The 57,671-nt window shown below is 34.9% G+C and carries 47 protein-coding genes, 3 tRNA genes and 3 rRNA genes (1 of these 53 cut by a window edge); 28 read left to right on the forward strand and 25 right to left on the reverse strand.

Annotated features, from left to right (window positions below):
• Window positions 1-1,164, reverse strand: partial view of a bacillithiol biosynthesis cysteine-adding enzyme BshC gene (bshC, locus tag OZP15_RS05455; RefSeq protein ID WP_281337225.1) — the 5' portion only. Its footprint begins 426 nt before the window's first position; the window shows 1,164 of its 1,590 coding nt (coding positions 1-1,164); it begins with the start codon at window positions 1,162-1,164; the stop codon falls past the left edge of the window.
• Window positions 1,165-1,251: 87 nt separating this feature from the next.
• Between bshC and OZP15_RS05460 the strand changes: the two genes are divergently transcribed.
• Window positions 1,252-2,535 (forward strand): MFS transporter, encoded by a 1,284-nt coding sequence (locus OZP15_RS05460; RefSeq protein WP_281337226.1) that lies wholly within the window; start codon window positions 1,252-1,254, stop codon window positions 2,533-2,535.
• A 104-nt stretch (window positions 2,536-2,639) separates the two neighbouring features.
• Here OZP15_RS05460 and OZP15_RS05465 read toward each other — a convergent pair whose 3' ends face one another.
• The gene (locus OZP15_RS05465; RefSeq protein ID WP_269227472.1) at window positions 2,640-3,752 is read right to left on the reverse strand and encodes a restriction endonuclease subunit S; all 1,113 of its coding nucleotides are present in this window, start codon (window positions 3,750-3,752) and stop codon (window positions 2,640-2,642) included.
• 20 nt (window positions 3,753-3,772) lie between these two features.
• Entirely contained in the window at window positions 3,773-5,809 is a 2,037-nt protein-coding gene (locus OZP15_RS05470) for an HsdM family class I SAM-dependent methyltransferase (RefSeq protein ID WP_281337227.1), read from the reverse strand.
• 104 nt (window positions 5,810-5,913) lie between these two features.
• Between OZP15_RS05470 and OZP15_RS05475 the strand changes: the two genes are divergently transcribed.
• The 3 genes from OZP15_RS05475 to OZP15_RS05485 all read left to right on the forward strand — a co-directional run bounded on the left by OZP15_RS05475 (window position 5,914) and on the right by OZP15_RS05485 (window position 9,216).
• Window positions 5,914-6,168, forward strand: a complete 255-nt coding sequence (locus OZP15_RS05475) for a helix-turn-helix domain-containing protein (RefSeq protein ID WP_140486777.1) — start codon at window positions 5,914-5,916, stop codon at window positions 6,166-6,168.
• A gap of 169 nt (window positions 6,169-6,337) precedes the next feature.
• Window positions 6,338-8,536 (forward strand): B12-binding domain-containing radical SAM protein, encoded by a 2,199-nt coding sequence (locus tag OZP15_RS05480; protein WP_281337228.1) that lies wholly within the window; start codon window positions 6,338-6,340, stop codon window positions 8,534-8,536.
• A gap of 8 nt (window positions 8,537-8,544) precedes the next feature.
• Entirely contained in the window at window positions 8,545-9,216 is a 672-nt protein-coding gene (locus tag OZP15_RS05485; protein ID WP_269227475.1) for a DUF6250 domain-containing protein, read from the forward strand.
• A gap of 82 nt (window positions 9,217-9,298) precedes the next feature.
• Here OZP15_RS05485 and OZP15_RS05490 read toward each other — a convergent pair whose 3' ends face one another.
• The 5 genes from OZP15_RS05490 to thrS all read right to left on the reverse strand — a co-directional run bounded on the left by OZP15_RS05490 (window position 9,299) and on the right by thrS (window position 15,717).
• On the reverse strand, window positions 9,299-12,214 hold the full coding sequence (locus OZP15_RS05490) for a M16 family metallopeptidase (protein WP_281337229.1): 2,916 nt from the start codon (window positions 12,212-12,214) through the stop codon (window positions 9,299-9,301).
• A 168-nt stretch (window positions 12,215-12,382) separates the two neighbouring features.
• Entirely contained in the window at window positions 12,383-12,727 is a 345-nt protein-coding gene (gene rplT / locus OZP15_RS05495) for a 50S ribosomal protein L20 (RefSeq protein WP_281337230.1), read from the reverse strand.
• Between the two features lie 171 nt (window positions 12,728-12,898).
• Window positions 12,899-13,096: a 50S ribosomal protein L35 gene (gene rpmI / locus OZP15_RS05500; RefSeq protein ID WP_269227477.1), complete on the reverse strand. Its 198-nt coding sequence runs from the start codon at window positions 13,094-13,096 to the stop codon at window positions 12,899-12,901.
• A gap of 100 nt (window positions 13,097-13,196) precedes the next feature.
• The gene (infC, locus tag OZP15_RS05505) at window positions 13,197-13,754 is read right to left on the reverse strand and encodes a translation initiation factor IF-3 (RefSeq protein ID WP_394344383.1); all 558 of its coding nucleotides are present in this window, start codon (window positions 13,752-13,754) and stop codon (window positions 13,197-13,199) included.
• 16 nt (window positions 13,755-13,770) lie between these two features.
• A complete protein-coding gene (thrS, locus tag OZP15_RS05510; protein ID WP_281337231.1) occupies window positions 13,771-15,717 on the reverse strand; it encodes a threonine--tRNA ligase in 1,947 nt (648 codons plus the stop codon).
• Window positions 15,718-16,824: 1,107 nt separating this feature from the next.
• On the opposite strand from thrS, the gene OZP15_RS05515 reads away from it, so the two are divergent.
• The 7 genes from OZP15_RS05515 (at window position 16,825) to OZP15_RS05545 (ending at window position 27,400) form a co-directional block, all read left to right on the forward strand.
• Window positions 16,825-18,338: ribosomal RNA gene (locus tag OZP15_RS05515) — 16S ribosomal RNA — on the forward strand.
• Window positions 18,339-18,461: 123 nt separating this feature from the next.
• A tRNA-Ile gene (locus tag OZP15_RS05520) sits at window positions 18,462-18,535 on the forward strand.
• A 91-nt stretch (window positions 18,536-18,626) separates the two neighbouring features.
• A tRNA-Ala gene (locus OZP15_RS05525) sits at window positions 18,627-18,700 on the forward strand.
• 189 nt (window positions 18,701-18,889) lie between these two features.
• Window positions 18,890-21,774 (forward strand): 23S ribosomal RNA (locus tag OZP15_RS05530).
• Between the two features lie 149 nt (window positions 21,775-21,923).
• A 5S ribosomal RNA gene (gene rrf, locus OZP15_RS05535) occupies window positions 21,924-22,033 on the forward strand.
• Together the 16S, 23S and 5S rRNA genes with 2 tRNA genes alongside form the textbook arrangement of a ribosomal RNA operon.
• A gap of 373 nt (window positions 22,034-22,406) precedes the next feature.
• A complete protein-coding gene (locus OZP15_RS05540; RefSeq protein ID WP_269227478.1) occupies window positions 22,407-24,449 on the forward strand; it encodes a site-specific DNA-methyltransferase in 2,043 nt (680 codons plus the stop codon).
• A gap of 2 nt (window positions 24,450-24,451) precedes the next feature.
• On the forward strand, window positions 24,452-27,400 hold the full coding sequence (locus OZP15_RS05545) for a type III restriction-modification system endonuclease (RefSeq protein WP_281337232.1): 2,949 nt from the start codon (window positions 24,452-24,454) through the stop codon (window positions 27,398-27,400).
• Here the strand turns inward: OZP15_RS05545 and OZP15_RS05550 are convergent.
• The 6 genes from OZP15_RS05550 to udk form a co-directional block, all read right to left on the reverse strand.
• Window positions 27,378-28,037, reverse strand: a complete 660-nt coding sequence (locus OZP15_RS05550; RefSeq protein WP_281337233.1) for an endonuclease III domain-containing protein — start codon at window positions 28,035-28,037, stop codon at window positions 27,378-27,380. The genes OZP15_RS05545 and OZP15_RS05550 overlap by 23 nt on opposite strands.
• 31 nt (window positions 28,038-28,068) lie before the next feature.
• Window positions 28,069-28,950 (reverse strand): SDR family oxidoreductase, encoded by an 882-nt coding sequence (locus OZP15_RS05555; protein WP_281337234.1) that lies wholly within the window; start codon window positions 28,948-28,950, stop codon window positions 28,069-28,071.
• Between the two features lie 54 nt (window positions 28,951-29,004).
• Window positions 29,005-30,348, reverse strand: a complete 1,344-nt coding sequence (locus tag OZP15_RS05560) for a methylmalonyl-CoA mutase family protein (RefSeq protein ID WP_269227482.1) — start codon at window positions 30,346-30,348, stop codon at window positions 29,005-29,007.
• Entirely contained in the window at window positions 30,345-31,709 is a 1,365-nt protein-coding gene (locus OZP15_RS05565) for a methylmalonyl-CoA mutase subunit beta (RefSeq protein ID WP_281337235.1), read from the reverse strand. The genes OZP15_RS05560 and OZP15_RS05565 overlap by 4 nt, the downstream gene beginning before the upstream one ends.
• Before the next feature lie 84 nt (window positions 31,710-31,793).
• On the reverse strand, window positions 31,794-32,126 hold the full coding sequence (locus OZP15_RS05570) for an FtsB family cell division protein (protein WP_269227483.1): 333 nt from the start codon (window positions 32,124-32,126) through the stop codon (window positions 31,794-31,796).
• Window positions 32,127-32,184: 58 nt separating this feature from the next.
• Window positions 32,185-32,793, reverse strand: coding sequence for a uridine kinase (udk, locus tag OZP15_RS05575; RefSeq protein WP_269227484.1), 609 nt, complete (start codon window positions 32,791-32,793; stop codon window positions 32,185-32,187).
• 200 nt (window positions 32,794-32,993) lie between these two features.
• On the opposite strand from udk, the gene OZP15_RS05580 reads away from it, so the two are divergent.
• Window positions 32,994-33,071, forward strand: a tRNA-Pro gene (locus OZP15_RS05580).
• A gap of 125 nt (window positions 33,072-33,196) precedes the next feature.
• A complete protein-coding gene (trxB, locus tag OZP15_RS05585; RefSeq protein WP_269227485.1) occupies window positions 33,197-34,147 on the forward strand; it encodes a thioredoxin-disulfide reductase in 951 nt (316 codons plus the stop codon).
• Window positions 34,148-34,209: 62 nt separating this feature from the next.
• Here trxB and OZP15_RS05590 read toward each other — a convergent pair whose 3' ends face one another.
• From OZP15_RS05590 to OZP15_RS05610, 5 genes are all read right to left on the reverse strand, one after another.
• Entirely contained in the window at window positions 34,210-35,046 is an 837-nt protein-coding gene (locus tag OZP15_RS05590) for a GIN domain-containing protein (protein WP_269227486.1), read from the reverse strand.
• A gap of 89 nt (window positions 35,047-35,135) precedes the next feature.
• Window positions 35,136-35,879: a head GIN domain-containing protein gene (locus tag OZP15_RS05595; protein WP_269227487.1), complete on the reverse strand. Its 744-nt coding sequence runs from the start codon at window positions 35,877-35,879 to the stop codon at window positions 35,136-35,138.
• Between the two features lie 5 nt (window positions 35,880-35,884).
• A complete protein-coding gene (locus OZP15_RS05600) occupies window positions 35,885-37,597 on the reverse strand; it encodes a PspC domain-containing protein (RefSeq protein WP_281337236.1) in 1,713 nt (570 codons plus the stop codon).
• 5 nt (window positions 37,598-37,602) lie between these two features.
• Window positions 37,603-37,932 carry a PadR family transcriptional regulator gene (locus tag OZP15_RS05605; protein ID WP_269227488.1) on the reverse strand — a complete coding sequence of 110 codons (330 nt, stop codon included), beginning with the start codon at window positions 37,930-37,932 and terminating at the stop codon, window positions 37,603-37,605.
• 53 nt (window positions 37,933-37,985) lie between these two features.
• Window positions 37,986-38,441, reverse strand: coding sequence for a DUF4870 domain-containing protein (locus OZP15_RS05610; protein WP_269227489.1), 456 nt, complete (start codon window positions 38,439-38,441; stop codon window positions 37,986-37,988).
• 234 nt (window positions 38,442-38,675) lie between these two features.
• Here OZP15_RS05610 and OZP15_RS05615 point away from each other — a divergent pair, with 234 nt between their 5' ends.
• The 11 genes from OZP15_RS05615 (at window position 38,676) to OZP15_RS05665 (ending at window position 47,413) form a co-directional block, all read left to right on the forward strand.
• Window positions 38,676-39,140 (forward strand): DUF4442 domain-containing protein, encoded by a 465-nt coding sequence (locus OZP15_RS05615; protein ID WP_269227490.1) that lies wholly within the window; start codon window positions 38,676-38,678, stop codon window positions 39,138-39,140.
• Window positions 39,141-39,500: 360 nt separating this feature from the next.
• Window positions 39,501-40,058: a nucleotide exchange factor GrpE gene (locus OZP15_RS05620; protein WP_432419385.1), complete on the forward strand. Its 558-nt coding sequence runs from the start codon at window positions 39,501-39,503 to the stop codon at window positions 40,056-40,058.
• A 10-nt stretch (window positions 40,059-40,068) separates the two neighbouring features.
• The gene (gene dnaJ, locus OZP15_RS05625; protein WP_281337238.1) at window positions 40,069-41,187 is read left to right on the forward strand and encodes a molecular chaperone DnaJ; all 1,119 of its coding nucleotides are present in this window, start codon (window positions 40,069-40,071) and stop codon (window positions 41,185-41,187) included.
• A gap of 157 nt (window positions 41,188-41,344) precedes the next feature.
• Window positions 41,345-42,265, forward strand: coding sequence for an ABC transporter ATP-binding protein (locus tag OZP15_RS05630; RefSeq protein ID WP_269227491.1), 921 nt, complete (start codon window positions 41,345-41,347; stop codon window positions 42,263-42,265).
• An 87-nt stretch (window positions 42,266-42,352) separates the two neighbouring features.
• A complete protein-coding gene (locus tag OZP15_RS05635) occupies window positions 42,353-43,669 on the forward strand; it encodes an ABC transporter permease (protein WP_281337239.1) in 1,317 nt (438 codons plus the stop codon).
• Window positions 43,670-43,739: 70 nt separating this feature from the next.
• Entirely contained in the window at window positions 43,740-44,903 is a 1,164-nt protein-coding gene (locus OZP15_RS05640) for a sigma-54-dependent transcriptional regulator (RefSeq protein WP_281337240.1), read from the forward strand.
• Window positions 44,904-44,973: 70 nt separating this feature from the next.
• Complete coding sequence (locus tag OZP15_RS05645) at window positions 44,974-45,669, forward strand: DEAD/DEAH box helicase (protein WP_269227492.1); 696 nt, start codon at window positions 44,974-44,976, stop codon at window positions 45,667-45,669.
• 36 nt (window positions 45,670-45,705) lie between these two features.
• Entirely contained in the window at window positions 45,706-45,924 is a 219-nt protein-coding gene (locus OZP15_RS05650) for a putative signal transducing protein (RefSeq protein ID WP_269227493.1), read from the forward strand.
• 63 nt (window positions 45,925-45,987) lie between these two features.
• Entirely contained in the window at window positions 45,988-46,248 is a 261-nt protein-coding gene (locus OZP15_RS05655) for an addiction module protein (RefSeq protein WP_269227494.1), read from the forward strand.
• A complete protein-coding gene (locus tag OZP15_RS05660; RefSeq protein ID WP_269227495.1) occupies window positions 46,248-46,556 on the forward strand; it encodes a type II toxin-antitoxin system RelE/ParE family toxin in 309 nt (102 codons plus the stop codon). The genes OZP15_RS05655 and OZP15_RS05660 overlap by 1 nt, the downstream gene beginning before the upstream one ends.
• A gap of 53 nt (window positions 46,557-46,609) precedes the next feature.
• On the forward strand, window positions 46,610-47,413 hold the full coding sequence (locus OZP15_RS05665; protein WP_281337241.1) for a Cof-type HAD-IIB family hydrolase: 804 nt from the start codon (window positions 46,610-46,612) through the stop codon (window positions 47,411-47,413).
• A gap of 7 nt (window positions 47,414-47,420) precedes the next feature.
• Here the strand turns inward: OZP15_RS05665 and OZP15_RS05670 are convergent, their stop codons facing one another.
• The 4 genes from OZP15_RS05670 to OZP15_RS05685 form a co-directional block, all read right to left on the reverse strand.
• Complete coding sequence (locus OZP15_RS05670) at window positions 47,421-48,320, reverse strand: helix-turn-helix transcriptional regulator (protein WP_269227498.1); 900 nt, start codon at window positions 48,318-48,320, stop codon at window positions 47,421-47,423.
• A gap of 5 nt (window positions 48,321-48,325) precedes the next feature.
• On the reverse strand, window positions 48,326-48,784 hold the full coding sequence (locus OZP15_RS05675) for a hypothetical protein (RefSeq protein ID WP_281337242.1): 459 nt from the start codon (window positions 48,782-48,784) through the stop codon (window positions 48,326-48,328).
• 12 nt (window positions 48,785-48,796) lie between these two features.
• Window positions 48,797-49,294, reverse strand: a complete 498-nt coding sequence (locus OZP15_RS05680; protein WP_281337243.1) for a 5' nucleotidase, NT5C type — start codon at window positions 49,292-49,294, stop codon at window positions 48,797-48,799.
• A gap of 61 nt (window positions 49,295-49,355) precedes the next feature.
• Window positions 49,356-50,441 carry an AAA family ATPase gene (locus OZP15_RS05685; RefSeq protein WP_281337244.1) on the reverse strand — a complete coding sequence of 362 codons (1,086 nt, stop codon included), beginning with the start codon at window positions 50,439-50,441 and terminating at the stop codon, window positions 49,356-49,358.
• Window positions 50,442-50,623: 182 nt separating this feature from the next.
• Here OZP15_RS05685 and abc-f point away from each other — a divergent pair, with 182 nt between their 5' ends.
• On the forward strand, window positions 50,624-52,258 hold the full coding sequence (gene abc-f / locus OZP15_RS05690) for a ribosomal protection-like ABC-F family protein (RefSeq protein WP_269227503.1): 1,635 nt from the start codon (window positions 50,624-50,626) through the stop codon (window positions 52,256-52,258).
• Window positions 52,259-52,517: 259 nt separating this feature from the next.
• The gene (locus OZP15_RS05695) at window positions 52,518-53,174 is read left to right on the forward strand and encodes an alpha/beta hydrolase (protein WP_269227504.1); all 657 of its coding nucleotides are present in this window, start codon (window positions 52,518-52,520) and stop codon (window positions 53,172-53,174) included.
• A gap of 52 nt (window positions 53,175-53,226) precedes the next feature.
• Here OZP15_RS05695 and OZP15_RS05700 read toward each other — a convergent pair whose 3' ends face one another.
• Window positions 53,227-53,742: a DUF2892 domain-containing protein gene (locus tag OZP15_RS05700; RefSeq protein WP_269227505.1), complete on the reverse strand. Its 516-nt coding sequence runs from the start codon at window positions 53,740-53,742 to the stop codon at window positions 53,227-53,229.
• 165 nt (window positions 53,743-53,907) lie between these two features.
• On the opposite strand from OZP15_RS05700, the gene rpmH reads away from it, so the two are divergent.
• Window positions 53,908-54,069 (forward strand): 50S ribosomal protein L34, encoded by a 162-nt coding sequence (rpmH, locus tag OZP15_RS05705; RefSeq protein WP_008464848.1) that lies wholly within the window; start codon window positions 53,908-53,910, stop codon window positions 54,067-54,069.
• A gap of 145 nt (window positions 54,070-54,214) precedes the next feature.
• Entirely contained in the window at window positions 54,215-57,070 is a 2,856-nt protein-coding gene (gene carB / locus OZP15_RS05710) for a carbamoyl-phosphate synthase large subunit (RefSeq protein WP_269227506.1), read from the forward strand.
• Between the two features lie 73 nt (window positions 57,071-57,143).
• Here the strand turns inward: carB and OZP15_RS05715 are convergent, their stop codons facing one another.
• The gene (locus OZP15_RS05715) at window positions 57,144-57,662 is read right to left on the reverse strand and encodes a hypothetical protein (protein ID WP_269227507.1); all 519 of its coding nucleotides are present in this window, start codon (window positions 57,660-57,662) and stop codon (window positions 57,144-57,146) included.
• Window positions 57,663-57,671 lie beyond the last annotated feature (9 nt).

A 57,671-nucleotide genomic window follows, 5' to 3' on the forward strand; every position in this document is an offset into this window, starting at 1 on the left:
TCCTAGTTTGTCCGCTTTTTTGGCTTGTTTTTCGGTTGCCAACAGCACTGAATTTCGAAGTAGTAGTATTGGAAAACTAACATTTACAGCTTCAAAAAAAGATTTTAGTTCCAACCAATAAGCAATTTCCCCGCCACCGCCAATGTAGCATAAATTAGGTAAAATTACTTCTTGGTACAACGGACGCATAATAACATTGGGACTGAATTTCTCCGGATGATTTTCTACTAAAGAAAATATTTCACTTTCTGAAAATTCTATTTTGGTGTTATTTACCAAGTATTTTCCATTTTCAAAAATAATTCGTTCTCGTAAATCATCTTCAATATAAAATAAGTTGATTTCTCTAGGATTGACTTGGGCGGTATATTCTTTTAGTTTTTCAATAGTTTCAAGGACTTTTTTATGCGCAGTTTGTTGCGTCAATTCTTCTTTTATATAAGGAATGAAAGTTCTTTTCAAATCTTGGTTATCCGCATCAATAATGACTAATCCGTATTCACCAAAAAGTTCGTTCGCCAAAAAACGTGTTGCTTCAGCTAAATTGGAATGATTCAAATAAGATTCCTGAAAAAGTTTCTTGATGGTATCTGCGTTTTTTCCAGTTCCGAGTTCATGTGAGTAAACTTCAAAAAAATCAGCTAATCCTTCAGTTGATAACCGTCCAACTGGGCCAGCGCTTTCCTTGTTCCAGCGAAATTTTCGTCCTTTGAAATTGAAATAATTTATTTCATCAAAATCGTGATCCTCGGTCGCCATCCAATAAATAGGCACAAAGTTTTCCGATGGATATTTCGCTTTCAGTTCTTTTGCCAGATTGATAGTTGAAATGATTTTATACAAGAAATACAGTGGCCCCGAAAATAAATTCAGTTGATGTCCTGTGGTAATCGTAAAAGTGTTTGAATTGTTTAAAAGTTTAATGTTGTTTAAGGTATTATCTGAAGCGTTTATTTTAGAATATTGCACTTCTAAAACCGAAACTAAAACAGCTCGGTTTTCATTGGCATAGTTGGTTTTCTTTTCCTTTATTTGTGCTTCGAAATTTTCAAGATTTGGAAACCGATGGTATAATGACTGTATGGATTCTTTTTGATCTAAATAATCATTCATCAAAGAAGAAAAATAACCAGAGTTTTGGTAGCTGATACAGTCGGTTGGCATAGTAAAATTTTTAATGCTAAAGTACCAAAATATTGGAATTGAATCTTGGTTCTTTTCGAAAATTAACATCATTTTATACAATTCATTATGGCAAATAATTCTAATCCCGATCAAGTAAATTCATTAAATCATATCCTTTTTGGCAGTTTGATAGGGACAACTATTGAGTTTTTTGATTTTTATATTTATGCCAATGCAGCTGTTTTGGTTTTTCCACAATTGTTTTTTCCGAGTTCAAGTCCGACTATGGCAACCATACAATCGTTGGCTACTTTTTCCATAGCCTTTATATCTCGCCCTTTAGGTTCTGCTTTTTTTGGACATTATGGCGATAAAATTGGGCGTAAATTTACTTTAGTCGCTGCCTTATTAACCATGGGAGTTTCTACAGTTGCCATTGGTTTTTTGCCTAGTTATGCCAGTATTGGTGTTGCGGCTCCTTTATTATTGATGTTGTGCCGATTTGGGCAAGGCGTTGGATTAGGAGGCGAATGGGGAGGAGCTGTTTTGTTGGCTATCGAAAATGCACCACCAAACAAACGCGCTTGGTACGGAATGTTTCCGCAATTAGGTGCGCCAATTGGTTTGTTGCTTTCAGGGGGAACTTTCTTGTTGCTGACCGATTCGATGAGCGCAGCAGCTTTTATGGATTACGGTTGGAGAATTCCTTTTATTGCCAGTTCACTTTTGGTTCTAGTTGGTTTTTACATCCGAACTAAAATTTCGGAAACACCTTCTTTTGAAAATTCAAAAACAGCACACGAAGAAGTAAAAATTCCATTTTTGACTTTGATTAAATCCTATAAAAATCAATTGATTTTTGGAACATTAGCTGCCGTTACCACTTTCTTGGTTTTTTATCTAATGACGGTATTTACATTGAGCTGGGCTACTTCTGATTTGGGTTTTGGAAAAAGGGATGCGTTGTTAATTCAGTTGTTTTCGGTATTGTTTTTTGCTTTATTTATACCCGTTTCAGCAGTTGTTGCTGATAAAATTGGACGCCGAAAAATGTTAATTATTGCTACAATTGCCATTGCGATTTTTGGTTTTTTCTTCTCTTATTTTCTAAATTCAGGAAGTACTGTTATGGTTACTGGTTTTATATGTATGGGAATGGCTTTGATGGGATTTACTTATGGACCATTGGGAACATTCTTATCGGAATTATTTCCTACCACAGTTCGTTATTCAGGAGCTTCATTAACCTTTAATATGGCGGGAATTTTGGGTGCGGCTTTTGCTCCAATGGTAGCTATTTGGTTGGCATCAACCTATAGCTTGACTTATGTTGGGTTTTACTTGACGGCTGCAGCTTGTATTTCTTTGGTTGCTTTTTTGTTGATTAGCAAAGAGGAGCATAAGTTTTAGAAACGATTTTACTCAAGAAAAAGGTCTTCTGTGAATTTTAATTATTTTCAGAAGACCTTTTTTTGTAATTAAAATATTGAGTTATTATCAATGACATCAATTTCCTACACTTTTGGATTTGCCACAATTTGGGTATCCGCTATTTTTCTATCCGTGTACAAAACGACCTCTTTTATTACTAATTTTTGAATTGCGGAAATGAAGGTTCTCATTAATGCGTAATTTGGTTGTTTGTTTTTCACTGGTAGTGAAACTTTGTCAGTTTGTATTTTTCTATTACTAATACTATCTCCCCAAGAATATTTACGCCCTAAACTTTTGTTAATGCAAGTTGCAAGATATAATTGGCTTAACTTATTTTTTTCATCCTCTTTTCGTAAATTTAAAATTAAATTATGACTGTCATTTGAATAAAAATTATTTTCTTGATATGTAACAACAAAAGTTTTCCCACCTATAAATACACAATTCCCCTTATCTAAATATTTTTCATCATAAGCAATGTAAGAACTAATAGCGTTGTTTTCTGTGCTTGCACACAAATATGGTATGTTTCCGCTATTTTCAACAATATCTCTCGATAAAATGTTTTTGGTGTTTTTAACATCAAATATGTCTATGATATTAAATTCTTCGAATTTCTCTTTACCAAAATTCTTCAAAACCTGCTGTTCTTCTAGTGTCAAAGTATAATCTTTTAATCCAGTTGCTACTAAATATGTTTCCATATTTTTAAAACGTTCAGTCTCTAACTCCGTTATAAAGTTATTAATAAATTCAAAATCTATTTTACCGTTTTTAGTTGGAAGTTGAATTTTTGTTTTGTTCATTTCAACTCGATTGAACTTATTGCCATAATCATATTTTTTTGCTGTAGATACTCTACAAGCAGAAATAATAATTGTCGCAATTGCTTTATTAAAAGGTTCAAACTTTGGAACCAAATGTTGAATATGTGAATAACCAATAAAATCGCGTTGTTGATAAAACATTGTGTCTGCGCCTAATGTTGTATCAGAACAGGTTAAGGTATTACCTTTATTAAGTGGCTGTAAAGTAGAAAAACCCATAACGCCATTTTCTGTTGATGAATTTGAAATTAATGGAACATTTCCGTTAGAAGAAATTATATCTTCATTCTGTAAACGATAATATTTTGTTGGATTTATTTCAAATAAATCGCCTAGTTTGTATTCGCCCCACTTAACATTTTCCAATTCATTGTTAAGTAGGGAATCTACTTTCCCAAACTTTCATCTTCAATATTTTGTTGTTTTAAAATAGTAGAAATTTCCCAAGCCAAGTAATCACTCACAGTTTTCTTGAAATCTTGTAATGTTGGTTTTTCGTCTTGTGGTGCAGATTGATTCCAATCGGCTCCGTTTTTTGGGTCTATTGTAGCTTCGTGGTATTCTTTGTTGGTGAAAATATTAAGTTTGCTTTTGCCAAAACGAACCAAGTTTACTAATTCTTCATAGCGTTGTTTTGCTTGGTTAGTGTCTTTAAGGTTATTGCTGGTTTTTTTGCGGTTGGTTCTTGTGTAGCCATCATTTGAAAAATCTATAAACTTTACCATTTCTTCTTTATGGTGCTTTTCATTTACTTTGAAAACATATATGTTGGTTTGTACACTTGCTTTGCCTATAAAAATATCTACCGGCATCTTGATACTTGCCAAAAGGGTGTGTTTTTCTAAAATTCGTTTGGTATACTCTTTAGCTCTACCTGAACCAGCGGAGTTTTGAATAATAATAGCAGCGTATCCTTTGTTCATCATATTTAATGCTTTTTCAACGAAATTCATTCCATTTCCGTTTGATGAATACGGCGGATTAAGGATAAAAGCATCAGCAGGAAATTTGCTGTTTGTTTTGCCAAAGCCATAATTTCCATCGAAATCTAGTAATGAATCTTTATTTAGAATGTTTGAACTTCCGTCACCCATTAAAATCATATTAAGAATGGCTAACATATAAACGCTAGAAAGCAACTCTAAACCAAGTAATTGTTCGGCTTTTATTTTTATTTCTTTTTGAGTTAATTCTTCTGGCGATGTTATAGTATTTTTGGCATCGTTTAGCATCTCGTTCATTGCTGAAACCAGTAAACCAGCCGAACCTGTGGCAAAATCCCAAACATAGGAATCTTTATTAACACGAGCCAGTTTTACTAAAAGATTGGAAACATAAGATGGTGTTAGTACGACATCGTTTAGTTTGTCTTGCGAAAAACCTAACCAACCATACATTTCGTTGAAAAGTTTTCCTGTAAAATCGGTTGTTAAACCTATTTTGTAATATATGCCTAAATCATCTACGATTTTTGTAAATACTCTTTTTAGTTGGCTTTCACCATCTTGAATTTTATTTATGTTTTCGGTAGTAAGCGTATTTTGTAAGGTGCGAAGTATTAGATTTTTCTTTTCTTCGGGAATTTCTTTTGCATCTAAAAACGCTTTTATTTTCCGTACTATAATATCACCATCTGTATTGCCAATTTCAATAGAAGATTTGAAATCGGTTTTTTCGAGCGGTGCCACTTTACCTGGAATACCTAGTGTTGCAATAATTGAAGCAGCAACAAGATATACACGGTCATTTTCTCCTAATCCTTTTTCGTTGTCGTAAATATCGTGATTCAGTTTTCGTAAGCTGGCATCAATTTCTTTTTCTCGTTGTTCTTTTATTTTTTCAATTTCTTCTTGCGTTAAACTCAATGTTTTTACTTTCTCTATAAACGCATCAAAGTTTTTTGGCGCTAAAAAAGAAAAATCTGAAAACTCCCCCACTTTTTGACCCACACCAAAATTGGTTTTAGAAACAAAATACACTCCAATTTGATGTTTGATGTTTCCAGCTTCGTCTTTGTAACCCGTCATTCCAATAGCAATAATGTCAGTATAACTTGTATGATGTAAAATTGCATTGGCATAATGCACCGCTCCGTTTACAGCAAATGAATTGATGTTTTTAAGATTTGGTTCGTTTTTTGCGTTTTTGTTTTCTACTTGATGGTTTGCATCCAGTTTTACCAAACTATTTTTGTAACCTTTGTACTCAATAAGGATTGGATAGTAGTTTAAATTTTTGTCTTGCAACAGAATTTTTGCATCTACTCGATTTCCTCCTACGCCACCATTTTTAGAATAATAATCAGAAAGTGCTTTGTCTATTTCAGTATTTACTGATTCTTGCTCTAGTTTATATGGTAACTTATAGTTTTTTAGCCATCCATTAGCTAAATCTGCAATATTGGGTTCTACTGATTGTATCATTTTTTTATGTGCCGAATTTCTTCAAATGTAAAAATAAAATCGGTTGTAAACAATCGATTGAATACAATCGGTTAAAAACAATCTTGACATCATAAATTTATCTTATGAAAAGGATAAGAAAAACAGAAATTCCACAAGCTGTTATTGAACTGGGTAATAGGATAAAAGATATTATTAAAGAGAAAAATCTTGTATCTAAAAATGTAGCATACGATGCGGGATTAGATGTTGAAAATTTGAGGAAATACATTAAGGGAATCCAAGAAATGAAGATTTCCACAATGTTGAAAATAGCATCAGCTCTTGAAGTTGAACCATCCGAACTTATCAAGGGACTAAAGATTGATTTTGAAAAATAGTGAATGTTATTATTTAGTAAAAACTAAGTTTTCTTTATATTATAAAAAAATAAGGTAAACCCAGACTTGTTCTGGGTTTTTTTATTTACACAAATTTCACTTACCAATTGTTTTAAAAAATCAGTAAACCACAAATTTTAATTTTACTTTTGCATAAAATAATTTTCATTTGAAAACCCAACTCTTTCTCATCACGCCACCCTTTACCCAACTGAATACACCTTATCCAGCGACGGCTTATATCAAAGGGTTTTTGAACACCAAAAACATTTCGGCAACTCAAGCGGATTTGGGTATTGAAGTGATTTTGAAATTGTTTTCGAAAGAAGGATTGACTCATTTATTTAGCACCAATAACTGTCAACCATCAACTGATAACTGTAAACGAATTTTCGCTCTCCAAGACGAATACATCAAAACTATTGATTCCGTTATTGCATTTTTGCAAGGAAAAAATCCAACATTGGCACTTCAAATTTGTCAGGAAGATTATTTGCCAGAAGCTTCGAGATTTTCTCAATTAGAAGAATTGGATTGGGCTTTTGGAACAATGGGAACGCAGGATAAAGCCAAGCATTTGGCGACTTTATACCTCGAAGATATTTCCGATTTTATTGTAGAATGTGTCGATGCCAATTTTGGTTTCAGCCGTTATGCAGAACGTTTGGGACGATCTGCCAATTCTTTTGACGAATTATATTTTGCTCTTCAACAAGAACCTACTTATATAGATAACGTTTTATTTTCGCTTTTGAAAGACAGAATCGAAACCATTCAACCTGAAATGTTTTTGATTTCTGTTCCTTTTCCTGGTAATTTATACTCTGCTTTTCGTTCTGCTCAATGGGTGAAAAAGCACTATCCGAATATCAAAATTTCAATGGGAGGCGGGTTTCCTAATACTGAATTGCGTTCGCTTTCGGATACTCGTGTTTTTGAATTTTTCGATTATATTACGTTGGATGATGGCGAATTGCCAATAGAACTTTTAAATTCCAAAATTCAAAATCCAAATTCTAATGAGTTTAAACGGACTTTCCTTCTCGAAAACGGAAAGGTTGTTTATAAAAATAATTCTACCCGAAGCGACTACAAACAATCCCAAGTGGGTACACCTGATTATTCTGATTTATTTTTGGATAAATACATTTCGGTTATCGAAATTGTGAATCCAATGCACCGAATGTGGAGCGACGGACGATGGAATAAACTCACGATGGCACACGGTTGTTATTGGGGAAAATGTACGTTTTGTGACATTTCATTAGATTATATAAAAGTGTACGAACCCATTGCTGCCAATTTATTGTGCGATCGGATGGAGGAAATGATAGCGCAAACAGGTCAAAATGGTTTTCATTTTGTAGATGAAGCAGCACCGCCGGCTTTGATGCGAGCTTTGGCACTTGAAATTCTTCGCAGGAAATTATCAGTAACTTGGTGGACAAACATTCGATTCGAGAAAAGTTTCACAAGAGATTTATGTTTGTTATTGAAGGCTTCAGGATGTATTGCCGTTTCCGGTGGGCTCGAAGTAGCTTCCGATCGATTATTAAAATTGATTGACAAAGGCGTTACGGTAGAACAAGTGGCAAAAGTTACTCGTAATTTTACAGAAGCAGGTATTATGGTACACGCTTATTTGATGTATGGCTATCCAACTCAAACGATTCAGGAAACGGTTGATAGTTTGGAAATGGTTCGTCAATTGTTTGAAGCAGGTGTTTTGCAATCAGGATTTTGGCATCAGTTTGCAATGACTGCACACAGTCCGGTTGGAATGTATCCAGAGAAATTTGGTGTTGTTCCTACTTCCCCTCCTTTGGAGGCGTTAGGGGAGGTTTTCGCCAATAACGATATTAATTACGTTGACAATACAGGAATCGACCACGATAAGTTCAGTTTTGGATTAAAAAAATCCCTTTTCAATTTTATGCACGGCATTTGTTTTGACTATGAATTGCAAGATTGGTTCGATTTCAAAATCCCGAAAACAAAAATTCATCCTGATTTTATTGTCAATGCTTTGGAAGAAGCCGAAGATTTCAATATCAAACCAACAGCTAAAATCGTTTGGCTAGGAGGGAAGCCAATGGTTGAACATTTCACAAAATCCAAAAAAGGAAATTCTTGGGAAATGATGGCTATGACTTTTCACGACAAAAAGGAAAGTTTTACTATTCAAACCCCAAAACTAGAAGGCGAATGGTTGGTGCAAATGCTTCAAAAAATATCAGTTTCAAACTCTAAAATCTATTCTTTTCAGGAAATAAAAGCAGATTTTGAAACTGATTTAGAAGATTTCGAATTGTTTTGGTATGCCAAACCTGTGAATACTTTACGGGAGTTTGGATTGTTGATATTATAAAAAAAGATATGAAAAGTAATTATTTGCTATTCGGTTTTTTAGTTTTTTCGTCTGTTCTTTTTTCGCAGACAAAACCGAAACTAATTTATTCAGACAATTTCGATAAAGATTGGTCGAATTGGAATGTTGAATTCGAACAACCAGAAAAATCTAGTGTGAAAATTTTAGACGGCAAGTTGGATGTTTCTACAACTATTGGAGCAACAATTTGGTTTAAAACGCAATTGTCTGGAAATATAATAATTACTTACGATGTGATTGTAGTGGAAGATGGCTGTGCTTTCGACCGAGTTTCGGATATGAATGCTTTTTGGATGGCAACAGATCCGAGTTCTAAAACAATACAACGAGATGGAAAATTTTCTTCTTATGACAATTTGAATCTTTATTACGCAGGTGTTGGTGGGCATTACAACAAGTTTACTAGATTCCGTAAATACAATGGAGTTGATGATAAACCTATTTTAAAAGAGTATAGCGACAAGGATCATCTTCTGGAAGGAAACAAAACGTATTCGGTCAAAATAATGGTCAATAAGGGTCGAGTGCAATATTTCTTAAATAGAGAATTATTTTGGGATTTTCAAGATACAAATCCTTACACAAAAGGTTTTTTCGGATTTAGGACTTCTAAAAGTCATCAGCAATTTGATAATTTTAAAGTATTCAAGTTAGAATAGTTTATCTTTTACTTTTCATTATTGTAAGAAAAGAAACCCAATCTTTCGATTGGGTTTCTTTGTATAAATGAGCTACTTTTAATTAATAATTAAAAATTTCTTCTAAAGTAACTTCTTCAATTGTTCCTAGTTTTTTTAGAGCTTCGAAGTCCAAGCTTTCTTTTTTACCAATAATTGCTGTGTTGTATTTCTTGGTTTTTACTTCTTTGTTGAAGAAATCATTCGTGCTTTCTAGCGTAAGATTCTGAATGGTTTTATAAGTATCTTTTCGAATATCATAATCAAAACCTAATTTTTTTAAACTCAATTGATTGAAGAATATATTCGTTTTGATAATTCTGGAAGAAGCAATTTGTTTTAAACTTGAGTCTTTAGCATTGTTGAATTGCTTGTCAATTTTGGGCATTTCAGTCAATAATGTTGAAATAGCTTCAACAGCTTGTGGCAATTTGTTAGCTTGTGTTCCGATAGAAACCTGCATATAATCGAATAGATTCTTGTCATTAGCCATGCTATATAATGCTCGAGCCGAATAGGCTAACGATTTAGATTCTCTAATTTCTTGAAAAACTATTGATGATAATCCTGAACCAAAATAAGAATTAAACACATTGACAGTTCCTGTTAGGCTGGAATTGTATTTTTCACCTTTGGCAATTCGGGTTAATTCTGCTTGAACCATGTCATAGTTGGCAAAATAGACTTTGTTTGCTGTTTCTGGTTCTTGGTATTTTTTTGGATTTGGTATCACTTTGTTGGCATTTAGATTGTGATTTTTTTCTAAAGCTGCAACAATGGGTTTCAAATTATTGCCATAAAAGAAAATCTGATGCTCATAATCCGTTAGTCCTTTTAGTATGTCAGTCAGCTCTGCAACATTCATTTCTTTCAATTCTTTTTCAGAAATAATATCTCTAAAACGGGAATCTTTGCCATATTTTGCATAAGTCGATAAGGCAAGCATAATGTTTTCTTTACGCTTTTTTGCATTGGCTCTGGTGTTCAAAATAGTATTTACCGTGGTGTTATAAACTTCTTGATCTGGTTTTACGTTTTTCAATAGGTTTTCTAATAGTGCAATTCCTTTAGGTAAATTGTCTTCTAAACCAGAAAGAGAAATATAGCTCAAATCGTTTCCAGCACTAACAGTGTATGTAATTCCGATTTTATAAAATTCTTTCTTGACCTCTTCCGCACTCATTTTATCAGTTCCGAAATAGTCTAAAATTCCCATCGCCAAGGATATTTTTTTGTTGTGATCGGATCCCATATTAAAAATGTAATACAGATTGGCAATACTATTGGTCTTGTTTTTAATGAAGCTGATTTCGGTGTTTTTTACTTTTTGGGTTTGTATTTCTTTTTTGAAATCAACATAAACGGGCGTTAAATCAGTTGAAGTTAATTTAGAAAAGTCTTTGTAGAATCCCGATTGTGAATCTCTGTTTAATTGTACAGGAGTGATGCTCGGGTTGCTTACACGAACTAATTTGTCATTGACTCCTTTTCTTTTGTAAACAATCACATAATTGTCTTTGTAAAACTCATTGGCAAATTGAATAACATCTGCTTTTGAAATTTTGGACAATTCGTTGATTTCAGATAAAGTTTCTGTCCAACTTCTTCCTTGGATGAATGAACGATATAATGAAGTTGCTAATCCGTCGCTAGATTCGTAGCTTTTCATTCGTTCTAGTTTCATGTTGTTGATTACCGCTTGGATCATCCAGTCATCAAAGTCTCCTTTTTTGATTTTATCAATTTCAGAAAGCAATAATTTTTTCCCTTCTTCCAAAGCTTGTACTTCTTTCACCGATATGGCTAAAGCTTGATAACCATAATGATTGAAAACCGAAGTATAAGCACCAGCTCCTAGAGCCAATTGTTTTTGATTAATATCAATGTCGATTAAACCAACTCCACCCGTATTGGATAGAATATTAGAGGCGATGTCAGCCAACAAAGCTTCTTTTGTTCCTACTCCAGAAGTTCTCCAGGCCATTGTCAATCGTTCGGCAGTCGGACTTTTTACTTCTCTTTCTACAATAGTAGTCATTGGTTGTTCGGAAAGTTGCTTCTTCATAGGAAGTTCTTTGTAAGCAAATGTTCCAAAATATTGATCCACCATTTTGATGGTTTTGTCAAAATCTAAATCACCAACTAAAACAATGGCCATATTATTAGGCACATAATAGGTGTTGAAATAATTATGAATGGCAACCATGGAAGGATTTTTCAAATGTTCGGGTTTTCCAATGGTGGTTTGCTGTCCGTATGGAGTAATGGGGAACAAAGCATTCATCAATTCATAATTGACAATACGTCCATCATTGTCTTGAACCCGATTGTACTCTTCGTAAACCGCTTCGAGTTCGGTATGAAAAAGGCGCAAGACCAATTCAGAAAAACGTTCTTTTTCAATAATCATCCATTTCTCCAACTCGTTTGCGGGAATATTATTCTTGTAAACAGTCTCTTCTAAATAAGTGTGAGCATTGGTTCCTTTTGCACCTAAAGACGAAATAAGTTTGTCATATTCATTGGCAATAGAATATTTAGAAGCTTCTTGCGAAACTTCATCAATGCGTTTATAGATTGCTTTTTTCTTTTCGGGATCAGTTTCAGCTTTGTGTTGTTCGTATAAATCCGAAATTTGGGCGATTAATTTTTTTTCGGATTCCCAGTTTTGAGTTCCTATTTTGCTGGTTCCCTTAAAAACCATGTGTTCTAAATAATGTGCCAAACCAGTTTTGTCTGATGGGTCATTATTAGAACCTGTTCTTACAGGAATATAAGTTTGAATTCTAGGTTCATCGGTATTCTGTGCCAAGAAAACCTTTAAGCCATTTTTAAGTGTATATACGCGAACACCAGTTTTGTCATTTTTTGTAGTTTCGTACGAATACCCTTGAGTGTCTTTCATTTTTTCGGTAGAAAAGGTTTGTGATATAGCTGTTAATGATAGGGTCAGACAACTAATGAGTATTATTTTTTTCATATTTTTCGATTTTATTCAAAAGTAGCTTAATTTATAGGTATTTGGTGCGAATAATATGTTAAAATGCCAATATTGCCTATTTTTATTCATGAAAAATCATAAAAAAACCCAATCTTTCGACTGGGTTTCTATATAAGTAAGTAATCTTAAATTGAGTTGATAAAACGTTTATTTTACTTTATTAAGTATTGCTTTGAAAGCTACTGGGTGATTCATAGCTAAATCAGCAAGAACTTTACGGTTCAATTCGATGTTTTGCTTTTTGATTTTTCCCATTAGTTGTGAATAAGACATTCCTTCTAAACGAGCTCCAGCGTTGATACGTTGAATCCATAAAGAACGGAAATTTCTTTTGTTCACTTTTCTGTCACGGTAAGCGTAGCACATTGCTTTCTCAACCGCATTTTTAGCAACTGTCCAAACGTTTTTACGACGACCAAAGAAACCTTTGGCTTGCTTCATTATCTTTTTTCTTCTTGCTCTTTTAGCAACTGAATTTACTGATCTTGGCATAATTTTTCTGTTTTTTTGTAGCAGGCGTCCCGAATTCAATCAAGGGAACTTAAGGCCATACTCCAAGGTTATTTTAAATTGTTTTAACCTAAAGATTATCTAGGCAAGAGTGATTTGGCATTAGGCACTAGTTTGAAGACTAATGGCTAGTGACTTTTCACTAATGGCTTATTAGATGATTCTTAATTGTTGTTGGATGCTTTTCATATCCGTTTTGTGAACTAGCGCTGAATGAGTCAAAGCTAATTTACGTTTTTTAGATTTTTTAGTCAAGATATGACTTTTGAAAGCATGCTTTCTCTTAATCTTTCCAGAACCAGTAACTTTAAAACGTTTCTTGGCGCTAGATTTGGTTTTCATTTTAGGCATTTTTTCCTAGTGTTTTTTAATTTATTCTTACTTACTTACTTATCTTTTAGTTTTTAGTCTCCGTTTACACTATGAACTGAAAACTGCGACTGCAAACTGCTTACTTCTTTTTCTTTGGAGCAATAAACATAATCATTCTCTTTCCTTCGAGAACTGGCATTGCTTCTACTTTTCCAAATTCTTCAAGATCGGTAGCCAGTCTTAATAACAAGATTTGCCCTTGATCTTTATAAATGATAGAACGTCCTTTAAAGAAAACAAACGCTTTCAATTTAGAACCTTCTTTCAAGAATTTTTCTGCATTCTTTCTTTTAAACTCATAATCGTGCTCATCAGTTTGAGGACCAAAACGAATTTCTTTTACTACAATTTGAGTAGATTTTGCCTTAAGCTCTTTCTCACGCTTTTTTTGCATATAAACAAACTTTTTATAGTCCATTATTTTACAAACAGGCGGTTCAGCATTAGGCGAAATTTCAACTAAATCCAGTTCAAACTCATCGGCTAATCGTAACGCTTCCGAAAGTTTAAAAACTCCAGGCTCGATATTTTCACCTACAAGCCTTACTTCTTGCACACCACGGATAAGATTGTTTATTCTGTGTGCGTCTTTTTTTTCTACTCGAGGTTGGTAACCTCTATTACTTCTTATTGCTATGACTTTATAATTTAAGTTAAACTGTAAATACTTTTAATGTTTTGCTTATTTCTTCGTTTACAATTGCAGCAAATTCTTCAATTGTAACGCTAACATTCCCTTTTCCTTCCTGACCGTGACGGCGTATAGATATGGTTCCGTTTTTCTCTTCTTCCTCGCCTACAATCAGCATAAACGGGGTTTTCTGCATTTCTGCATCCCTAATTTTCTTTCCGATTGTCTCGCTTCGGTTGTCTATAAGGGCGCGAATTTCGTGATTTTCTAGCAGATTCAAAACTTTTTTAGCATAATTTTCATATTTCTCGCTCAAAGACAATATAATAGCCTGTTCTGGCATTAGCCAAAGTGGGAATTTTCCCCCAGTGTGTTCTATCAAAATAGCGATAAAACGCTCCATTGATCCAAAAGGAGCTCTGTGAATCATAACAGGTGTGTGTAGTTGATCGTCTGAACCTTTGTAAGTCAATTCAAAACGCTCTGGCAGGTTGTAATCAACCTGAATAGTCCCTAACTGCCATTGTCTTCCCAAAGCATCTTTTACCATGAAATCTAGCTTCGGACCGTAGAAAGCTGCTTCGCCATATTCAACAACAGTATTTAGTCCTTTATCGCGTGCTGCATTAATAATGGCATTTTCTGCTTTTTCCCAATTTTCATCGCTACCGATGTATTTCTCTCTGTTTTCTGGATCACGCAACGAAATCTGTGCCGTAAAATCTTCAAATCCTAATGAACCAAAAACATACAATACTAAATCAATTACGTTTTTAAATTCCTGATCCAATTGGTCTGGAGTACAAAAAATATGTGCATCATCTTGAGTAAACCCACGAACACGAGTCAAACCGTGTAATTCACCACTTTGCTCGTATCTATAAACCGTTCCAAATTCAGCATAACGTTTTGGTAAATCTTTGTACGACCAAGGTCTTACATTGAAGATTTCACAGTGGTGAGGGCAGTTCATCGGCTTTAATAAAAACTCTTCGCCTTCAGCAGGAGTATTTATCGGCTGAAAACTATCGGCTCCGTATTTTGCATAATGACCGGAAGTCACATACAATTCTTTCTGTCCAATATGCGGAGTGGCTACTTGTTCGTAACCTGCTTTCTTTTGAGCTTTTTTCAAAAATTGCTCCAAACGTTCACGAAGTGCAGCGCCTTTAGGTAGCCATAAAGGTAAGCCTTGACCAACTTTGGAAGAAAAAGCAAACAATTCCAATTCTTTACCTAGTTTTCTATGGTCTCTACGTTTAGCTTCTTCCAATAATTCTAGGTACTCGGTTAGGTCTTTTTGTTTAGGAAACGAAACGCCATAAACACGAGTCAATTGCTTGTTCTTTTCATCACCACGCCAGTAAGCACCAGCGACACTCATAATTTTCATCGCCTTGATGATTCCAGTATTTGGAATATGACCACCACGACACAAATCAGTAAAAGTAGAATGATCACAAAAAGTAATCGTTCCGTCTTCCAGATTCGTAATCAATTCTGTTTTATAAACATTGTCTTTGTATGTTTCCAAAGCTTCCGCTTTAGTCACAGTACGCAATTTGAATTCATGTTTCTCTCTCGATATTGCTAAAACACGATCCTCAATCTTTTTGAAATCGGCATCTGTAATTTTATGATCTTCAAAATCCACATCATAATAGAAACCATTAGAGATTGCTGGTCCAAGGGTCAATTTAATTCCAGGGTACATCTCTTCAAGCACTTGTGCCATCACGTGCGAAGTCGAATGCCAGAAAGCTTTCTTACCACCTTCGTCATTCCAAGTATATAAAGTAAGATTGCCATCCGTCGTCAAAGGAGTGGTGGTTTCAACAATTGTACCATTGAAAGAAGCCGAAATTACGTTTCTGGCAAATCCTTCACTAATGTTTTTAGCAACCTCCATCGGCGTTACGCCTGAATCAAACTCTCTAACTGACCCGTCGGGCAAAGTAATATTAATCATTGTTTTTAATTTTGTGAATGCAAATATAGACGATTAGAAAAATACACACAATATATATATGCAAGTTTATACATTATATATAGGAGTGATTTTCTTTAGGAGCTAAATCCTTCTCTCCGTTTCAAACGAAGTTCACTGAACTCCGATGAAAATAAAAGTGAATTGAAGTAATCTTGCTCAATCCATTCTATTTTTCTACGCTCAAAAAGGAGCTTCCTTTGGTTGCTCTTTTAGGACAATAAAAATTAGTCTGTCTTTTCACAAGGATTTCTACTACTATCAGGGCTAGGGTTGGTTGTTAATGAGAAAGTTTCTCTTTATATATAGGTAAGTTTATTAAAAGGGATATCCCGTTTTGAGCAATAAACGAGAATATTGATCTGTAAATACTCATAAGTGTCACGTCTTCCTCTTCTTTGGAGAGGGTCGGGGTGAGGTTTTTTTAGGCAATTCAAGAAGAGAATCCTTTTAAATGCGTTTTTTTTGTGTTAGCTAATCTGTGTTGATCTAGGTTTCATTGTGTTTGAATCCCACCAAAACCGCCACAATTCTCAAAAAGGTCTATCTTAAAATCATAATTTACAAAAAATCTCCTACTGTAAAACTCGTAAAGTCAGTGCTTTAAAAAAAAGAATAAAAAAAAGATTGAGAAAGGCATTGTTTAATTGAAAAGAGTGCCTACTTTTGCACCCGCAAAGACGCAGAAGTTCATTTAAAATACTGGCAAACGGATTAAAAGGATAAGAAAATTTATTTTCAAAAAATTCGAAAAAAGTTTGTGAGATTTAAAAAGAGGTGTTACATTTGCACCCCGCTAAAATAGCAACGATCATTGATATACTGGTAAAGAATTGAGAAGAAAGGGAGAAGAAATTTTCTTAAAAAAAACTTCAAAAAAGTTTGCCAGATTGAAAAAGAGTTACTACTTTTGCACCCGCTAAACGAAAGAATAGCGAGATATAAAAAGACACGTTCCTAGACATATTGAATTGACAGCCGTTCCGATGCAAATCGGAACAAATATAAAGAGAGTAAGAGAATCGGAAGATTTAAAAAACCACTAGAATTTGAGTCGAATAATAAATAAGTCGCAAGACTAAACAATATACGATGAAGAGTTTGATCCTGGCTCAGGATGAACGCTAGCGGCAGGCTTAACACATGCAAGTCGAGGGGTATAGTTCTTCGGAGCTAGAGACCGGCGCACGGGTGCGTAACGCGTATGCAATCTACCTTTCACAGAGGGATAGCCCAGAGAAATTTGGATTAATACCTCATAGTATAACGACTCGGCATCGAGATGTTATTAAAGTCACAACGGTGAAAGATGAGCATGCGTCCCATTAGCTAGTTGGTAAGGTAACGGCTTACCAAGGCTACGATGGGTAGGGGTCCTGAGAGGGAGATCCCCCACACTGGTACTGAGACACGGACCAGACTCCTACGGGAGGCAGCAGTGAGGAATATTGGTCAATGGACGCAAGTCTGAACCAGCCATGCCGCGTGCAGGATGACGGTCCTATGGATTGTAAACTGCTTTTGCACAGGAAGAAACAACGCTACGTGTAGCGTCTTGACGGTACTGTGAGAATAAGGATCGGCTAACTCCGTGCCAGCAGCCGCGGTAATACGGAGGATCCAAGCGTTATCCGGAATCATTGGGTTTAAAGGGTCCGTAGGCGGTTTAGTAAGTCAGTGGTGAAAGCCCATCGCTCAACGGTGGAACGGCCATTGATACTGCTAGACTTGAATTATAAGGAAGTAACTAGAATATGTAGTGTAGCGGTGAAATGCTTAGAGATTACATGGAATACCAATTGCGAAGGCAGGTTACTACTTATGGATTGACGCTGATGGACGAAAGCGTGGGTAGCGAACAGGATTAGATACCCTGGTAGTCCACGCCGTAAACGATGGATACTAGCTGTTGGAAGCAATTTCAGTGGCTAAGCGAAAGTGATAAGTATCCCACCTGGGGAGTACGTTCGCAAGAATGAAACTCAAAGGAATTGACGGGGGCCCGCACAAGCGGTGGAGCATGTGGTTTAATTCGATGATACGCGAGGAACCTTACCAAGGCTTAAATGTAGATTGACCGTTTTGGAAACAGAACTTTCGCAAGACAATTTACAAGGTGCTGCATGGTTGTCGTCAGCTCGTGCCGTGAGGTGTCAGGTTAAGTCCTATAACGAGCGCAACCCCTGTTGTTAGTTGCCAGCGAGTCAAGTCGGGAACTCTAACAAGACTGCCAGTGTAAACTGTGAGGAAGGTGGGGATGACGTCAAATCATCACGGCCCTTACGCCTTGGGCTACACACGTGCTACAATGGCCGGTACAGAGAGCAGCCACTGGGCGACCAGGAGCGAATCTATAAAACCGGTCACAGTTCGGATCGGAGTCTGCAACTCGACTCCGTGAAGCTGGAATCGCTAGTAATCGGATATCAGCCATGATCCGGTGAATACGTTCCCGGGCCTTGTACACACCGCCCGTCAAGCCATGGAAGCTGGGGGTGCCTGAAGTCGGTGACCGCAAGGAGCTGCCTAGGGTAAAACTGGTAACTAGGGCTAAGTCGTAACAAGGTAGCCGTACCGGAAGGTGCGGCTGGAACACCTCCTTTCTAGAGCTTTAGTGTTAGCTATATGCACGCTAAAGAAAGAAGACGAAAAATTCAAAAAGGTTGAATCGCAAGATTTAATTACTCTCGCTGTTAGTTCAAATAATACAATTTTAAGTAAAACAGAGTCTCGTAGCTCAGCTGGTTAGAGTACTACACTGATAATGTAGGGGTCGGCAGTTCGAGTCTGCCCGGGACTACTATTTTAACTTAAGAAAGGAAATTTTAGAGGTTGAGTGAAGCCGTTTTAAGTAGTGTTAACTGAAAACTGTTAACTGACAACTAAAAAATGGGGGATTAGCTCAGCTGGCTAGAGCGCCTGCCTTGCACGCAGGAGGTCAACGGTTCGACTCCGTTATTCTCCACAAAAAAGAGTGATCAGATTGCAGTGATTAGTATTCAGTTTAACTGGATACTCAAAATTGAACACTGAACACTTATTTTAAAGTTCATTGACATATTGAGATAAGAAATAATAAAAAGTAGAAAGCGTTTTTTGCTATGCAAATAGTAAAAGACAAAAAAAACGGTCGTAATTGATTTTACGATTGGTACAATAAGCAAAATAAGGGCGTATGGGGGATGCCTTGGCTCTCAGAGGCGATGAAAGGCGTGATAAGCTGCGAAAAGTTACGGGGACGAGCACACATCGTATGATCCGTAAATACCTGAATGGGGCAACCCACTATGTTGAAGACATAGTACACCGATAGGTGGGCGAACCCGCTGAACTGAAACATCTAAGTAGGCGGAGGAGAAGAAAACAAAAGTGATTCCGTAAGTAGTGGCGAGCGAACGCGGATTAGCCCAAACCAATGTTGTTACGGCAATGTTGGGGTTGTAGGACCACGACATTTTATGTACAAGGAACCAGAAGCTACTGGAAAGTAGCGCCAAAGAGAGTGATAGCCTCGTATGGGTAACAAGTATAATAGATAGTGGTATCCTGAGTAGGGCGGGGCACGTGAAACCCTGTCTGAATTTGGCGGGACCATCCGCTAAGGCTAAATACTCCTGAGAGACCGATAGTGAACCAGTACCGTGAGGGAAAGGTGAAAAGAACCGTGAATAACGGAGTGAAATAGATCCTGAAACCATACGCTTACAAGCGGTCGGAGCCCTTTCGTGGGGTGACGGCGTGCCTTTTGCATAATGAGCCTACGAGTTAACGTTGCTGGCAAGGATAAGTGGTTAAGCCACGGATCCGTAGCGAAAGCGAGTCTGAATAGGGCGCTTTAGTCAGTAGTGTTAGACGCGAAACCGTGTGATCTACCCATGGGCAGGATGAAGCTGTGGTAACACACAGTGGAGGTCCGAACCGGTTGACGTTGAAAAGTCTTCGGATGACCTGTGGGTAGGGGTGAAAGGCCAATCAAACTCGGAAATAGCTCGTACTCCCCGAAATGCATTTAGGTGCAGCGTTGGTTATAAGTTATATAGAGGTAGAGCTACTGATTGGATGCGGGGGCTTCACCGCCTACCAATTCCTGACAAACTCCGAATGCTATATAATGTTTACCAGCAGTGAGGGCTTGGGTGCTAAGGTCCAAGTCCGAGAGGGAAAGAACCCAGACCATCAGCTAAGGTCCCCAAATATATGTTAAGTTGAAAGAACGCGGTTTGTCTGCATGGACAGCTAGGATGTTGGCTTGGAAGCAGCCATTCATTTAAAGAGTGCGTAACAGCTCACTAGTCGAGCGGACGAGCATGGATAATAATCGGGCATAAACATATTACCGAAGCTATGGATTTTGTATTTATTTACAAAGTGGTAGGGGAGCATTCTAACAGGGTAGAAGGTGTGTTGTAAAGCATGCTGGACTGGTTAGAAAAGAAAATGTAGGCATAAGTAACGATAATGCGGGCGAGAAACCCGCACACCGAAAGACTAAGGTTTCCACAGCTATGCTAATCAGCTGTGGGTTAGTCGGGACCTAAGGCGAACCCGAAAGGGACAGTCGATGGACCACGGGTTAATATTCCCGTACTACTAATTACTGTGATGGGGTGACGGAGTGATGAAAGCGCCGCGAACTGACGGAATAGTTCGTTGAAGTACCTACCTATAAGATCTGCAGGCAAATCCACAGATTTTGGGGAAATACGATAGTACACGGAGACTTCGGTTGAAGTGATAGTGCGCCTAAGGGCTTCCAAGAAAAACCTCTAAACTTCAGGTAATTAGTACCCGTACCGCAAACCGACACAGGTAGTCGAGGAGAGAATCCTAAGGTGCTCGAGAGATTCATGGCTAAGGAATTAGGCAAAATAGACCCGTAACTTCGGGAGAAGGGTCGCCCCGAGCAATCGGGGCCGCAGTGAAGAGGTCCAGGCGACTGTTTATCAAAAACACAGGGCTCTGCAAAATCGTAAGATGAAGTATAGGGCCTGACACCTGCCCGGTGCTGGAAGGTTAAGAGGAGATGTTATCTTCGGAGAAGCATTGAATTGAAGCCCCAGTAAACGGCGGCCGTAACTATAACGGTCCTAAGGTAGCGAAATTCCTTGTCGGGTAAGTTCCGACCTGCACGAATGGTGTAACGATCTGGACACTGTCTCAGCCATGAGCTCGGTGAAATTGTAGTAACGGTGAAGATGCCGTTTACCCGCAGTGGGACGAAAAGACCCTGTGCACCTTTACTATAGCTTAGTATTGACCTTGGATAAATGATGTGTAGGATAGGTTGGAGACTGTGAAGTGGCGTCGCCAGGCGTTGTGGAGTCATTGTTGAAATACAACCCTTTGTTTATCTGAGGCCTAACCCCATATTGTGGGGGACATTGCTTGGTGGGTAGTTTGACTGGGGTGGTCGCCTCCAAAAGAGTAACGGAGGCTTCTAAAGGTTCCCTCAGTACGCTTGGTAACCGTGCGTAGAGTGCAATGGCATAAGGGAGCTTGACTGAGAGACATACAGGTCGATCAGGTACGAAAGTAGAGCATAGTGATCCGGTGGTTCCGCATGGAAGGGCCATCGCTCAAAGGATAAAAGGTACGCCGGGGATAACAGGCTGATCTCCCCCAAGAGCTCATATCGACGGGGGGGTTTGGCACCTCGATGTCGGCTCGTCACATCCTGGGGCTGGAGAAGGTCCCAAGGGTTGGGCTGTTCGCCCATTAAAGTGGCACGCGAGCTGGGTTCAGAACGTCGTGAGACAGTTCGGTCTCTATCTACTGTGGGCGCAAGAAATTTGAGTGGATCTGATTCTAGTACGAGAGGACCGAATTGGACTAACCTCTAGTGTATCTGTTGTTCCGCCAGGAGCATCGCAGAGTAGCTACGTTGGGAAGGGATAAGCGCTGAAAGCATATAAGCGCGAAACCCACCACAAGATGAGATTTCTTTTAAGGATCGTGGGAGATGACCACGTTGATAGGCTATAGATGTAAAGGCAGTAATGTCATAGTCGAGTAGTACTAATAATCCGTAAGCTTATGTACACCCTTTTCCCGAGCCGCAAGGCTCGGGGAGAAACTTTCTAATACTTTTTATATTCTTTATCTCAGTATGTTAAGATATTATTGCAATTTTTAATTTTTAATTCGAAATTTTTAATTGCAAATAATTGCCCAAAGCAATTATAACCTCTTAAGGTGGTTATTGCGGCGGGGCTCACCTCTTCCCATCCCGAACAGAGTAGTTAAGCCCGCCTGCGCAGATGGTACTGCAGTTATGTGGGAGAGTATGTCGTCGCCTTTCTTTTGAAAACCCTGTTTCGTTTAGAAACAGGGTTTTTTGTTTTGGGGAATATTTGAATTTTTTTGGAATCAATTCTAAATCTCTTATTTCAATAAAAATTAATAAACTATATTTGCTATCCAATAAAAATAAAATTATAGATATAAACTAAAAGATATATAAAATATAGCGTTTCGCTAAAGATTTCCCTGCTTTCTTAAATCCGCAAAATTTGAAAAATGTAGCACTGGGAACTCAAAGCTGAAACGTCTGCGCTATGCGTGGGCGGTTCTCTTTGTTTGTGCTACAAGGCTTTTTGCGGAGCCGAAGAAAGCAAACACGTGGGAATTTAGCCCACGTTGTATTTTGTAGCAATACAAAATATAATTTTCGCATGATAAAAGACACTATACTCAATAACGAGAATACAGCTATAAATACCAAAGAAATTTCCATCTTAAAAGAACATTTTTCGTCTTGTTTTAAAAAAGATGGCAGTTTTGATATAGAACGATTTAAGGAAGAACTAAAAGACAAAGTAGATGTTGTTCACGAAGGATATGAACTTAAGTTTCTTGGTAAAAGTTATGCTAAACTTTTAGCTTCATTGGACACTACAACGGTAATTACACCCAATACAGACCACAATAATTTACCCGAAAACAAGAACAGCGAGAACATTTACATTAGTGGTGATAATCTTGATGGATTGAAGCATTTATTGAAATCTTATTCTAAAAGTGTAAAATGTATTTATATAGACCCGCCATATAATACGGGTAGTGATGGATTTGTGTATAAAGACAATTTCAATTTTACTGTTGATGAATTGCAAGACAAATTAAGCGTTGACGAAACCCAAGCCAAAAGAATTTTAGATTTAACCAAAAGAGATTCTGCATCGCACTCGGCTTGGCTCATGTTTATGTATGCACGTTTGCAATTGGCAAAAGATTTATTAAAAGATGATGGCGTAATTTTCATCTCGATTGATGATAACGAACAAGCCAATTTGAAATTGTTGTGTGATGATATTTTTGGGGAGGAAAATTTTCTAGGTAATTTACCAACAATAATGAACTTAAAAGGTAATAATGATGAATTTGGATTTTCTGGAACTCATGAATATACAATCGTTTATTCAAAAAATAAAACTAATGCTCAATTATATGAATTAAATATTAATGAAGAAGAAGTAGATTCTTGGGAAGAAGATGAGATTGGATTCTTCAAAAAAGGAAGAAGTATATTAGCTACTTCGGATGATAAATATAGAGAAAGCAGACCATTTTCTTATTTTCCATTTCTACTAAAAGAAAATAATTTGTCTTTAATTTCAAAAGAGGAATTTGAGAGAATTTATGATAACGAAGAGAAAATATTTGATGATGAATATGTTGAAGAGCTAAAAAATAAATATGAATTATTGGGTTATGAGATAATCTTACCTATTAATAATAGTGATGAAAAATGTAGATGGACATGGGGTTTTGATGGCAAAATAAACACCCATTTAAACGATTTAATTGTCACAAAAACAAAAAACGGCTTTAGTTTGAACACAAAACAAAGACCTAGTTTGGGGGAATTATTAACAAAAAAACCTAAAACAATTTTTTACAAACCAGAATATAGTAGTGGTAATGGGACTAATCAAGTTAAGGAATTATTAGGAATAAAAGCTTTTAGTAACCCAAAGCCAATCGATTTAATAGAAGATTTAATTACAATTGGGGGTAATAAGGATTCATTGTTTCTAGATTTCTTTTCAGGTTCTGCATCATTAGCAAATGCAGTAGTAAGATTGAACTCTTTTGACAGCGGTAGCAGAAAATTTATCTCCATTCAATTGCCTGAAAAGTTAGATGTTTCTAGTTTAATACAAAAAAACGCTTTCGATTTCTTAAAATCCAATAATAGACCAACGACATTAGATTACGTTGGTGTTGAAAGAATTATTAGAGCATCTAAAAAAATTAAAGTAGAAACAGAAGCAGAAATTGATTTCGGTTTCAAACATTTCATCCTCAACGAACCCAATCAAAATACTTTAGATAAACTAGAAAGTTTTAGCAAAGTAAGTCTGCTTGGCGATGCTACTATTTTAGATGATTTTGGTACAGAAACTGTATTGACTACTTGGCTCAACAATGACGGTTACGGGTTGAATGCAAATGTTGAAACCATAGAATTAAATGGCTACACGGCTTATTATTACAAGAAACATTTGTATTTGATAAATCCCAATTTTACTCAGGAAGCGATGGTTGTACTATTTGAAAAATACGATACAATAGTCGGTTTTAATCCAGAAAACATTGTGCTGTTTGGTTATAGTTTTAACGAATGGTCAGTTACTGAAATGTTAGAAAAGAATTTGAGAATTCTGAATGATAGCGAAAAGAATTTGAAAATCAATATTGATGTAAGGTACTAACTATGGAATTAATTTTAAAAAATGGTTTACCGCATCAAGAAAAAGCAGTTGATGCTATTAGTACTATTTTCGGGGGTAGTAGTTTTGTGAAAAACAATATGTATTACTCCAATCCTATTTTGGATTTGGATAAAGAGCTATTGCTGGAACGAATCAAAGCTATTCAAAAAGTTAATACAGTTGATGCAGAATATGTGAATTTGAATGGTATTCAAAACTATTTGAATTTGGATATAAAAATGGAAACGGGTACAGGAAAAACATACGTTCAAACCGCTACTATTTTTGAGCTTCATAAAAAATTTAAGATTAATAAATTTATAATTGTTGTGCCCACGCTTGCTATCAAAGCAGGAACCAAACAATTCATTCAAGACAGTTACACCAAAAAACATTTTAAGGACGTTTGCGGTTATGGCACTGAAATAGAATTACAGGTTTTAGAAGCAGGTAAAACTAAAAAAGGTAAAAAATTTTTTCCGAGTACCGTTCGAGAATTTGTTTCGGGTTCGAGTCAAAATGCCAATAAAATTTATGTTTTATTAACCAATATGGCGTTGTTTAGCAACAGAAAAGATGCGATGTTGAATCGGGATGATTATGATTATGGTCCAGAAGGATTTCATCGTCCGGTTGATGCTTTAAAAGCAACAAAACCTTTCTTGATTATTGATGAACCACATCGTTTTTCAAAAGAACAAAAGACATTCGAGTTTATTACCAATGATATTCAACCACAATGTATTATTAGGTTTGGAGCGACGTTTCCAACAATAACAAAAGCAAAAAAAACATTCAAAGATTATCATAATTTATTGTACAACTTAACGGCTTGTGATGCTTTCAATCAAAATTTGATAAAAGGAATTACGAAAGAACATTTTGAACCTCTATCGAACAAAGACGATAAGGTGAAAATTATGTCGGTTCAAAGCAAAACAGCAGTTAAGCTGAATTACATTCAAAAGGGAAATGCAACCAAATCTTTTGAATTAAAGAAAGGCGATAGTCTGTCTTTAATTTCAACAGAATTAGAAGGAATTGTTATCGAGGCAATCGGTTCCAATTATATAGAATTATCAAATGGTCAGACCAAGTTCCAAGGCGAAGAGTTTGTTAATGATATTTACTCTTCTTCTTATCAAGAGCAAATGTTAAAATTGGCAATTGATAGGCATTTTGAAACCGAGAAAATTAATTTTGATAGAAAGTTTAAGATAAAAACACTAGCACTTTTCTTTATTGATGATATTCATTCCTATCGAAAATATGATAAAAGTGAAAAAGAAACCTATCTAAAAAACACTTTTGAAAAGCTATTATTAGAAAAGATAAACGAAGTTTTACCAACACTTTCTATAGAAAATGATAGCGATTATATTGATTATTTAAAAGCATCCAAATTAGATATTTCGGCTTGTCATGCAGGTTATTTTTCGCAAGACAATACTAATTCTGACGAAGAAATAGCCAATCAAATCAATGAAATTTTATTTGATAAAAAGAAATTACTTTCCATAAAACTAGATGATGGAAAACTGAATACAAGGCGTTTTTTATTTTCTAAATGGACTTTGAAAGAAGGTTGGGATAATCCGAATGTGTTTACGATTACAAAATTGCGTTCGAGCGGAAGTGAAAATAGTAAAATTCAAGAAGTTGGGAGAGGTTTGCGTTTGCCTGTAGATGAAAATGGTAATAGAATATCTAACGAAGATTTTAAACTCAATTATATTATAGATTTTACCGAAGCCGATTTTGCAGAAAAATTAGTGAATGAAATTAATGATGAATTGCCAAAAGGTTTTGTGCTTTCTGAAGAGAAAATTATTGAAGTTGCAACAAAATTAGATACAACTAAAAACGATTTGTTTAAGAAGTTACTTGTCAATGATTATATTGATATGGACAGAAATATTAATTTAGAAAAAGTAATACAATTTTTTGAAGAATACCCTGATTTTGTCACAGGATTGAACAACAATAAAATTACAGATAGAAATAAAGTTAAAGAACGAAAAGTAAAAATTCGTCCTGCACAATACAACGAAATAAAAACACTTTGGGAAGCCATTAATCAAAAATATTTGTTGTTCTATGAAAAAATAGAAAGCGATAATTATTTAAAAAATGAATTAGTTTCCGTTTTTAAAAACGATGTTTTTGTAGATGTAATTATTTCGAGTAAAAGAGAAGTTTTAAATACTTCGGATGGAATAATGCTATTGAATGATAGTAGTGGCATTCAATATAAAATCATTAAAAGAGTAGGCTATGGAGAATTTTTGAAAAAAATAAATAAGCAAACTAATATTCCAATTCAATTGCTAAATCAAGCTCTAATCGAATATTCAAAAACTAACAAAATTGATGAAGATAGAATAAATGAATTTAGCGTAGCCAATTTTGTTTCTAAATTCAGTGATTGGAAAACAAACAATCTTGAAGGTCGATTTTCTTATGGTAAAACGAAAATCAAATTGAATTCAACCGCTTTAACTTTTGCAAATGGAACTCCACGTTCAGAAATAACACAAGGAGTAATTGGGACAAAATTTATTGAAGGAAATCCTGTGGAGAAATATTTGTATGATACTTATGCTTATGATTCTCCATTAGAAAAAGATAATATTTTAGAACAGGTGCAAGAGGTAGTTGTTTATGGAAAAATCCCAAGACGAAGTATTTCTATTCCAACAATTACTGGTCAATCCTACAGTCCAGATTTTATGTACGTAGTAAAAAAAGCAGGCGGAAATAAAATTCTAAATATTATTGTTGAAACAAAAGACGTTAAAAATGAATCTGATTTAAGAAAAATTGAAACGGCAAAAATTAATTGTGCTAAAGAATTCTTTAAACAATTAACGATTGATGGTTATTCTGTAGCTTTTCATGAGCAGATAAGTAATACTAAAATGAAGCAAATTATTGAGGATGTTCTGATTTAAAGATATTTTTATAATACCCACAATCACCACAAATCAAACACTCCCCACATTTCGGAACTGGTCGACAAATCTCCCTTCCTAAAAAAGAAATCGCCATTCCAATTTCTCCCCAAATGGCTTTTGGTAATACTTGCATCAATTGTTTTTCAACTTTGATGCCATCTTTGGATTCGGGGATTAATCCAATTCTGGGTGCTACTCTGATGACGTGTAAGTCGGCAATGATTCCTTCGGCGGGAATTCCTGATTCTCGCATAATCACATTAGCGGATTTTCGTCCGATTCCTTTTAGAGTAAGTAAACCATTCATCTTGAGTGGAATATTTTCGTCTTTTTGGAGGATTTTTGCAATTTCGAGTAACCAATTGGCTTTGGTTTCAAAATTTTTGACTTCAATAATATAAGAAACTAAAGAATTGAAATTGGCAACAGCAAGACTTTCCATATTGGGGAAAGCAGCAAATAAAGTGGGAGCAATGCTGTTGATATTGGCGTCCGAATCTTGGGCTGACAATACAACCATTACCATTAATTGATACAAATTATGATACTGCAACGGATGTTTTTGCCCTTTGTATTGGGTTAGAATTGGCTCTAATTTTTCGACCCATTCATTCGTTTCATCAAATAGATTCATAATTAAAATCGTAGTGAAATGCTATTGATTATTACTGATTCTTTTTGGCTTTAATCATGGCTTCCAACTGATCCCAAAGTTCTTCGGGAATGGCTTCCAGAATATTAAATTGTCCTGCGCCTTTCAACCATTCGCCACCATCAATAACAATAACTTCTCCATTGATATAGCCCGAAAAATCAGAAACCAAATAAGCGGCTAGATTGGCTAATTCTTGGTGATCGCCTACTCGTTGTAAAGGTACTTTTTTCGACATGTCAAATTTTTCTGCCAAGTCGCCAGGTAATAATCGGTCCCAAGCGCCTTTGGTAGGGAAAGGTCCTGGAGCTATAGCATTGGTACGAATTCCGTATTTGGCCCATTCTACGGCAAGACTTCGGGTCATTGCCAAAACTCCTGCTTTGGCAGTAGCACTTGGAACTACATAAGCAGAACCTGTAAAAGCATAAGTGGTCACGATATTCAATACAGTCGAAGTGGTTTGTTTGCTTTCTATCCAATGTTTTCCGAAAGCCAACGTACAGTTTTTTGTTCCTTTCAAAACGATGTCAATTACGGTATCAAAGGCATTGGCAGATAACCTTTCTGTGGGTGAAATAAAATTTCCCGCTGCATTATTGAGTAATACATCTACTTTTCCATAGACTTTTAAAACTTCTTGAAGCATCGTCTCGACTTGATCGTAATGACGAACGTCACATTGAACGGCGAGGCATATTCCTCCTGTTTCTGTTTCTAATTCCTTGGCAGTGTTTTGAAGTTTTTCTAAATCACGTGAACTGATGGCTACTTTGGCTCCCAATTCCATAAAATAGCGAGTCATAGCTTTTCCTAATCCGCTTCCGCCACCGGTCACTACAATTACCTTATCACTTAAAGCATCATCACGAAGCATTTTTGCCGAGAAATCCATAGTTTTGTTTTTTAGGTATAAGTAAATATAAGCAAAATAGAATGGGGTTTTGTTCTAATTGATTGAATTATTTACTATTTCGTCAAAAGTAGCACCATTTTTGGTTGCTTGTATGGTTATTTCTAATATATTTCCTTTTCCTGTTTTTGTAGCATTAGCCAATGTGTCAAGTGCTAATTGTACTTTGTGAGTATCTCGATTTGGATGAATTGGTTCTAATTTTTGGTCGTTGATTGCTCGAAATTCTTTAGCTTCTTTCTTGTCGTTTATTTTTACAAATCCAGAGGCTATAGCTTGGGTCATTCCTCCAATATTTTCAATCGCTTCTATAATTTCCCAAGTTTTTTGGACAATTTCATTAGTCAAACTTTCGATATAAAAACTTCCAGCCCATGGATCGACAGTTTTGTTGGTTTTTGTTTCATTTTGCAAAATGAGCTGTGTATTTTTAGCTATTCTGTCGGAATGTTTTTTAGGTAAATTTTCGTCATCAATAGAATTGGTCATCAAGGATTCAGTTCCTCCCAAGACTGCTGCAATAGCTTCAATAGTCATTCGAGTCAAATTATCCAAAGGAGTTGGTGAACTAAAATTGGCAATGACAGTTTGACTGTGAATTCGCAAATCAAGCGATTTAGTTTCTTTTGGTTCAAATGATTGTATAAGTTTTGCCCAAATCATTCTTGCGGCTCGCATTTTGGCAATTTCCGTGAAATGATTCATGCCAACATTAAAAGAAAAAGAAAGTTGAGAAGCTAAATCGTCAATTTTCATTCCTTTGGTCAATCCAGTTTTGATAATTTCCAAACCGTAAATCAAAGTATAAGCCAATTGTTTATCAACAGTTGTTCCAGCTTTTTCAAGCGTACATCCTGAAATTAAAATTGGATTCAATTTGGATTTGTTTGTATGGTTATATTCTAAAATATCGGTGCAAATTCGTAACGAATTTTGGTAGGATTGAGGAATTTTTAGTGTTGTTGAAATCTCATTTTGAATAATTCTAGAAAGCTGTTCTGGGTTTAAATTTAGTTCTTCGGCAGCTACGCAATAAAAAGCCATAATGGGCAAAATAGTATTAGATGTAGCCTGTAAAACTGAAATTTCATTAGTAGAAGGTTGGTTAATCCATTCTTTCATATCTTCGACAGTATCAATGGTGAAATCTGTTTTTTTATGAATTTCCCAAGCTTGTTGAATATACATCGTGCTGTGAATTCCTCGTAAATTGGGTGCAAAACCAGCTCCAAAATCTAAATGTTCCAAACCTTCAATATCCACTTCGGAATAGTTAGATTTTAGTTGGATTCCTTCAGCAGTAAGATAATGATTTGTTTTTATTACATCACTTTTAACTTTGGATTTTTCAATTTGGATATGTTGGAAATTTTTCCTCATGATTCTTGTTCTAGAGAAAGACGATCTTGTTCTATTTTTTCGGCTAATCGTTTTTCGATTATGGGGCTAATTAATGTTTTTCTAGAGTTTGTTTTTGCAAAAGGATACAATTCTAATTCATTTTTCATTCGGTCATTTCTGTTCAAATGCTTGTTCCCTCCAACGATAATTTCTTTCCTAGAATCGAATATTTTTTGCTCTTTATCGGCACTTTCTTGAATTTTTCTTCTGATAATTCCTTCGTTGAGTTGTTTTAAAAAACCGCCATTGACTTCTATATCTTTGAATACTATTAGTGCTTTTTCAGCTAATTGATGTGTTAAAGTTTCGATGTAGTAACTCCCGTCAGCTGGATTATTTACTTTGTCAAAGTAGCTTTCCTTCTTTAGAATAAGCAATTGATTTCGGGCTAGTTGATTGCTGATTTCATTGTTTTTGCGAAATAAGGCGTCATGCGGCAAGTTGGCAATAGCATTGGCGCCACCTAAAATGGCACTCATACATTCAGTTGTGGCTCTTGCTATATTTAGACTCGAATCATAAATTGTTTTGTTCCGTTTAGTGGGTGAAACTAGCAAATGACAGTCTAGATTATGATTGTATTCTTTAGCAATGAGATGAAAAAGCAATCGTAAAGCTCGGAGTTTGGCAATTTCAAAAAAGTAATTCGACCCTACCGAAATTTCAAAAACAATTGGTTGGTTTATAGTCGTAATTTGGTTGAAATATTCATTGGCATGAGCCAAACTATAGGCGATTTGTTGTACTATATTGGCACCCGCATTTTGATACAAACCTCCATTAATGCTAATTAGTGAAACTGCTGTTGTTGAAAGTAAATTTAAGCTGTCGAAATTTGTTTTTTCTTGTGTAGTAAACCAATTTCCATCTTTGGCTAATTGACCAATTGGGTCTAGATTGCAGTATATTTTAGCATTGTTTTTTTGGGCAAATGCTTCCGTTTTTTTAATAAAATCAATAGATAAGAAAGATAAGTTGAAATAGATTGTTACTTTTTCGAATGCTATATTTTCAAGTAGTTTCGAGATGTCAATCTTTTCATCTTTTATCGTGAAACGAATGCTTTCTGAACCAAGATTGATAGTTTCGATAGCACGGAGATTCGATTTTTCTACATTTTGAACAAATATATTTTGGCAAATTTTGAATTCACTGGCTTTAGTTTCAACAGAAAAAATTCCTTTGAATTCATCTCGATGGTAAAATGGTTTTACCTGAATATCTTCGGGAGAATTCCAAATTAAGGTTTGGTTGTAATCGGCTCCATTGAGTTCGAACTGGATTTTTTGTTTCCATTGTTTGGAAGACACAGGATCGAAATCGTTGAATAGATTTTTCATTTTTTGGGTTCAGGATTGTTTTACCGCTAGGACAGAAAGGCGCAAATTTTAGATTGAGAAACTATTTTGAGATACTTAAAAAGATTATCTTTTAATATCTTTTTCAATAGTATCGCCTTCAAATTCTATGATGTAGATGTCTTCACTATCTTTTTTCATATAGTATTTTTCTCGGGCGTATTTTTCTATTTGTCCAGGATTTTTGAGCTGTTTGATGCTTTTTTCGTCTTTTTTGATTTCTTGTTGGTAGTATTCTTTATTGTCTTCGAGTTCATCGATTTGATTGTCTAAAACTTTATGATCGAAATAGGAATAGTTGTCTAAAAAAATCATCCAACTGGCAAAAAACAACAAAACCCAAACGTATTTGTTGCTTAAAAATTTGAACCAAGCTTTGTCTTTAAATTGATTTGTCATTTGAAATACTTTGTTTTACTCTACTAGCTAAAAAATAGCTGATAAAAATACAATAAAATTATAGAATGCGTTGGTTTATTACCGCACGAACTACGTCAATGGCTACTGTATTGTATTTGTCGTTGGGAATAATGATATCTGCAAATGCTTTTGTAGATTCTATAAACTGCTGGTGCATGGGTTTTAGAGTCGTTTGATAACGGTTTAGTACTTCTTCCATATCACGGCCTCGCTCGGCAATATCTCGTTTTAATCTTCGGATTAATCGCTCGTCAGAATCGGCGTGAACAAATATTTTTATATCAAACAAGTCACGAAGTTCTGGATTCGAAAGAATTAAAATCCCTTCCACAATCATTACTTTTCGAGGATGTGTCACAATGGTATCATCAGTTCTATTATGGGTTGCAAAAGAATAAACGGGTTGATGGATGGTATTTCCGGCTTTAAGTTCTTTAAGATGCGCAACTAATAATTCAAAATCGATCGATCTTGGATGATCAAAATTGGTCTTACATCGTTCTTCATAACTTTCTAAAGTAGAGGCTTTGTAATACGAATCTTGGGCAATGATTCCTACTTCCGTATCGGGTAGTTCATTCATTATTTGATGTACTACGGTTGTTTTTCCAGAGCCAGTTCCTCCTGCAATTCCTATTACTAACATAAAAAGCGATGTTTTGTTTTGAGCAACAAAAATAGGGATTTATTGGTTTAGATTCAGGAATTATTCTTCATATCCTTGACTAAATTTGTAGCAAAATTTTCTTCGTTTTTATACTATTTTTAAGGTCAAAATTATTTTATTCCTTATTTGGTAAATAGTTTTGGATAAGCAAAAATTATTTCTATATTTGCACCCGCTTTCGGGGTGTAGCGTAGCTCGGTTATCGCGCCTGCTTTGGGAGCAGGAGGCCGCAGGTTCGAATCCTGCCACCCCGACCAATTGAATCCTTTCTGTCTTTGCAGAAGGGATTTTTTTATTATAGCATAACAAAAAATGATAATTTCGTTTATATTATCCAGCATTTATAACTTATTTTTGTGCTGTTAAAAAAATCAAATATACTATGTCAACTACAATCGAAAAAATAAAATGTCTTATTATAGGTTCAGGTCCTGCGGGTTATACGGCAGCAATTTATGCGGCTAGAGCGAACATGAACCCCGTTTTATACCAAGGAATGCAACCAGGAGGTCAATTGACTACTACTAACGAAGTGGAAAATTTTCCAGGTTATGTGGATGGCGTTACAGGTCCAGAAATGATGATACAATTGCAGGCTCAAGCGCAACGTTTTGGTGCTGATATCCGTGACGGATGGGCAACCAAAGTAGATTTTAGCAGTGGAGTTCATAAAGTTTGGATCAACGATACAATCGAATTGCATTGCGAAACGGTAATTATTTCAACTGGAGCTTCTGCTAAATATTTAGGATTAGAATCAGAACAACATTATTTAAAAATGGGTGGAGGCGTTTCTGCTTGTGCTGTTTGTGATGGATTTTTCTATAGAAACCAAGAAGTAGTAATCGTTGGAGCAGGGGATTCTGCTTGTGAAGAGGCACATTATTTGTCTAAATTATGTTCAAAAGTAACGATGCTAGTGCGTAGCGATAAATTTAGAGCTTCGAAAATCATGGAAGAACGCGTTCGTAAAACCGAGAATATCTCCATTTTGATGAACCATGATACGGTTGAAATTTTAGGAGACGGAAATGTGGTTACGGGTGTAAAAGCTAAAAATAAAACTACTGGCGATATATTTGATATTCCAGCGACTGGTTTCTTTGCTGCTATTGGTCACAAACCGAATACAGATATTTTTGCAGACTATCTAACTTTGGATGAAACAGGGTATATTGTGAATACTCCAGGGACTTCAAAAACCAATGTTGCGGGCGTTTTTGTGGCTGGTGATGCTGCAGATCATGTGTATCGTCAGGCGATAACTGCTGCTGGAACAGGTTGTATGGCTGCGTTGGATGCCGAAAGATATTTGGCTGCTTTAGAAGCTTAATCATTTTTGAATATAGCATAAAAAAAGTCTCAATTGTTAGGATTGAGACTTTTTTTTTGGAATTACTTCGTTGGCTTTTTGCTCAATGAAGTGTTATCTACAAATCGTTTCATTTCTATTTTTTGATCGCCATAGAGTCTAATTTCGGAGTTTCCAGAAGCGTCAAGAATAAGATTTTCACTAACGTTGATACTGCAATCTGAATAGCTTTCGGTTGTTAATTGGGCGTTTTTAATGATAAGTTTATCGGCAGTTAAAACACTGTTGTTGTCTAATCGAATGGTGCTATTAGACACATCTCCTTCGATAGATGCTTTTGCTTTTTGATACAAATCACATTTTAAATCGGCTGAAGTAATTAAGGCTTTTAATGCAGCATTTTTGCTCAATTGGATAGTAGTATTTTCTGATTTCAGGTTGAGTTCTATTTTGGAATTATCTTCTGATTTTAGGTTGAAATTTTTGGAATTTACATTCAAAAAAAGTTTGGCTTTATCAAAAGATTCAAATGCAATTTCATTTAATTGAATTTCTTGTATGGCATTTATTGTAGTGTTGTTCTTTGCTGTAATCTTTTTTAATTCTTTGGTATAGGTAACTCGAACGATGATTTTCTTGAAATTGGTGATTTCTTTTGTGGTGTTAATCCGAAGTGTTTTGGCAGTTACATCAATAGCAATCACATCGTGAAGGTTGTCGTCGGCTTCAATTTTTAATTCGCATTTTTCTCCTCTGTCCAGATATACTTCAATATTGTCGCTTACTTCTATTGCCTCAAAATTATCTATTGTTTTAGATTCAATAGTAACTGTTTTAGATCCTTTTATTTTTTCACTTTTTTGAGCTGATGCTAGGGTAGAAACCAAAAGTAATAGCAATATCATGTAGTTCTTTTTCATTTTGAGAGTAGTTGAGTGTTTTTACAAATATAAAAAAATCATCCACTTTTGATGGATGATTGATCTAAATTTTGGTAGAATGGGAATTCTTATTCTTCGCTGACACTTCCTCCTGAATTTTCTTCTTTCGAAAGTGTTTTTGGATTTTTGTGGTAACTGATACTACTTCCGCTTGATGCGTTTGCTTCTAATTTTAGAATAGGATAAATAGAAATACTACTTCCACTTTCAGATTGAGCTACAATCTCGTTTGTCATTAAATTTTCGGCATCAATACTGCTTCCGCTGGCCGAATAGGTATCTAGTTTTAAGGCTTTTCCGCTGGCTTCAATATGGCTTCCGCTTTCAGATTCTATTTTGATAGCATCGGCTTCCACTTCGATATTAATTTCGCTTCCACTACTGGCTTTTACAATAATATTTTCGGTTATCAATACATCTTGACTGGTTATTTCCGAACCACCGTTGGTTTCCAAACCATTAATTACTGGTAGTTTTACATTCACTACAGGTGTTTCGTCAGTGTTGTAGCTTTCGTCGGCTTCAATTTTCAAAATACCATTTTCTACTTTGGTAATGATGTGTTTTTGTAAATTATCATCCGTTTCAACTGTTATCGATTTGTGGTTGGATTGTTCAATATTTACCTCAATTCCATTGCTTACTTCAATTTTAGTAAAGTCTTGGCTCACATTTCTAGTTTCGGTTGTCATGTTGCCACTTCCTTTTATTCCGTCACTAAAATTCATAGAAGTATGTACGCAAGAGGAGAATAACAATGCTATTATGGTAGCAACAATAAATTTGATTAGTAAGGTGATGAGCTTTATCATACGAATTAGTTTTTGGTTATAATTCCGTCTTTGTTTACTGATAATCCTTTTTTGCCAGTAGTTTTGTTGGTGGTTTTCGTAATCACTTCGCCGTTTACGGTAACCGTTGTGGTAACAATACTGTCTTTTTGTTCTTGATTGTTGTTGTAGATTATACTTTCTTGAGAACAGTTTTGGCATCTTATCATATCGTTTTCTACTTGATAAACGCCATCACTAAAATCAGCATCCCACAAAAAGTAATCTCCATCGGTATCATCGTAATTAGCCATAGATTTATCCATTTTTAATAAGGTTCCTATAGGCAAGAATAATGTAATGTCTATTTCCTGATCGCGGAATTTCTCTTTTAATTCAGTTAAAAGATAGTTATCCAAAATTAGTTGATTTCCAATGAATTTGTATCCGTATTTTATTTTTTCTGCTCTTTTTTTAGCTTCGAATAAAGTAGCACCTCGGGCTTCTCTCTCAATTTGAATGTAAGCCAATTTGTCATCTGATTGCGCTATTCTAAAATTAACATCGTTCGAATAAATGACTTTGTTGCCAGCAGAATCCAGTGTGATTTTAAAATCGTTGCGATCATCAATGTTTTTAGCAAAAGTATCATTGTGCTTGAATTTTAGCAAAAGAGTATCGGTTGGTTTTAGGTTAATAGATTCTCTTTGAACTACTCGTCCGTCAACAGCATAAGCGGAAAGTTGTTTTGCTCCAATGCTGATGGCTAATGTAACCGATATAATCCAAATGGCTAATAGGGTATATTTGGCAATGTTTCCAATGGATTTTAGGTTGGGAGACAACAGTTTGAAACCCAATAAGGTTAAGAAAAAGAAAGGAATTCCTACTGCAAAAAACATAATAACTCCAAAAGCCCAAACTGGATATTCGGTAAAATTTCCTGATTCAATAAAAACACTCCACGGAAATTCTATGAACGAAGTGGTGCCCAAAGCAAAAATCCCAACAAATAAAACAACTAATGTAGATAATCCAGTGATTATTAAAATTACACCAAGAATTTTAGAGAAAGCTTTAAAAATAGTGATGATAAAATCGCCAAGCGAACTACCTACTTTTTCGGCTCCTGTTTTGATACGGTTGCCCATTTCGTCATAATTGGCATTTTTAAATTTTTCAGAAAGGCTATCATATTCTTCTCTAACTTTTTTTTCAATATTCGAAATAGTAACGGCTTCTCCAGTCATTTCTAATTTTTCGGCAGTTGTTTTTGCTTCTGGCATTACAATCCAAAGTACAATATAGGCTAGAACTCCTGTGCCACCAGCAAATAAAAGGGCTAACATTAGTACACGAAACCAAACTTTGTCAATTCCAAAATAATGCCCCAATCCAGCTAATACTCCTCCAATCATCCCATTTTCGGTATCTCTATATAGTTTTTTAGCTTTTGATGCTGCTAAATTTGGAGTTGCAGTTCCAGTTTCTTCATCATCAATTCTATAATCTTCGGGTTGTCCCATTACAGCAATTACTTCGTCTACGTCTTTCAGAGCAACAACATGTTTGTCTGTTTTTTGCTTTTCGGTTAGCAATTCTGAAACACGCATTTCAATGTCTTTGATGATTTCGTCTTGTCCAGATGAATTCGATAAAGAACGTTTAATGGCATCAAAATAACGGGTCAGTTTTTGGTATGCGTCTTCGTCAATGTGAAAGAACATTCCGCCTAGATTTATATTTACAGTTTTGTTCATGGCTTTTATTTTTGTTTGGTAATTAGGTTTACAGCATCGGATAATTCAGTCCAGGTGCCATTTAATTCTTTTAAAAAAGTGTGTCCAAGTTCGGTCAGTTCATAATATTTTCTTGGAGGTCCAGAAAGTGATTCTTCCCAACGGTAGTTGAGTAATCCATCGTTTTTCAATCGAGTCAGCAGCGGATAAACCGTTCCCTCTACGACCAATAACTTGGCGTTTTTCAAGGCGTCTAATATTTCCGAAGTGTAAGCCTCTTTGTCTTTTAATACAGATAAGATGCAAAACTCAAGAACACCTTTGCGCATTTGGGCTTTTGTGTTTTCAATGTTCATGATTTTTTTTTTTTTTTTTGATTGGATTAATCTATTCGTTTTTTGATTGATGATTATTTCAGAAATGGAATTGTCAATGGATATTGGTATCGTTCTCCGTTTGATGTTTTTATTGAAGCATGTATAATTAAAAGAAATTCAGTTACTTTCAATGCTGCCAAGAGTACTATTGCTACTATTGCTACAATCAAAATACCACTGCTATTTTCGATATTGAAATGATGGTTTCTAAAATTGTATTCATCGATGAGTGTTTCAAAAGGAACTGTATTTAAAACGGTGGCTATAAAAATCGGTATAGCAATCAATGCAAGAATTAATGTGTACAAAAAGTAACTCAACTGAAAGTTAATCACTTGTTTGCCATTGTAATCAATGAATTCCGATTGATCCTTTTTTGAAGTCCAAATTAATATCGGAAAAATAAAACCCCCAAAAGGGATAAAATATTGACTCAAGGCACTTAAATGAATGAAAGTGGCTAGATTTTTTTCGTTGGTAGTTTCCATAATTATAACGGTATAGTAATTTCTTATGCAAATATATGGCTAAAATAAAGTATCTTGTATTGCATAGTACTTAATATTAACAAAATATTAACAGTTATGATTTAGGTTAAAGATTTGTTTTTCAATCAGAAGAGCTTTGTTTTAAAGGGCTAATCAGGTTTTGATAAAATCAACAAGCTATCGTATGTAAAAGTTATTTTTTCAGTATTTTTACAAAGAGTAAAAAAATATACCATGAATATTTCAGTATCCAGTCTCAATAAATTCTTGTTTTTCAAATTACCATCCGCTTTTATTTGTGGGGTTAGGGTCAAAGAAATTGACGAAAATAAATGTGTTGTGACAGTCAAACACCGTTGGATGAACCAAAATCCGTTCAATTCTATGTATTTTGCTGTACAAGCTATGGCAGCTGAATTAACAACCGGAGCTTTGGTAATGAAGCACATTCAAAAAAGTGAAAAAGCTATCTCAATGCTAGTAATTAGTAACAAAAGTATATTTACCAAAAAAGCCACAGGAAGAATTACATTCGCTTGTAATGACGGGCTATTGGTCAATCAAGCTATTCAAAAAGCGATTGAAACTGGTAAAGGACAAACGTTTTGGATGAAATCTATCGGAACTAATGAAAATGGCGAACAAGTATCCGAAATGGATTTTGAGTGGAGTATTAGAATAAAGACAAAAGGATTGTAAAGGTAATTTTGACAATAAAAAAAAGCTTCGTTCCTTAAAACGAAGCTTTTTTTTTAATATAAGGTCGGTGAATTAATAATTATTTAAAAGCCTAGAAGCTAACCTTAAATTTATTTTTTAAAAATTAATCTAGAACATAACAATTACAAATATAGATAAACAAAATCATGATAGTCTTAAAATTATATTAATTTTTTTTCGAATTTCGGAAAAATGTATTTTTATTTCATTCAAGATTCAATTGTTTTTTTGGTTTTTAGACGTGACAATTTGACAATTTAGAAGTTTTGGCAGTACTTTTGCCATAAAGAGAAAAGAATATAAAAGATGTTTAAGAAATTTTTTAAAAATAACACAAAGATGACGACTGAAAATACTACAAATGACGAAATTGTGGATCAAGCTCCAATAGAAAACAACGAAATTGATGCTGATGCATTAGATGCAGGAATAGAAGAAAGAGTAGAAGAAATATCAAGAGAAGAACAATTGTCTCAAGATTTAGCTTCAGAAAAAGACAAGTTTTTGCGCTTATTTGCTGAATTTGAAAATTTCAAGAGAAGAACTGCCAAAGAGCGCATCGAATTATTCAAAACTGCCAATCAAGATGTATTGCAATCTTTGTTACCAATTTTAGATGATTTTGACAGAGCTTTGACAGAAATCAAAAAAACTGACGATAATGTTTTGATTCAAGGCGTTGAATTAATTCAAGAAAAATTGAAAGGTACTCTTGTTTCTAAAGGATTGTCAGAAGTAGAAGTAAAAGCAGGAGACGTTTTTGATGCTGATTTTGCCGAGGCAATCACTCAAATACCAATGCCTGATTTGAAAGGAAAAATTGTTGATGTTATCGAAAAAGGATACAAATTAGGAGATAAGATTATTCGTTTTCCTAAAGTTGTAATCGGACAATAAAACGACAAAAATGAAAAAAGATTTTTACGAAATACTAGGTATTACTAAAAGTGCTGATGCTGCAGCCATAAAAAAAGCCTACAGAAAGAAAGCACTAGAGTTTCACCCTGACAAAAATCCAGGTGATGCAACAGCCGAAGAAAATTTCAAACTAGCTGCCGAAGCGTATGAAGTTTTGAGCGACCCACAAAAGAAAGCCAAGTACGATCAATACGGTCATCAAGCATTTGATGGCAATGGTGGTTTTGGTGGCGGAGGTCATCATGGCGGTATGAATATGGATGACATATTCAGCCAATTTGGTGATATTTTTGGAGGTGGTTTCGGCGGAGGTTTTGGAGGCGGAGGCGGAGGTCCTCGTCGTGCCAAAGGAAGTAACCTGCGTATCAAAGTAAAGTTAACATTGGAAGAAATTGCCAATGGCGTTGAGAAAAAAGTAAAAGTAAAACGTAAGGTTCAAGCACCTGGCGTATTCTATAAAACTTGTTCTACCTGTAATGGTCAAGGGCAAGTAATGCGTGTGACTAATACTATTTTAGGGCGTATGCAATCAGCATCTACTTGTCCGACTTGTGGTGGTTCTGGTCAAATTTTAGACAAAAAACCATCCGAAGCCGATTCGCAAGGAATGATTCAAGAAGACGAAACCGTAACCATCAAAATTCCTGCGGGAGTAGTTGATGGGATGCAATTGAAAGTGTCTAACAAAGGAAATGACGCTCCAGGAAATAGCGTTCCAGGTGATTTAATCGTGGCTATCGAAGAAATCGAGCATGAATATCTGAAACGTGAAGGCGAAAATTTACATTATGATCTATACATCAGTTTTGCCGAAGCTGTTCTCGGAATTTCTAAAGATATCGAAGCGGTAAACGGAAAAGTAAGAATCAAACTCGAAGAAGGAATTCAATCAGGTAAAATTCTTCGATTGAAAGGCAAAGGAATTCCAAATATTAATAGCTACGGAACGGGTGATTTATTAGTACATGTGAATGTTTGGACACCAAAAACACTAAACAAAGAGCAAAAACAATTTTTTGAGAAAAATTTGGAAGATGATAATTTCGCTCCAAATCCAGAAAAAGGAGAAAAATCCTTTTTTGATAAAGTAAAAGATATGTTTTCGTAGAGACGATGTATCGCGTCTCTATCAAAAAATATCCCATCCTTGACAATCAGGGATGGGATTTTTTATTTTATTTAACGACTTATTCTCATGATTTACCTATTTTTACCAACCCAAAGTTCAACCAAATTGAACAGCAGCAATAAATCAAAAAAATAGTATGAGCAACTTACTTGAAGTAAAAAATGTAATCAAGAAATACGGCGATTATGTTGCGCTTAACGAAGTTTCACTAACCATCCCACAAGGCAGTATTTACGGACTTCTTGGTCCAAACGGAGCAGGGAAAACATCACTAATCCGAATCATAAATCAAATTACGATGCCCGATAGTGGCGAAATTATTTTTGATGGCGAAAAATTAAGTCCAAAGCACATTCAGCATATTGGTTATTTGCCCGAAGAACGTGGTTTGTATAAAACGATGAAAGTAGGCGAACAATGTTTGTATCTGGCTCAAATGAAAGGACTTTCTAAAGCCGAAGCCAAAAAACAACTAGAATATTGGTTCGAAAGATTAGGAATTCAGGGTTGGTGGAACAAGAAAATTCAAGAACTTTCTAAAGGAATGGCACAAAAAGTACAGTTTGTAGTTTGCGTGTTGCACAAACCTAAATTGTTGATTTTTGACGAACCGTTCTCTGGTTTTGATCCTGTGAATGCCAATGTCATCAAAGACGAAATATTAGAATTACAAAAACAAGGTTCTACCATCATTTTCTCTACACACCGAATGGAAAGCGTAGAAGAATTATGCGATAATATTGCTTTAATTCACAAATCGAATAAATTGATTGAGGGCAAATTAGACGATGTAAAACGCCAATTCAGAACTAATAGTTTTGAAGTGGGTATTTTATCCGATAATGTCGAAGGTTTGATGTATGATATTACTCAAAAATTCAAAGCAGGACAAACTAATTTCAAATCGCTCAACAACGAACTGAAACTCGAAATTCAACTCGGAAATGGAACTCCAAATGAATTGCTTAATATTTTGGTTCAAAGAGGACAAGTGACACATTTCGTAGAAAAAATTCCGAGTGTTAACGATATTTTTATACAAACAGTAAGTCAATAAATTTAGATTTAAGATTTTAGAATGTAGATTAGAAAAATCTAGTAACTAAAAATCTAAAATCATAATTCTACAATCTAAAATTTTAAAATGAGTATAATTTCATTAATAATAAAAAGAGAATTTGTCTCCAAGGTGCGCAACAAATCCTTCATTGTAATGACTTTTTTGAGTCCATTGCTTTTTGTCGGAATTGCTGTTTTTGTAACCTATTTAAGTACGATGAAATCCGATCCCAAATGGATTGCCATTCATGATGAAACAGGTTTGTTTGTCAACGAATTCAAAGCATTGAATTCAAAAAATAGTGAATATGTCTATCAGGATTTATCTTTGATTGATGTTCAGTTTTTAAAAGACAGTATCACTAAAGAAAGTTACGAAGGCTTGCTTTATATTCCTAAAGTAGCCAATGATAAGGAGTTAGAAAACAAAATTCAATTCATTTCTAACGAAAGTCCGAGCGTTTCTTTTGTTGAAAATATACAAGATATCATTGCTCAAAAATTAACCAAAGACAATTTAGAAAAGGCAAAACTCGATACTTTGGCGATTCAAAATGCTCAAGCCAAAGTGAATATTAGTCAGGTAAAAGCATCTGGAGAGCAGAGTATAAAAGGACTTAATGAAATGAAAATTGCCATTGGAGGTGCTTTTGGTTATCTCATTATGATGTTTATTATCATTTATGGTAATATGGTCATGCGAAGTGTTATAGAAGAAAAAACCAATCGCATTGTCGAAATAATTATTTCATCCGTAAAACCATTCCAGTTGATGATGGGGAAAATTATCGGAACTTCATTGGCGGGATTATTACAATTCTGCATTTGGGCAATTCTGGGGCTCACTTTGCTATTTGCAGCATCCGCATTTTTAGGAATTGATGCCAGTCCATCAGCAAAACTCCCGACTGGAATGATGAATTCTCCTCTTCAAGGATTTGCATTAAATGCCCAAACCGTCATCATAGGATTACAAAGTTTGCCTGTAGCCACTATTCTGTTAAGTTTTGCAGTTTATTTCATCGGTGGATTCTTCTTGTACAGTTCATTTTACGCCTCCATCGGAGCTGCCGTAGATAGCGAGACCGATTCTCAACAGTTTCTTTTACCTATCATTATGCCATTAATTTTGGCAGTTTATATCGGTTTTTTTACAGTAATAAACGATCCTCATGGAACAATTGCTACCGTATTTTCGATGGTGCCGCTCACTTCGCCAATCGTGATGCTGATGCGAATTCCGTTTGGCGTACCTTGGTGGCAAATTGCTATTTCTATTACCATACTTTTTGCAAGTTTTATTTTAGTAGTTTGGTTTGCGTCCAAAATATATCGAGTGGGAATATTGATGTATGGCAAAAAACCAACTTGGAAAGAAATGTATAAATGGTTAAAGTATTAAATTCCAAAAAATAAATTCCAAATTCCAATTGTTGGAATTTAGAACTTTTAAAATTTGAAAATCACGAAAAATGAGTAAAATATTAATCATAGAAGACGAAGCCGCTATTCGAAGAGTATTGACAAAAATACTTTCTGAAGAAAGTGATACGTATAGTGTAGAAGATGCCGAAGACGGAATTCAAGGATTAGAGAAAATAAAAAACAACGACTACGACCTCGTTTTGTGCGACATCAAAATGCCAAAAATGGACGGAGTTGAGGTTCTAGAAGCGGTCAAAAAAATAAAACCCGAAATCCCGATGGTCATGATTTCTGGTCACGGCGATATGGAAACGGCGATTCAAACTATGCGTTTGGGCGCTTTTGATTACATCTCGAAACCGCCAGATTTAAACCGATTGTTGAATACAGTTCGAAACGCTTTGGACAGAAAACAACTCGTGGTGGAGAATAAAATTTTGAAGAAAAAAGTCAGTAAGAACTATGAAATGATTGGCGAAAGCGAACCCATCAATCGCATTAAAATGATGATTGAAAAAGTAGCCGAAACCGAAGCCAGAGTTTTAATCACAGGACCCAACGGAACTGGAAAAGAATTAGTGGCACATCAATTACACGAAAAAAGTCAAAGAGCAAGTTTTCCGTTAATCGAAGTGAATTGTGCAGCCATTCCAAGTGAATTGATAGAAAGCGAATTGTTTGGTCACGTCAAAGGTGCTTTTACATCGGCGGTGAAAGATCGCGCAGGAAAGTTTGAAGCGGCTGATAAAGGAACTATTTTCTTGGACGAAATTGGCGATATGAGTCTTTCGGCTCAAGCCAAAGTATTACGAGCCTTACAAGAAAATATGATTACTCGTGTTGGAGCGGACAAAGACATCAAGGTTGATGTTCGAGTGATTGCAGCAACCAATAAAGACCTGAAAAAAGAAATTGCCGAAGGTCGTTTCCGTGAGGATTTGTATCATCGATTGGCGGTTATTTTGATTAGCGTTCCGTCGTTAAACGATAGAAGAGATGATATTCCGTTATTGATTTCTCATTTTACCGAAAAAATTGCGTCTGAACAAGGAAATGCAGTCAAACATTTTTCGGCAACAGCCGTGAAATTATTACAAGAATACGACTGGACAGGAAATATTCGTGAATTACGAAATGTTGTAGAACGCTTGATTATCTTGGGCGGAAACGAAATTTCAGAAACCGATGTACAACTGTTTGCTAGTAAATAAACTGTTGTAGGTTATAAGTTGTAAGTTTCTCAAACCTATAACTTATAACCTACAACCTACAACTTTAAAAATGAAACTAAAAAAAATAAACGAAAACCTTCAAGAAAATCTTATTGAAAATGGTTTGACCGAAGCCAATGAAATGCAAAAAGAAACCTTTTCGACTCTGAAAAGTGGAGCTGATTGTATTATCATTGCGCCAAACGGAAGCGGAAAAACAACTACAATTGTCTTGAATGTTATTCAGAAATTGGCTGGAGTCAACGAAGAATCGCCACGTGCTTTAATTTTTGTAGAAGACAAAACTAAAGTACTAGAAATGGTAGCACTCTTTGAAAAGTATGCCAAAAATTCAGGTTTGGAGGTTTATGGCGTTCACGAAAAAGGGGATATGGATTATGATAAAAATTATATTTCCACAGGAATTGATGTTTTGATTGGAACCCCAACGAAATTAAACGATATGTTCAGTTCAGCTGGATATAATGTGAACCGCTTGAAAATGTTCATTGTTGATGATGCAGATGCTATTTTGAAGTTGCGTCATGAAACTAAAATCATGCGTATTTCTGATAGTATTACCAAAACACAGCGTATTATTTTCTCGGAAGTATTTACAGAAAGAATCGAAATTTTGGCAGACAAAATGCTGTTAGAACCTTTCGAATTTGATTTTGAGGATTACGATGAAGATGATTTAGAAGAGCAAGAGATTGAAGAAGTAGCAGATTTTGATGAGGACGAAGACAATCTTGAAGAAGAGTAGATTTTTATTTAACCAATTTTAAAAACAAACAATAGTATGGGATTAATGAAAGTGTTTTCGGGAAGTGAGATTTTAGCTTTGGCTTTACAGGAAAAAATTGAAGCAGTAGGAGTAGATACCGTTTTAAAGGATAATATTCAATCGGCTAGATTGGCTGGTTTTGGTTCTTCTGGACAAGCAGTTGAATTGTTTATTCAGGAAACTGATTTTGCAAAAGCTAATCCTGTTATTGAGGAGTTTCGATTGAGTATTTAACAGTTCGGTAATTATGCTATGCTGATTAGTTGATTCTTGTTCAGTAGAATAAAAAATAAAAGTATGAACGAGAATTTGTATATTTGTACAACAGATAAAAAAGGTATTATGGATTTATCAGCTAGAAAATATAGTTTTATACAGGAGATTTTCAAGGTAGAAGAAGATACTTTTGAAAAATTGGAAAAAATTTTGAAAAAAGATAAACTAGATAAAATTGGAGTTCCCACAGAGCATAAAGATGAATTAGATAAACGTTTAGAAGCTTATAGAAAAAATCCTCAAGACTTGTTAGATTGGGATGATGTAAAGAAAAATTGGTAATGGATTATAAATTAAAATTGCTGCCAATTGTTTATCAAGATTTAAGAAAAGCCAAAAAAAGGTATTTAGGAATAAATACAGTATTAGGCGAGGATTTTAAGTTGAAAGTAAACGAAGAGTTGGATTACATTCAAAAGTATCCGAAACATTACCAGAAAAGATACAAGGAATTAAGACAAGCAATAGTTGCAAGATTTCCTTATACTATTTATTATTTAATCGAAGAGGAATTTAGAATAGTTGTAGTTGTTGGGATTTTAGCGCAAAAGCAAAGTTTTGATAGAATTAAAAAACGACTGGAAAAATAGAAAATGACCGCTTCGCAAGAGCGGTTTTTTTAATAAAATTAAAAAAACAAACAATGAAATATAAAATGTTAGTAGTCGATATGGACGACACTTTGTTGAACGACGACCACCAAATTTCAAATGAAAATAAGGAAATGCTTTTGAAAGCACAGGAAATGGGCGTTTACGTCATTTTGGCTTCGGGCAGACCGACATCAGCAATGATTGAATACGCCAAAGCTTTGCAATGCGATGTTAATAATTCCTTCATGATTTCATACAATGGTTCTACGATTACGGATTTGAAAGAAGATAAAGTACTCTTTGAACATTCCTTGACTAAAGAACAAATTCATTCCATTTATGATTTTAGCAAGGAAAACAATACGCATATCATTACTTATTTAGACGGAAAAATTATCAGCGAAACGAGTTCAGAATATATCGATGTTGAAAGTACCATCACAGGTTTAGAGCACGTAATTGTTCCTAGTTTCAAAGATGCAGTGACTACTTCGGCAGTAAAATGCTTGTTGCTCGAAGAACCAAGTTATCTTAAAACGGTTGAACCAGTACTAAAAAATGCTATGCCCGATTTGAGTGTTTGTATGTCGAAACCCTTTTTCTTGGAAGCCGCACCAAACGGTGTTGACAAAGGTGCTGCAATACAAATTCTGTCTGAAAAACTTAATATTCATCAATCTGAAATTATCGCTGTTGGAAATGCAGGAAACGATTTAACGATGGTACAATATGCAGGATTAGGCGTTTGGGTAGATAATGTCGATGCCGAATTAAGAGAATTTGGCGATGTTATCGTAGCCTCTAATAATGATCACGGAGTTGCCGAAGTGGTGAGGAGATTTATTTTGGAGTAATTGGTTGTTAAGGATATAAATTCAGAGTGTTTAATAATTTGGATTTAATTTCTTCCTGTAAACTTTTTGGCTCCAGAACTTTTATTTCTGAACCCATTGAGAGTAATTCCATAACGAAATCATAAGTTGGACTCATAAATAATTCGATTATACATTCGGTTTCATTTTCGGAAACAACTTTTTGTGAATGATGCAAAGGCAATGATTTTATATAATTAGCTTGATTGTGAGATAGCCAAAGTTTGATTTTTTCAGGTTTTGTTCCATCGGTAATTATTCCAAAGGAGTATTTGAATTTTACATCTGGATTGAAGTCTTTTGGATAGTCGAATTTTTTGCGAGTAATTTCCAAATCAGAAATTCGCTCTAAACCAAAAGTTTTGTAAACTTTATCTTTAGGATCCTGGACTACTAAATACCAACGATTGCGAGCCTCTTTCAATGCTAGAGGAAAAACCAAACGTGTTTGCTTTTCGTTGTCTTTCCAGAATTTTTCGTGTGTAAATCTTATTTCCAATTGATTTTTGATGGCGTGTAGTAAACCGTGCATGTTATCAGTGCCAAAATGTTTTCTTTTTTCAATGATAATATGATTAGAAACAGAATCTGAAATACTCAATGCGTTAAAAATCTGAAAGGATTCTATTAATCGGTCTGTTTTTACTTCATCTGCATCTTGTTTTATTTCATATACATTTTGCGAACGATTGTATTCGATATCGATTTTATAGATTTCTCTAATTTCGTTTACATCACGCTCAAAAGTACGCTTGGAAATCACATAATTCTCTTCATCATCAATTGAATGTTTTTCCAAATAATCTTGTAAATCTTTGAACGAACAAGGATTAGAACGTAATTTATTGATAATTAAATGATGACGTTTGATGAATTGTTTTTTAGACATATCTATTAGGATTGCTTTTTTTGATTACTGCGTTGTTGTAATTCTTTTGTCGCTATTAATTTTTTCATATCTCCTTCTGAAATTTTAATGACTCTAGTTTTGATTTTATATTCCTCGATAGCTTTAGAAGCCCAACTACTTCCTTTGAAAGCTTTTTCTATGTTTTCATCTATGAATATAAGCATCTTAACACAATCACAATCCAAAAGTTTTTCTGCATAAACCATTTTAAAGCAATCAGTAATAATTTTTTTCTTTTGGGCAGAATTAATCTTATCAATTCCTGCGTAAATTTCTCCAATTATTTTTTTCTCTTCATTATAGAAATCAAATTCAAATTTAACCTCTTTAATGATAGTTATTTTTTTTTGTGAAGTGAAATTTCCTTCTGCTGTAATTTTCTCTATAATTAGTTTTTCAATTTCTCTTTGTGTACTAGAATCCGCTCCAATTTGTTTTTCCATTTTTTATATTATTTAGTTGTTATTGATTAAATATTTAGCAGTAATCTCCCAATTCGGGAATTTTTCAGAACCAAAATGAATGTGCGTCCCTGAAAAATTTTCTACACCGTTGCAAATACGGTCGTCAATTAGATATTCTCCGATATTTAAATCTTTTCTGTGTGTAAGAATGAGTCTTTTGGAAGCCATTTCTCCAAAATGTTTTTCAATCCAAATCCTTTTTCCCGTAAATGAATGAGGTGCACTCCACATAGGGGTTGATAAAAAATAGATGTCAAATTTTTCAAACAATTGCGAAACGGTTTCAATCGCTGAATCTATTGGTGGAATTTGATGGAAGAATTCTTCATTTGCCTCACAAATTACATCAACTTTATTGTTTCTAATTGTTGCCTGATTGGAGTCATTTTCGTGATTCATTTTGTTTATTTCCGAATCATAATATTCCAATGCTTTGTCAAAGTCAGCAACAACGCCATCCATATCAATATATAAAATCTTCTTTTTCATTTTTTTAATTCTGTTTTTCAAAAATACGGTTTAACTACGTCGAATTGTGTCGTGATTGAAATTAATTTCCAAAACCTACAGCTCTTCTTATTTTTGGTTGATAATTGGTGTCAATTTCAAAATTGAAAATGTCTGTTAATACTAATGGATTAGCGATTTCGATATGATGTCCTAAATTTTTCAAAAGAGCATTAGATTTTTCAACCGTGAGAGGTTTGAAATCATAAATACAAGTCAAACGTCCTTTGCGAAGTAAGGCTTTGTCTATGTTTTTTAAATCAGTATTAAAAGTCGCAATGATTTGAATACCCAAACTTTCGCCCAATAAGCCATCAGTCAAATTTAACAAAAAGGAAAGTTTGGAATTATGATGATTATCTCTTGAAAGTATCAATTCTTCTGCGTCTTCTATCACCAAAACACAATTTTGATTGTCTAATAAAAATTCTGTTAATGACATATCATCTAAATTACTAGCCATTTTAGGCGATAAGAATATAACCCTCTTATTCTGTTGATGGATTAGGTATTTTATGTAGGTACTTTTTCCTGTTCCAGGTAAACCGTGAAATAAATACAAACCTTTTGTTTTTGATTTTTTTAAGTTTTTGACAATCAATTGATGTGTTTTTTTAAAATCATCATTGTAATGTAAGTCAAAATTTAATTTCGGTTTTTTGATTTCAATACTTTTTGTGGTAAGTCCTTTAGCATTATTTATTATTAAACTAATTTGAGTTGTTTTTTTAGGTCTAGTTCTAAATTGTAACAATTGGTTTTGTAATTCTTGCGCTTCCCTTTCTTGTTCAATACCAAATAAGATATAGGCACTTTTATTATACAGATTGATTACAATTCCGTTTTTTAAAATTAAAAAATGATCGCTATAAAAATTCTTTCTTTTATCAAATTCATAAGTTTGAGAATAATGTTGTAATTGAATTTTATTTTGCCATTCAGTTAAAATCCATTTTCTCATTTCTGTAATTTCTATGAATCTAATTGATTTAATATTTGGTATTTTGCCAAAATAAGCATTGTAAAGACGAAGTTGGTTGATGTAATTGTTTCCTGATTCATATAGATCAAAAGAATTATTCATCAATTTTAATTCTTTGTTTACTTCTGTTTGGTTCTGATTTTCCATTATTGTTTGTTTTTAATATTTGAGACAAACTTATTTTATGATAACGTCAAACCACGACGCAGTTCGATAAATAATTACTTGGTTTTCAAATTGCCCAATTCCTTATTTAATCTATCTTTGCAGCTTTCAAAAAAATCGCTAATCGGTTAACCAATTAACCGATTAATCAAATAAACTATAAAATGATTACAGTTAACGATATCTCCGTTCAATTTGGTGGAACTACTTTATTTAGCGATGTTTCTTTTGCTATTAATGAGAATGACAAAATTGCCCTTATGGGTAAAAATGGTGCAGGAAAATCAACGCTTTTGAAAATTATTTCGGGTCAAAGCAAACCTTCAACAGGAAATATTTCGGCACCAAAAGAAGCCGTAATCGCTTATTTGCCACAGCATTTGTTGACTACAGATGGTGCAACGGTAATGGAAGAAGCGTCTAAAGCTTTTGGAGAAATCTTTAGTATGAAAGCCGAAATTGATGAAATCAACGAGCAATTGACTATTCGTACCGATTATGAAAGTGATGCTTACATGAAATTAATCGAAAGAGTTTCAGACTTGAGCGAGAAATTCTATGCCATCGAAGAGGTCAATTACGAAGCCGAAGTAGAAAAAATATTAACTGGTTTGGGTTTTGAACGGGAAGATTTCAATCGTCAAACTTCCGAGTTTTCAGGAGGATGGAGAATGCGAATTGAATTGGCGAAAATCCTTTTGCAAAAACCAGATTTGATTTTGCTGGATGAGCCGACGAACCACATGGATATTGAAAGTATTCAATGGTTAGAAGACTTTTTAATTAATTCTGCCAAAGCGGTTGTGGTAATTTCCCACGATAGAGCTTTTGTTGATAATATTACCAATCGTACTATTGAGGTGACCATGGGACGAATTTATGACTACAAAGCAAAGTATTCTCATTATTTAGAATTGAGAAAAGACAGAAGAATTCATCAGCAAAAAGCCTACGACGAGCAACAAAAATTTATTGCAGATAATCAAGCATTTATTGATAGATTTCGTGGAACTTTTTCGAAAACAGATGCGGTTCAATCGCGCGTAAAAATGTTGGAAAAATTGGTTATTGTCGAGGTTGATGAGGTTGATACTTCAGCATTGCGATTGAAATTTCCACCAGCAGCTCGTTCGGGACAATATCCTGTGATTGTAAAAGAAATGTCCAAATCCTATGGCGACCATGTGGTTTTTAAAGATGCTAATATCGTAATTGAAAGAGGGCAGAAAGTAGCTTTTGTTGGGAAAAACGGAGAAGGGAAATCGACAATGATAAAAGCCATTATGAAAGAAATTGGCGTTGATTCGGGTTCGGTTGAAGTTGGTCATAATTCACAAATTGGGTATTTTGCTCAAAATCAGGCGGCTTTGTTGGATGAAAACGCTACGATTTTCGAAACTATAGACGGAATTGCTGTGGGTGATGTGAGAACTCAAATCAAAAATATTCTAGGAGCCTTCATGTTTCACGGTGATGATATTACCAAGAAAGTAAAAGTACTTTCAGGTGGAGAAAAAACACGTTTGGCGATGATAAAATTATTGTTGGAACCCGTAAATTTATTGATTCTCGATGAGCCTTCGAACCACTTGGATATGAAAACCAAAGACATTATCAAAGACGCTTTACGTGATTTTGATGGAACATTAATTCTAGTTTCGCATGATAGAGATTTCTTGGATGGATTGGCTACCAAAGTTTTCGAATTTGGAAATAAACGTGTAAAAGAACATTTTGAAGATATTTCGGGTTTCTTGGCACACAAGAAAATGGAGAATTTAAGAGAGATTGAAAAGTAGTGTTGAAGTAACTTTTCAATTTTAGGTTAAGATAGAACGGCATTCGCATTTAAAAAATTTCACACGAATTCCACAAATTTGCACGAAGAGTAAACTTTAAAAATTTCACAAAATCATAATAACGCTTAAAATTAGTGATAATTAAACTTTAGCAATCTTTAATTCGTGAAAATTCGTGAAATTCGTGTCTACTGGTTTTAAAAGCGAATGCCCTGTTAAGATGGCAAACATAAAATGATTTTGAATAACAATTTGTAAGATGACTAAAATCCCAGTTTATTTCATGCCTGGATTAGCAGCAAATGCTAGCATTTTCGAACGAATTATTCTTTCAGAGACTCATTTTGAAAAGGTTTTTTTAGAATGGGAAATTCCTTTAGAGAACGAAACCTTATCGGAATATGCCAAACGGATTTCACAGAAAATCCATCATCCCAATCCTGTTTTGATTGGTGTTTCTTTTGGTGGAATTTTGGTTCAGGAAATGGCGCGATTTGTTGATGTTCGAAAAGTAATCATTATTTCGAGTGTCAAGAGTAATTTGGAATTTCCTAGAAGAATGAAATTAGCTAAAGCAATCAAAGCCTATAGAATGTTTCCAACGAATTGGGTTTCTAATTTTGAAAATTGGATTAAAACTATCTTTGGTTCAAAAGCAGATCGGCAAATTCAATTGTATCAAAAATTTCTTTCTGTTCGGGACAAACGTTATTTAGATTGGGCGATGAGGGAAGTGATATTGTGGGATAGAGTAGTTGCTGATGAAAATATAATTCATATTCACGGCGATGCTGATGCTGTGTTTCCTATAAAATATATTTCAAATTGTATTACTGTCAAAGGCGGAACACATATCATGATTTTGAGCAAGTACAAATGGTTGAACGAAAATTTACCCCGAATTATTTTAGAATAAAAAAGCGATTAGAATTTGTCTAATCGCTTTTTTTAACTTTTCTAGTGATGAATTATATTTTCTTCATTTGCTCTTTCATCAATTTGATTTGATCTGCTAGCATATTTTGTTTGTCTAATCTTTTGGCTTCGTTCAATAAATTAGTAGCTTCTAATTTGCGTCTGCGAGTCATGGCAACTCCAGCAAGATTCAATTTGGCAACAGCCAAATCCATATCCATTGATAATCCCAACTCAATTGCTTTCTTGAAATATTTCTCCGATTGATTGATATTGGTTTGCGAAAGCATAATTCCGTGCAGGTAATTAAAGTAACCTTGTTGCTTTTTTACCAAGGCAGTTTCTGGATTTTTGATGTAAGCCAACCATTTTTTGGCGCCTTCAAAATCTTGTTTTCTTAATTTTAAGAATGCTAACAAGATAAATTCATTTTTGTAGTAAAGAAAAATCGGAATAGCAGACAATATAATAAGGAAGATTCCATTGCCAGTTTCATTGTCTATAATTTGGTAAATACCAGCAATTATTAATAGTCCAGCAAGAATGAGTTTGATGATTTTAGGAAACATAGTGTGTCTTTTTTGAGATAGCAAAGATAGGAAAAGGAATTAAAAAAAAAATTATAAAACCACTTGTCAGAAATAAAAGTCTTTGTATATTTGCACTCGGTTTTGGAATAAGCAAATTCAAAACATCCAAAGACATATAAATACATTTTTTAAAGATACAAAGCAATGAGCAAAAGAACGTTTCAACCATCGAAAAGAAAAAGAAGAAATAAGCACGGATTTATGGACAGAATGGCTTCTGCAAATGGAAGAAAAGTTCTAGCCCGTCGTAGAGCAAAAGGAAGACACAAATTGACTGTTTCTAGCGAACCTAGACACAAAAAATAATGTTTTTATAAAACAAAATATTAGCCGTTACTATTTTTTAGTAACGGCTTTTTTTAAACCTTATCATTAAAAAGGTTTTAAGTTTCAGGTTTCAGGTTGCTCAACTAACTTGAAACCTGAAACTTGAAACTAAAAAACAGAAAATATGCCAAAAGACAACTCCATAAAATCGGTTTTAATAATAGGTTCAGGTCCAATCGTAATTGGTCAGGCTTGCGAATTTGATTACGCAGGTTCTCAATCAGCACGTTCTATCCGTGAAGAAGGAATTGAGGTGATTTTGATCAACTCAAATCCAGCAACGATTATGACCGACCCATCTATGGCGGATCATATTTATTTGAAACCATTAACTACCAAATCGATCATTGAAATCCTGAAAGAACATCCACAAATTGATGCGGTTTTACCAACAATGGGTGGGCAAACGGCTTTGAACTTGTGTTTAGAAGCAGATGAAAAAGGAATTTGGCAAGATTTCGGAGTGAGAATGATTGGTGTTGATGTAAATGCTATCAACATTACTGAAGATAGAGAGCAGTTCAAACAGCTTTTGGCGAAAATAAATGTTCCTACTGCACCTGCTAAAACAGCTACTTCTTTCTTGGAGGGTAAAGAAATTGCACAGGAATTTGGTTTTCCATTAGTGATTCGCCCTTCGTTTACTTTGGGTGGAACGGGAGCAGCTTTTGTACATACCAAAGAAGAATTTGACGAAAAACTAACCTACGGATTGGAAATGTCACCGATTCACGAAGTTTTGATTGACAAAGCTTTGATAGGTTGGAAAGAGTACGAATTGGAATTGTTGAGAGATAAAAACGACAATGTTGTGATTATCTGTTCGATTGAAAATATGGATCCAATGGGAATTCATACTGGAGATTCGATAACAGTTGCACCAGCGATGACTTTGTCTGACACGACTTTCCAAAAATTGCGTGATATGGCGATTTTGATGATGCGCAGCATCGGAAATTTTGCTGGAGGTTGTAACGTGCAATTCGCGGTTTCACCAGATGAAAAAGAAGATATCGTTGCGATTGAAATCAATCCTCGTGTATCTCGTTCATCAGCTTTGGCATCAAAAGCAACAGGTTATCCAATTGCAAAAATTGCTTCTAAACTGGCTTTAGGATACAATTTAGATGAATTACAAAATCAAATTACAAAATCAACATCCGCTTTGTTCGAGCCGACTTTGGATTATGTAATTGTAAAAATACCACGTTGGAACTTCGATAAATTTGAAGGAGCTGACAGGACTTTAGGTCTTCAAATGAAATCTGTTGGTGAAGTAATGGGAATTGGACGTTCGTTCCAAGAAGCCTTGCACAAAGCCACTCAATCATTGGAAATTAAAAGAAATGGACTGGGAGCTGACGGAAAAGGATATACTAACTACGAGCAAATTATAGAGAAATTGACTTTTGCAAGTTGGGATCGTGTTTTCGTGATTTATGATGCTATTGCGATGGGAATTCCATTGAGCCGCATTCATGAAATCACTAAAATCGATATGTGGTTCTTGAAACAATACGAGGAACTTTATACTTTAGAAAAAGAAATTTCAAATTATACTGTAGAAACCTTACCAAGAGAATTGCTGCTTGAAGCGAAACAAAAAGGTTTTGCCGACAGACAAATTGCTCACATGATGAATGCTAAAGAAAGTGAAGTACATACTTTGCGTTCTACAATGAACATCAACCGTGTGTTCAAATTAGTTGATACTTGTGCTGCGGAATTTACAGCAAAAACACCTTATTACTATTCTACTTTCGAAGCTGAAATCGAAAAAGCTAACGGTGAGCGTTTTGTTCACAACGAAAGTATCGTTACCGATAAAAAGAAAATCGTAGTTCTAGGTTCAGGACCAAACCGAATCGGACAAGGAATTGAATTTGATTATTCTTGTGTTCACGGAGTTTTGGCAGCCAAAGAATGTGGTTATGAAACGATAATGATTAACTGTAATCCAGAAACGGTTTCAACTGATTTTGACACAGCTGATAAATTGTATTTCGAACCAGTTTTCTGGGAACATATTTATGACATCATTCAACACGAAAAACCAGAAGGTGTAATCGTGCAATTAGGAGGACAAACTGCTTTGAAATTGGCTGAAAAGTTGTCTAAATACGGAATAAAAATCATAGGGACTAGTTTTGATGCTTTGGATTTAGCTGAAGACAGAGGACGTTTCTCTGATTTATTGACAGAATTACACATTCCTTTCCCGAAATTCGGAATCGCTGAAACGGCAGATGAAGCTTCTGCTTTGGCGGATACTTTAGATTTTCCTTTATTGATTCGTCCTTCTTATGTATTGGGTGGTCAGGGAATGAAAATCGTAATCAACAAAAAAGAATTGGAAGAACACGTTATCAATTTATTGAAATCGATTCCAGGGAATAAATTGTTGTTAGACCATTATTTGGCTGGAGCAATCGAAGCAGAAGCAGATGCGATTTGTGATGCTGATGGAAATGTTTATATCATCGGAATTATGGAGCATATCGAACCTTGTGGAGTTCACTCGGGAGATTCTAATGCAACTTTGCCACCGTTCAACTTGGGTGAATTTGTGATGCAACAAATCAAAGACCATACTGAAAAAATTGCGAGAGCATTGAAAACGGTTGGTTTAATCAACATTCAGTTTGCGATAAAAGACGATACGGTTTATATTATCGAAGCCAATCCTAGAGCTTCTCGTACGGTTCCGTTTATTGCGAAAGCTTACGGAGAACCTTATGTGAACTATGCTACAAAAGTAATGTTGGGCGAAAAGAAAGTAACTGATTTTGATTTCAATCCACAATTAAAAGGATATGCCATCAAGCAACCAGTTTTCTCTTTTAGTAAGTTCCAAAATGTGAACAAAGCATTAGGACCAGAGATGAAATCAACAGGAGAAAGCATCTTGTTTATTGACGACTTGAAAGACGACCAGTTCTACGAATTGTATTCTAGAAGAAAAATGTATTTGAGTAAATAAGCTTGAGTTTATATATTGAAAAAGTCCCGTTTGGGGCTTTTTTTGTTTTATTCGGGTGCATTAAATAATGTCTTTATTTTTTCAATTCAATTTCTCCTTTGAATTCTTTCATTTCAGTGTAAACGGTTATGGTTAAAATTCGCCACTCTAGTTTACCTAAAACATTGTAGCTGTATTTGTTGTTATTCAATTTTGAAAGGCTTACATTGGTTGTTTCCCAATCTGTACCGCTAATAAATCCATCTCTTTGGACACTTGCATTTATTGCTTTCTTTTCAATGGTGTTTTCAGTAAATAGAATTGACATTTCAATAGCTGTCATTAAATTATCTTCTAATGACTTGTCTGTATGATAGACATTTCTATTACTATTAGGATTTTCTATCTTTTCGGTTTCTTCTTCTAAATTGAAGTTTTTAAATCCTGTATTTTCTTTATTGGTTTTTCCCATAAAAGACAAAAGACCCAAAACAAAAACTAGAGCCGCTAATCCTCCTAAATTTTCACGAATTATTTTGGTTGCTTTAAAGCAAATAATTATAAAATAAATTAAGATAGCAATGTTTAGTATTCCCCAGATTAGTTCTAGCATCTGATTTTT

Origin of the sequence: Flavobacterium eburneipallidum (assembly GCF_027111355.2) — a bacterium.
Taxonomy (GTDB): domain Bacteria; phylum Bacteroidota; class Bacteroidia; order Flavobacteriales; family Flavobacteriaceae; genus Flavobacterium; species Flavobacterium eburneipallidum.

What these genes read in the sequence shown, in the direction of transcription:
- OZP15_RS05460 (WP_281337226.1), top strand. Translation starts at nt 1,252, where the DNA reads ATGGCAAATAATTCTAATCCCGATCAAGTAAATTCATTAAATCATATC.
- OZP15_RS05470 (WP_281337227.1), bottom strand. Translation starts at nt 5,809, where the DNA reads ATGATACAATCAGTAGAACCCAATATTGCAGATTTAGCTAATGGATGG.
- OZP15_RS05475 (WP_140486777.1), top strand. Translation starts at nt 5,914, where the DNA reads ATGAAAAGGATAAGAAAAACAGAAATTCCACAAGCTGTTATTGAACTG.
- OZP15_RS05485 (WP_269227475.1), top strand. Translation starts at nt 8,545, where the DNA reads ATGAAAAGTAATTATTTGCTATTCGGTTTTTTAGTTTTTTCGTCTGTT.
- OZP15_RS05490 (WP_281337229.1), bottom strand. Translation starts at nt 12,214, where the DNA reads ATGAAAAAAATAATACTCATTAGTTGTCTGACCCTATCATTAACAGCT.
- rplT (WP_281337230.1), bottom strand. Translation starts at nt 12,727, where the DNA reads ATGCCAAGATCAGTAAATTCAGTTGCTAAAAGAGCAAGAAGAAAAAAG.
- rpmI (WP_269227477.1), bottom strand. Translation starts at nt 13,096, where the DNA reads ATGCCTAAAATGAAAACCAAATCTAGCGCCAAGAAACGTTTTAAAGTT.
- thrS (WP_281337231.1), bottom strand. Translation starts at nt 15,717, where the DNA reads ATGATTAATATTACTTTGCCCGACGGGTCAGTTAGAGAGTTTGATTCA.
- OZP15_RS05540 (WP_269227478.1), top strand. Translation starts at nt 22,407, where the DNA reads ATGATAAAAGACACTATACTCAATAACGAGAATACAGCTATAAATACC.
- OZP15_RS05545 (WP_281337232.1), top strand. Translation starts at nt 24,452, where the DNA reads ATGGAATTAATTTTAAAAAATGGTTTACCGCATCAAGAAAAAGCAGTT.
- OZP15_RS05550 (WP_281337233.1), bottom strand. Translation starts at nt 28,037, where the DNA reads ATGAATCTATTTGATGAAACGAATGAATGGGTCGAAAAATTAGAGCCA.
- OZP15_RS05555 (WP_281337234.1), bottom strand. Translation starts at nt 28,950, where the DNA reads ATGGATTTCTCGGCAAAAATGCTTCGTGATGATGCTTTAAGTGATAAG.
- OZP15_RS05560 (WP_269227482.1), bottom strand. Translation starts at nt 30,348, where the DNA reads ATGAGGAAAAATTTCCAACATATCCAAATTGAAAAATCCAAAGTTAAA.
- OZP15_RS05565 (WP_281337235.1), bottom strand. Translation starts at nt 31,709, where the DNA reads ATGAAAAATCTATTCAACGATTTCGATCCTGTGTCTTCCAAACAATGG.
- OZP15_RS05570 (WP_269227483.1), bottom strand. Translation starts at nt 32,126, where the DNA reads ATGACAAATCAATTTAAAGACAAAGCTTGGTTCAAATTTTTAAGCAAC.
- udk (WP_269227484.1), bottom strand. Translation starts at nt 32,793, where the DNA reads ATGTTAGTAATAGGAATTGCAGGAGGAACTGGCTCTGGAAAAACAACC.
- trxB (WP_269227485.1), top strand. Translation starts at nt 33,197, where the DNA reads ATGTCAACTACAATCGAAAAAATAAAATGTCTTATTATAGGTTCAGGT.
- OZP15_RS05590 (WP_269227486.1), bottom strand. Translation starts at nt 35,046, where the DNA reads ATGAAAAAGAACTACATGATATTGCTATTACTTTTGGTTTCTACCCTA.
- OZP15_RS05595 (WP_269227487.1), bottom strand. Translation starts at nt 35,879, where the DNA reads ATGATAAAGCTCATCACCTTACTAATCAAATTTATTGTTGCTACCATA.
- OZP15_RS05600 (WP_281337236.1), bottom strand. Translation starts at nt 37,597, where the DNA reads ATGAACAAAACTGTAAATATAAATCTAGGCGGAATGTTCTTTCACATT.
- OZP15_RS05605 (WP_269227488.1), bottom strand. Translation starts at nt 37,932, where the DNA reads ATGAACATTGAAAACACAAAAGCCCAAATGCGCAAAGGTGTTCTTGAG.
- OZP15_RS05610 (WP_269227489.1), bottom strand. Translation starts at nt 38,441, where the DNA reads ATGGAAACTACCAACGAAAAAAATCTAGCCACTTTCATTCATTTAAGT.
- OZP15_RS05615 (WP_269227490.1), top strand. Translation starts at nt 38,676, where the DNA reads ATGAATATTTCAGTATCCAGTCTCAATAAATTCTTGTTTTTCAAATTA.
- OZP15_RS05620 (WP_432419385.1), top strand. Translation starts at nt 39,501, where the DNA reads ATGACGACTGAAAATACTACAAATGACGAAATTGTGGATCAAGCTCCA.
- dnaJ (WP_281337238.1), top strand. Translation starts at nt 40,069, where the DNA reads ATGAAAAAAGATTTTTACGAAATACTAGGTATTACTAAAAGTGCTGAT.
- OZP15_RS05630 (WP_269227491.1), top strand. Translation starts at nt 41,345, where the DNA reads ATGAGCAACTTACTTGAAGTAAAAAATGTAATCAAGAAATACGGCGAT.
- OZP15_RS05635 (WP_281337239.1), top strand. Translation starts at nt 42,353, where the DNA reads ATGAGTATAATTTCATTAATAATAAAAAGAGAATTTGTCTCCAAGGTG.
- OZP15_RS05640 (WP_281337240.1), top strand. Translation starts at nt 43,740, where the DNA reads ATGAGTAAAATATTAATCATAGAAGACGAAGCCGCTATTCGAAGAGTA.
- OZP15_RS05645 (WP_269227492.1), top strand. Translation starts at nt 44,974, where the DNA reads ATGAAACTAAAAAAAATAAACGAAAACCTTCAAGAAAATCTTATTGAA.
- OZP15_RS05650 (WP_269227493.1), top strand. Translation starts at nt 45,706, where the DNA reads ATGGGATTAATGAAAGTGTTTTCGGGAAGTGAGATTTTAGCTTTGGCT.
- OZP15_RS05655 (WP_269227494.1), top strand. Translation starts at nt 45,988, where the DNA reads ATGAACGAGAATTTGTATATTTGTACAACAGATAAAAAAGGTATTATG.
- OZP15_RS05660 (WP_269227495.1), top strand. Translation starts at nt 46,248, where the DNA reads ATGGATTATAAATTAAAATTGCTGCCAATTGTTTATCAAGATTTAAGA.
- OZP15_RS05665 (WP_281337241.1), top strand. Translation starts at nt 46,610, where the DNA reads ATGAAATATAAAATGTTAGTAGTCGATATGGACGACACTTTGTTGAAC.
- OZP15_RS05670 (WP_269227498.1), bottom strand. Translation starts at nt 48,320, where the DNA reads ATGTCTAAAAAACAATTCATCAAACGTCATCATTTAATTATCAATAAA.
- OZP15_RS05675 (WP_281337242.1), bottom strand. Translation starts at nt 48,784, where the DNA reads ATGGAAAAACAAATTGGAGCGGATTCTAGTACACAAAGAGAAATTGAA.
- OZP15_RS05680 (WP_281337243.1), bottom strand. Translation starts at nt 49,294, where the DNA reads ATGAAAAAGAAGATTTTATATATTGATATGGATGGCGTTGTTGCTGAC.
- OZP15_RS05685 (WP_281337244.1), bottom strand. Translation starts at nt 50,441, where the DNA reads ATGGAAAATCAGAACCAAACAGAAGTAAACAAAGAATTAAAATTGATG.
- abc-f (WP_269227503.1), top strand. Translation starts at nt 50,624, where the DNA reads ATGATTACAGTTAACGATATCTCCGTTCAATTTGGTGGAACTACTTTA.
- OZP15_RS05695 (WP_269227504.1), top strand. Translation starts at nt 52,518, where the DNA reads ATGACTAAAATCCCAGTTTATTTCATGCCTGGATTAGCAGCAAATGCT.
- OZP15_RS05700 (WP_269227505.1), bottom strand. Translation starts at nt 53,742, where the DNA reads ATGTTTCCTAAAATCATCAAACTCATTCTTGCTGGACTATTAATAATT.
- rpmH (WP_008464848.1), top strand. Translation starts at nt 53,908, where the DNA reads ATGAGCAAAAGAACGTTTCAACCATCGAAAAGAAAAAGAAGAAATAAG.
- carB (WP_269227506.1), top strand. Translation starts at nt 54,215, where the DNA reads ATGCCAAAAGACAACTCCATAAAATCGGTTTTAATAATAGGTTCAGGT.
- OZP15_RS05715 (WP_269227507.1), bottom strand. Translation starts at nt 57,662, where the DNA reads ATGCTAGAACTAATCTGGGGAATACTAAACATTGCTATCTTAATTTAT.